Origin of the sequence: Streptomyces sp. CWNU-52B (assembly GCF_047444975.1) — a bacterium.
In the GTDB taxonomy this organism is placed as follows: Bacteria; Actinomycetota; Actinomycetes; order Streptomycetales; family Streptomycetaceae; genus Streptomyces.
On sequence record NZ_JBLFJV010000027.1, the window covers coordinates 277,975 to 326,062 of the forward strand.

37 protein-coding genes and 1 pseudogene are annotated in these 48,088 nt (G+C 71.0%); 25 read left to right on the forward strand and 13 right to left on the reverse strand.

Annotated features, from left to right (window positions below; translation table 11 throughout):
- The first annotated feature begins 47 nt into the window (after window positions 1-47).
- The 7 genes from secA (at window position 48) to ACLVWQ_RS25830 (ending at window position 10,753) form a co-directional block, all read left to right on the forward strand.
- The gene (gene secA, locus ACLVWQ_RS25800) at window positions 48-2,789 is read left to right on the forward strand and encodes a preprotein translocase subunit SecA (protein ID WP_414111585.1); all 2,742 of its coding nucleotides are present in this window, start codon (window positions 48-50) and stop codon (window positions 2,787-2,789) included.
- Between the two features lie 242 nt (window positions 2,790-3,031).
- Window positions 3,032-4,345, forward strand: a complete 1,314-nt coding sequence (gene dxr, locus ACLVWQ_RS25805) for a 1-deoxy-D-xylulose-5-phosphate reductoisomerase (RefSeq protein WP_414111537.1) — start codon at window positions 3,032-3,034, stop codon at window positions 4,343-4,345.
- Window positions 4,342-5,646, forward strand: coding sequence for a M50 family metallopeptidase (locus tag ACLVWQ_RS25810; RefSeq protein WP_414111538.1), 1,305 nt, complete (start codon window positions 4,342-4,344; stop codon window positions 5,644-5,646). Before dxr ends, ACLVWQ_RS25810 begins: the two co-directional genes overlap by 4 nt.
- 167 nt (window positions 5,647-5,813) lie before the next feature.
- Window positions 5,814-6,971, forward strand: a complete 1,158-nt coding sequence (ispG, locus tag ACLVWQ_RS25815) for a flavodoxin-dependent (E)-4-hydroxy-3-methylbut-2-enyl-diphosphate synthase (RefSeq protein WP_414111540.1) — start codon at window positions 5,814-5,816, stop codon at window positions 6,969-6,971.
- A 502-nt stretch (window positions 6,972-7,473) separates the two neighbouring features.
- Window positions 7,474-8,322 carry a GNAT family N-acetyltransferase gene (locus tag ACLVWQ_RS25820; RefSeq protein ID WP_414111541.1) on the forward strand — a complete coding sequence of 283 codons (849 nt, stop codon included), beginning with the start codon at window positions 7,474-7,476 and terminating at the stop codon, window positions 8,320-8,322.
- A gap of 64 nt (window positions 8,323-8,386) precedes the next feature.
- Window positions 8,387-8,965: an N-acetyltransferase family protein gene (locus ACLVWQ_RS25825; RefSeq protein WP_414111542.1), complete on the forward strand. Its 579-nt coding sequence runs from the start codon at window positions 8,387-8,389 to the stop codon at window positions 8,963-8,965.
- A gap of 93 nt (window positions 8,966-9,058) precedes the next feature.
- The gene (locus tag ACLVWQ_RS25830) at window positions 9,059-10,753 is read left to right on the forward strand and encodes a proline--tRNA ligase (RefSeq protein ID WP_414111543.1); all 1,695 of its coding nucleotides are present in this window, start codon (window positions 9,059-9,061) and stop codon (window positions 10,751-10,753) included.
- A gap of 310 nt (window positions 10,754-11,063) precedes the next feature.
- On the opposite strand, the gene ACLVWQ_RS25835 is transcribed toward ACLVWQ_RS25830, so the two are convergent.
- From ACLVWQ_RS25835 to ACLVWQ_RS25845, 3 genes are all read right to left on the reverse strand, one after another.
- Complete coding sequence (locus ACLVWQ_RS25835; protein WP_414111544.1) at window positions 11,064-11,981, reverse strand: aminoglycoside phosphotransferase family protein; 918 nt, start codon at window positions 11,979-11,981, stop codon at window positions 11,064-11,066.
- Between the two features lie 28 nt (window positions 11,982-12,009).
- Window positions 12,010-12,450: a ferritin-like domain-containing protein gene (locus ACLVWQ_RS25840; RefSeq protein WP_414111586.1), complete on the reverse strand. Its 441-nt coding sequence runs from the start codon at window positions 12,448-12,450 to the stop codon at window positions 12,010-12,012.
- Between the two features lie 83 nt (window positions 12,451-12,533).
- Window positions 12,534-13,085: a hypothetical protein gene (locus tag ACLVWQ_RS25845; RefSeq protein WP_414111545.1), complete on the reverse strand. Its 552-nt coding sequence runs from the start codon at window positions 13,083-13,085 to the stop codon at window positions 12,534-12,536.
- Between the two features lie 206 nt (window positions 13,086-13,291).
- On the opposite strand from ACLVWQ_RS25845, the gene rimP reads away from it, so the two are divergent.
- The 9 genes from rimP to ACLVWQ_RS25890 all read left to right on the forward strand — a co-directional run bounded on the left by rimP (window position 13,292) and on the right by ACLVWQ_RS25890 (window position 25,541).
- A complete protein-coding gene (gene rimP, locus ACLVWQ_RS25850) occupies window positions 13,292-13,819 on the forward strand; it encodes a ribosome maturation factor RimP (RefSeq protein WP_414111546.1) in 528 nt (175 codons plus the stop codon).
- A 2-nt stretch (window positions 13,820-13,821) separates the two neighbouring features.
- Window positions 13,822-14,856, forward strand: coding sequence for a transcription termination factor NusA (gene nusA / locus ACLVWQ_RS25855; RefSeq protein ID WP_414111547.1), 1,035 nt, complete (start codon window positions 13,822-13,824; stop codon window positions 14,854-14,856).
- A 103-nt stretch (window positions 14,857-14,959) separates the two neighbouring features.
- Window positions 14,960-15,241: a YlxR family protein gene (locus ACLVWQ_RS25860; protein WP_414111548.1), complete on the forward strand. Its 282-nt coding sequence runs from the start codon at window positions 14,960-14,962 to the stop codon at window positions 15,239-15,241.
- A gap of 162 nt (window positions 15,242-15,403) precedes the next feature.
- On the forward strand, window positions 15,404-18,592 hold the full coding sequence (gene infB, locus ACLVWQ_RS25865; protein ID WP_414111549.1) for a translation initiation factor IF-2: 3,189 nt from the start codon (window positions 15,404-15,406) through the stop codon (window positions 18,590-18,592).
- A 305-nt stretch (window positions 18,593-18,897) separates the two neighbouring features.
- The gene (locus tag ACLVWQ_RS25870; protein WP_414111550.1) at window positions 18,898-19,194 is read left to right on the forward strand and encodes a DUF503 domain-containing protein; all 297 of its coding nucleotides are present in this window, start codon (window positions 18,898-18,900) and stop codon (window positions 19,192-19,194) included.
- A 74-nt stretch (window positions 19,195-19,268) separates the two neighbouring features.
- A complete protein-coding gene (gene rbfA / locus ACLVWQ_RS25875; RefSeq protein WP_414111551.1) occupies window positions 19,269-19,736 on the forward strand; it encodes a 30S ribosome-binding factor RbfA in 468 nt (155 codons plus the stop codon).
- Window positions 19,733-20,638, forward strand: coding sequence for a tRNA pseudouridine(55) synthase TruB (gene truB / locus ACLVWQ_RS25880; RefSeq protein WP_414111552.1), 906 nt, complete (start codon window positions 19,733-19,735; stop codon window positions 20,636-20,638). Before rbfA ends, truB begins: the two co-directional genes overlap by 4 nt.
- 321 nt (window positions 20,639-20,959) lie before the next feature.
- Window positions 20,960-24,394, forward strand: coding sequence for a serine protease (locus tag ACLVWQ_RS25885; RefSeq protein WP_414111553.1), 3,435 nt, complete (start codon window positions 20,960-20,962; stop codon window positions 24,392-24,394).
- A gap of 187 nt (window positions 24,395-24,581) precedes the next feature.
- Entirely contained in the window at window positions 24,582-25,541 is a 960-nt protein-coding gene (locus ACLVWQ_RS25890) for a bifunctional riboflavin kinase/FAD synthetase (RefSeq protein ID WP_414111554.1), read from the forward strand.
- A 70-nt stretch (window positions 25,542-25,611) separates the two neighbouring features.
- Here ACLVWQ_RS25890 and ACLVWQ_RS25895 read toward each other — a convergent pair whose 3' ends face one another.
- The 6 genes from ACLVWQ_RS25895 to ACLVWQ_RS25920 form a co-directional block, all read right to left on the reverse strand.
- On the reverse strand, window positions 25,612-26,640 hold the full coding sequence (locus ACLVWQ_RS25895) for an oligopeptide/dipeptide ABC transporter ATP-binding protein (protein ID WP_414111555.1): 1,029 nt from the start codon (window positions 26,638-26,640) through the stop codon (window positions 25,612-25,614).
- Window positions 26,637-27,971 carry an ABC transporter ATP-binding protein gene (locus ACLVWQ_RS25900; RefSeq protein ID WP_414111556.1) on the reverse strand — a complete coding sequence of 445 codons (1,335 nt, stop codon included), beginning with the start codon at window positions 27,969-27,971 and terminating at the stop codon, window positions 26,637-26,639. Before ACLVWQ_RS25900 ends, ACLVWQ_RS25895 begins: the two co-directional genes overlap by 4 nt.
- Window positions 27,968-28,954 (reverse strand): ABC transporter permease, encoded by a 987-nt coding sequence (locus ACLVWQ_RS25905; protein ID WP_414111588.1) that lies wholly within the window; start codon window positions 28,952-28,954, stop codon window positions 27,968-27,970. Before ACLVWQ_RS25905 ends, ACLVWQ_RS25900 begins: the two co-directional genes overlap by 4 nt.
- 86 nt (window positions 28,955-29,040) lie before the next feature.
- Window positions 29,041-30,111, reverse strand: a complete 1,071-nt coding sequence (locus ACLVWQ_RS25910; RefSeq protein ID WP_414111558.1) for an ABC transporter permease — start codon at window positions 30,109-30,111, stop codon at window positions 29,041-29,043.
- Window positions 30,112-30,175: 64 nt separating this feature from the next.
- Window positions 30,176-32,038: an ABC transporter substrate-binding protein gene (locus ACLVWQ_RS25915; protein ID WP_414111559.1), complete on the reverse strand. Its 1,863-nt coding sequence runs from the start codon at window positions 32,036-32,038 to the stop codon at window positions 30,176-30,178.
- A gap of 429 nt (window positions 32,039-32,467) precedes the next feature.
- Window positions 32,468-35,653 (reverse strand): AAA family ATPase, encoded by a 3,186-nt coding sequence (locus ACLVWQ_RS25920; protein WP_414111589.1) that lies wholly within the window; start codon window positions 35,651-35,653, stop codon window positions 32,468-32,470.
- 346 nt (window positions 35,654-35,999) lie between these two features.
- On the opposite strand from ACLVWQ_RS25920, the gene ACLVWQ_RS25925 reads away from it, so the two are divergent.
- Window positions 36,000-36,245, forward strand: a complete 246-nt coding sequence (locus tag ACLVWQ_RS25925; RefSeq protein ID WP_414111590.1) for a hypothetical protein — start codon at window positions 36,000-36,002, stop codon at window positions 36,243-36,245.
- Window positions 36,246-36,268: 23 nt separating this feature from the next.
- On the opposite strand, the pseudogene ACLVWQ_RS25930 reads toward ACLVWQ_RS25925, so the two are convergent.
- Window positions 36,269-36,349, reverse strand: a pseudogene (locus ACLVWQ_RS25930) (SCO5717 family growth-regulating ATPase); the annotation flags it as partial.
- Window positions 36,350-36,769: 420 nt separating this feature from the next.
- Window positions 36,770-37,066 carry a DUF397 domain-containing protein gene (locus ACLVWQ_RS25935; protein WP_414111560.1) on the reverse strand — a complete coding sequence of 99 codons (297 nt, stop codon included), beginning with the start codon at window positions 37,064-37,066 and terminating at the stop codon, window positions 36,770-36,772.
- Between the two features lie 369 nt (window positions 37,067-37,435).
- On the opposite strand from ACLVWQ_RS25935, the gene rpsO reads away from it, so the two are divergent.
- The 5 genes from rpsO to ACLVWQ_RS25960 all read left to right on the forward strand — a co-directional run bounded on the left by rpsO (window position 37,436) and on the right by ACLVWQ_RS25960 (window position 42,959).
- Complete coding sequence (gene rpsO, locus ACLVWQ_RS25940) at window positions 37,436-37,723, forward strand: 30S ribosomal protein S15 (RefSeq protein WP_020128575.1); 288 nt, start codon at window positions 37,436-37,438, stop codon at window positions 37,721-37,723.
- A gap of 339 nt (window positions 37,724-38,062) precedes the next feature.
- Window positions 38,063-40,297: a polyribonucleotide nucleotidyltransferase gene (locus ACLVWQ_RS25945; RefSeq protein ID WP_414111561.1), complete on the forward strand. Its 2,235-nt coding sequence runs from the start codon at window positions 38,063-38,065 to the stop codon at window positions 40,295-40,297.
- Entirely contained in the window at window positions 40,294-41,673 is a 1,380-nt protein-coding gene (locus ACLVWQ_RS25950) for a M16 family metallopeptidase (protein WP_414111562.1), read from the forward strand. Before ACLVWQ_RS25945 ends, ACLVWQ_RS25950 begins: the two co-directional genes overlap by 4 nt.
- A gap of 75 nt (window positions 41,674-41,748) precedes the next feature.
- Window positions 41,749-42,501, forward strand: coding sequence for a 4-hydroxy-tetrahydrodipicolinate reductase (gene dapB, locus ACLVWQ_RS25955; protein ID WP_414111563.1), 753 nt, complete (start codon window positions 41,749-41,751; stop codon window positions 42,499-42,501).
- 5 nt (window positions 42,502-42,506) lie between these two features.
- Window positions 42,507-42,959, forward strand: coding sequence for a hypothetical protein (locus tag ACLVWQ_RS25960; RefSeq protein WP_414111564.1), 453 nt, complete (start codon window positions 42,507-42,509; stop codon window positions 42,957-42,959).
- Between the two features lie 66 nt (window positions 42,960-43,025).
- Here the strand turns inward: ACLVWQ_RS25960 and ACLVWQ_RS25965 are convergent, their stop codons facing one another.
- Both ACLVWQ_RS25965 and ACLVWQ_RS25970 read right to left on the reverse strand, forming a co-directional pair.
- Window positions 43,026-43,586 carry a hypothetical protein gene (locus ACLVWQ_RS25965; RefSeq protein WP_414111565.1) on the reverse strand — a complete coding sequence of 187 codons (561 nt, stop codon included), beginning with the start codon at window positions 43,584-43,586 and terminating at the stop codon, window positions 43,026-43,028.
- A 150-nt stretch (window positions 43,587-43,736) separates the two neighbouring features.
- Window positions 43,737-43,976: a hypothetical protein gene (locus ACLVWQ_RS25970; protein WP_414111566.1), complete on the reverse strand. Its 240-nt coding sequence runs from the start codon at window positions 43,974-43,976 to the stop codon at window positions 43,737-43,739.
- Window positions 43,977-44,175: 199 nt separating this feature from the next.
- Here ACLVWQ_RS25970 and thyX point away from each other — a divergent pair, with 199 nt between their 5' ends.
- From thyX to ACLVWQ_RS25985, 3 genes are all read left to right on the forward strand, one after another.
- Window positions 44,176-44,916, forward strand: a complete 741-nt coding sequence (gene thyX / locus ACLVWQ_RS25975; protein ID WP_414111567.1) for an FAD-dependent thymidylate synthase — start codon at window positions 44,176-44,178, stop codon at window positions 44,914-44,916.
- Window positions 44,917-45,148: 232 nt separating this feature from the next.
- The gene (gene dapA / locus ACLVWQ_RS25980; RefSeq protein ID WP_414111568.1) at window positions 45,149-46,048 is read left to right on the forward strand and encodes a 4-hydroxy-tetrahydrodipicolinate synthase; all 900 of its coding nucleotides are present in this window, start codon (window positions 45,149-45,151) and stop codon (window positions 46,046-46,048) included.
- 134 nt (window positions 46,049-46,182) lie between these two features.
- A complete protein-coding gene (locus ACLVWQ_RS25985) occupies window positions 46,183-47,868 on the forward strand; it encodes a ribonuclease J (protein WP_414111569.1) in 1,686 nt (561 codons plus the stop codon).
- Window positions 47,869-48,088 lie beyond the last annotated feature (220 nt).

Sequence of the window (48,088 nt, forward strand, 5' to 3'; positions counted from 1 at the left end):
TAATTCCAGTGCCGGTACTCGGTCTCGACAACATCACCGGCAGGATCATGCGGGCCGGTGAGGGAAGAATCCTGCGCAGGCTCCAGCGCGTCGCCGAACAGGTGGCCTCCCTCGAAGCGGACTTCGAGCAGCTGACCGACGCCGAACTCCAGGCCCTCACCCCCGAGTTCAAGGAGCGGTACGAGGCCGGGGAGAGCCTCGACGACCTGCTGCCCGAGGCCTTCGCCGCCATGCGCGAGGCCGCGCGCCGCACACTCGGGATGCGCCACTTCGACGTCCAGGTCATGGGCGGCGCCGCGCTCCACCTCGGCAACATCGCCGAGATGCAGACCGGCGAGGGCAAGACCCTGGTCGCCACCCTGCCCGTCTACCTGAACGCCCTGACCGGCAAGGGCGTCCACCTCGTCACGGTCAACGACTACCTCGCCCAGCGCGACGCCGACTGGATGGGCCGCGCCTACCGCTTCCTGGGGCTGACCGTGGGCGTCATCAGGACCCAGTCGACCCCGGCCGAGCGCCGCGCGCAGTACGCCTGCGACATCACCTACGGGACCAACACCGAGTTCGGCTTCGACTACCTGCGCGACAACATGGCCTGGTCCAGGGACGAACTCGTCCAGCGCGGCCACCACTTCGCGATCGTCGACGAGGCCGACTCGATCCTCATCGACGAGGCCAGGACCCCGCTGATCATCTCCGGCCCGGCCGACCAGCCCACGCACTGGTACGAGGCGTTCGCCAGGATGGTCACCCGGATGCGCGGAGTCGCCGTCCAGGACGAGAACTTCACCACACCGGCCGACAAGGACCGCCTCGCCGGGCTGCGCGCCACCCACGACTACGAGTACGACCCGAAGAAACGCACCGTGGCGATCCTGGACCGCGGAGTGGAGTTCCTCCAGGACCAGCTCGGCATCGAGAGCCTCTACGAGTCCGACCACACCTCCCTCATCGGGCACTTCAACAACGCGCTCAAGGCGAAGGAGCACTTCAAGCGGGACAAGGACTACGTCGTGGTGGACGGCGAGGTCCTCATCGTCGACGAGCACACCGGCCGCATCCTCGCCGGCCGCCGCTACAACGAGGGCCTGCACCAGGCCATCGAGGCGAAGGAGGGGGTGACCGTCAAGGACGAGAACCAGACCCTCGCCACGATCACCCTGCAGAACTTCTTCCGGCTGTACGACAAGCTCGGCGGGATGACCGGCACCGCCATGACCGAGGCCGCCGAGTTCCACCAGATCTACAAGCTCCACGTGGTGCCGATCCCCACCAACCGGCCGATGGCCCGCGCCGACGACCCCGACCAGATCTACCGGACCGTCGAGGCCAAGTACACGGCGATCCTCGACGACATCGCCGACAAGCACGAGAAGGGCCAGCCCGTCCTCGTCGGCACCACCTCCGTCGAGAAGTCCGAGCTCCTCGCCGCGCGACTGAAGCAGCGCGGCATCCGGCACGAGGTGCTCAACGCGAAGAACCACCGGCGCGAGGCGCAGATCGTCGCGCAGGCGGGCCGCAGGGGCGCGGTCACCGTGGCCACCAACATGGCAGGGCGCGGCACCGACATCATGCTCGGCGGCAACCCCGAGGCCATGACGCTCGCCGAACTGGACCGGCGCGGCCTCACCCCGGAGGAGAACCCGGACGAGCACCGGCGGACCCTCGACCGGATCACGGAGTCGGTCGCGGCCGAGCACGACCAGGTGAAGGAGCTGGGCGGGCTGTACGTGCTGGGCACCGAACGCCACGAATCGCGCCGCATCGACAACCAGCTGCGCGGCCGCTCCGGCCGCCAGGGCGACCCCGGCGCGTCCCGCTTCTACCTCTCCCTGGGGGACGACCTGATGCGGCTGTTCCGCGCCCAGGTCGTCGAGCGCGTGATGTCGATGGCGAACGTCCCCGACGACGTACCGATCGAGAACAAGATGGTCACGCGCGCCATCGCCTCCGCCCAGTCGCAGCTGGAGCAGCAGCACTTCGAGTCCCGCAAGGACGTGCTGAAGTTCGACGAGGTGCTCAACCGCCAGCGGACCCTCATCTACGCGGAACGCCGCCGGGTGCTGGCCGGGGAGGACCTGCGCGACCAGATCCTCCACTTCATGGACGACACCGTCCGCGCGTACGTCGCCGTGGAGAGCGCCGAGGGATTCCCCGAGGAGTGGGACCTGGAGCGGCTCTGGGCCGCCTTCGAACAGCTCTACCCGGTCCGGATCACCATCGAGGACGTGGAGGACGCGGCGGGCGGCGACCGGTCCGACCTCACCGCCGACGGGCTCGCCGACGCCGTCATCGACGACATCCACGCCCGTTACGAGGAGCGCGAGGCCGAGCTGGGCGCGGACGCCCTGCGCGACCTGGAGCGCCTGGTGGTGCTGTCGGTCCTGGACCGCAAATGGCGCGAGCACCTGTACGAGATGGACTACCTCCGCGACGGGATCGGACTGCGCTGGACCCTGGGGCGGGAGCCGATCGTCGAGTACGAGCGCGAGGGCTACGACATGTTCGTCGCGATGAACGACGCCATCAAGGAGGAGTCCGTCGGGTACGTCTTCAACCTGGACGCGGCGGGGAAGTCCGCGGGGCAGGAGGCGCTGGAGGCCGGGCGGCGCACGGACGGGCTGCATTTCAGCGCGCCGACGCTGGACACGGCGGAGGGGGTGGTCGAAGGGGAGTTCGAGCCTGCCGACGCCGTGCCGCTGCCTCCGGCGGAGGGCGAGGGGGATGCGAAGCCGCGCCGGCATCGGGCGGGTGCTCGGTCCAAGGGGCGCCGGAAGCGCAAGAGGTAGGGGGGTCTGCGGGTCCGGGAGCGGGTCTGGGAGCGGGTCCGTGGGCGGGTGCGGGGCGGTGGGGGCTTGTCGCGCAGTTCCCCGCGCCCCTTACGGGGCTCCGGCCCGCGCCCCTTAGGGACCCCTCCCTCGCCCCTCAAGAGGCGCCCGGCGCGTTCCGAGGGGCACCGTGCGCCCCTGACAGGGCACGGGTAGGGGCGCCCCCGTCCCCTTCGTCGTGGGGTTGCGGCAACAATGGGGGGATGAGCGACAGTCCAGCCCCCCTCGCCGATCCGCATCTCGTCTTCGATCCTGTGGACGGGAGTCGGGATGTCGTGATCCTCGGCTCCACGGGATCGATCGGCACCCAGGCCATCGACCTCGTACTGCGCAACCCCGACCGGTTCCGGGTGACCGGGCTCTCCGCGGCGGGCGGGAGAGTGGAGCTGCTGGCCGAGCAGGCCCACCGGCTCCGCGTCCGGACCGTGGCCGTGGCCCGCGAGGACGCCGTACCGGCACTGCGCGAGGCCCTGTCCGCGCGGTACGGACCGGGAGAGCCCCTGCCCGAGCTCCTCACCGGCGCGGACGCCGCCACCCACCTCGCCGCAGGCCCCGGCCACACCGTCCTGAACGGCATCACCGGCTCGATCGGCCTCGCCCCCACGCTCGCCGCCCTGGAGGCGGGCCGCACCCTCGCGCTCGCCAACAAGGAGTCGCTCATCGTGGGCGGCCCCCTGGTGAAGGCGCTGGCCGCGCCGGGCCAGATCATCCCCGTCGACTCCGAGCACGCCGCCCTGTTCCAGGCGCTGGCCTCGGGCACCCGGGCCGACGTACGCAAGCTGGTCGTCACCGCCTCCGGGGGCCCCTTCAGAGGACGCACGAAGGCCGAGCTGGCCGACGTCGCCCCCGAGGACGCCCTCGCCCACCCCACCTGGGCCATGGGCCCCGTCATCACCGTCAACTCCGCGACCCTCGTCAACAAGGGGCTCGAAGTCATCGAGGCGCACCTCCTCTACGACATTCCCTTCGATCGGATTGAGGTGGTCGTGCACCCGCAGTCGTATGTCCACTCGATGGTGGAGTTCACGGACGGATCGACGATGGCCCAGGCGACACCCCCCGACATGCGGGGACCGATCGCCATCGGTCTGGGCTGGCCCCAGCGCGTCCCCGACGCCGCGCCCGCCTTCGACTGGTCGAAGGCGTCCAGCTGGGAGTTCTTCCCCCTCGACAACGACGCGTTTCCCTCCGTGGGGCTCGCCCGGCACGTCGGGGAGCTCGCGGGCACGGCCCCGGCGGTGTTCAATGCGGCGAACGAGGAATGCGTGGACGCGTTCCTGAACGGCACGCTGCCGTTCAACGGGATCATGGAGACCGTCACGGAGGTCGTCGCCGAACACGGCACGCCCCGTACGGGAACCTCGCTCACCGTCGCGGACGTCCTTGAGGCGGAGACCTGGGCACGTGCCAGGGCCCGTGAACTGACAGCGCGCGCGACAGCCCGTACGACAGGCAAGACAGCAACCCCGACGACAGCTGGGACGACAGCCATGACAACGGCGGAGGCTCGTGCATGACGACCCTGATGATGATCCTCGGCATAGTCGTCTTCGCGGTCGGCCTGCTCTTCTCGATCGCCTGGCACGAGCTGGGGCATCTCTCCACGGCCAAACTGTTCGGCATCAGGGTGCCGCAGTACATGGTCGGCTTCGGCCCGACGATCTTCTCGCGCAAGAAGGGCGACACGGAGTACGGGATCAAGGCCGTGCCCCTCGGCGGCTACATCCGCATGATCGGGATGTTCCCGCCCGGCCCCGACGGCCGGATCGAGGCCAGGTCCACCTCACCGTGGCGCGGCATGATCGAGGACGCCAGGGCGCAGTCCTTCGAGGAGCTCCAGCCGGGCGACGAGAACCGCCTCTTCTACACGCGCAAGCCGTGGAAGCGCGTGATCGTGATGTTCGCCGGCCCCTTCATGAACCTGATCCTGGCCGTCGCGATCTTCCTCGGCGTGATGATGACCTTCGGCGTCCAGACCCAGACCACCACGGTCGGCAAGGTCTCCGACTGCGTCATCGAGCAGAGCGAGTCGCGGTCCCAGTGCCAGAAGAGCGACACGGCCGCGCCCGCCAAGGCGGCGGGTCTCAAGGGCGGTGACAAGATCATCGCGTTCGACGGCAAGAAGATCACCGACTGGTCCGTCCTGCAGGCCGACATCCGCTCCAACCCCGGCAAGGACGTCACGCTGACCGTCGAGCGCGACGGCAAGCAGCTCGACCTCGCCGCCCACCTGATCCGCAACCAGGTCAGCAAGACCGACGGCAACGGCGGCTATGTCGAGGGCAAGTACGTGTACGCCGGCTTCCTCGGCTTCACCCCCGCCTCCGGCGTCGTCCAGCAGTCGTTCGGGCAGTCCGTGGACCGCATGGGCGACATGATGCAGAACGGCGTCGAGTCGCTGGTCGCCCTGCCGTCCAAGATCCCCGCCCTGTGGGACGCGGCCTTCAGTGACGGCAAACGCGAGGCGGACTCCCCGATGGGCGTGGTCGGCGCGGCGCGCGTCGGCGGCGAGGTCTTCACACTGGACATCCCGCCGGAGAACCAGATCGCGCTGATGCTGTTCCTCGTCGCGGGCTTCAACCTCTCCCTGTTCCTGTTCAACATGCTCCCGCTGCTGCCGCTCGACGGCGGGCACATCGCGGGCGCCCTGTGGGAGTCCCTGCGCCGCAACGCGGCGAAGGTGCTGCGCCGCCCGGACCCCGGCCCCTTCGACGTGGCGAAGCTGATGCCCGTCGCGTACGTGGTGGCCGGAATCTTCATCTGCTTCACGATCCTGGTACTGATCGCCGACGTGGTTAACCCGGTGAGAATCTCCTAGTCATACGGCGTTCGTGGCGGCCGGACATGATCTGTGTCCGGCCGTCCTCCATCGGGTTGTCCTGCCGAGCGCATGTGTTCCTGCCTTCGAGGGTGCCGTAATCTCGGTGGCGGGAGCCCGTCCGCTTTCGGGACCGACCGAATCCTTACCTTGGGGTTGCACAGCAGATGACTGCGATTTCACTCGGCATGCCGGCCGTTCCGACGAAGCTCGCCGAGCGCCGCAAGAGCCGGAAGATCCAGGTCGGCACGGTGGCGGTGGGCGGAGACGCGCCCGTCTCGGTGCAGTCGATGACCACCACGCGTACGTCGGACATCGGCGCCACGCTTCAGCAGATCGCCGAGCTGACCGCGTCCGGCTGCCAGATCGTGCGGGTGGCGTGCCCCACGCAGGACGACGCCGACGCGCTCGCCACCATCGCGAGCAAGTCGCAGATCCCGGTGATCGCGGACATCCATTTTCAGCCGAAGTACGTCTTCGCCGCGATCGACGCGGGCTGCGCCGCGGTGCGGGTGAACCCCGGCAACATCAAGCAGTTCGACGACCAGGTCAAGGAGATCGCGCGGGCCGCGAAGGACCACGGCACGCCGATCCGGATCGGGGTCAACGCCGGTTCCCTGGACCGGCGTCTCCTGGAGAAGTACGGCAAGGCGACGCCTGAGGCACTGGTGGAGTCGGCGCTCTGGGAGGCGTCGCTCTTCGAGGAGCACGACTTCCGTGACATCAAGATCTCGGTCAAGCACAACGACCCGGTCGTGATGGTCAACGCCTACCGGCAGCTCGCCGCCGCCTGCGACTACCCGCTGCACCTCGGGGTGACGGAGGCGGGTCCCGCCTTCCAGGGCACCATCAAGTCGGCGGTGGCCTTCGGCGCGCTGCTCAGCGAGGGCATCGGCGACACCATCCGGGTCTCGCTCTCGGCCCCGCCGGTCGAGGAGATCAAGGTCGGGATGCAGATCCTGGAGTCCCTGAACCTCAAGCAGCGCCGCCTGGAGATCGTGTCGTGCCCGTCCTGCGGGCGCGCCCAGGTCGACGTCTACAAGCTCGCGGAGGAGGTCACCGCCGGCCTCGAGGGCATGGAGGTGCCCCTGCGGGTCGCGGTCATGGGCTGCGTCGTGAACGGCCCGGGAGAGGCCCGCGAGGCCGACCTCGGCGTCGCCTCCGGCAACGGCAAGGGCCAGATCTTCGTCAAGGGCGAGGTCATCAAGACGGTCCCCGAGTCCAAGATCGTCGAGACCCTCATCGAGGAAGCGATGAAGATCGCCGAGCAGATGGAAGCCGACGGAACCCCGTCCGGGGAGCCATCGGTATCGATCACAGGCTGACGAGCCCCGAGGACTCCGCCCCCAAACCCCCGACCGGCCTGAAAAGCAGGGCGCAACCGGCTTTCCAGGGGCGCGGGGAACGGCGCGCTCAGCCACATCGGGCCCGCACCCGACGGCTGGTCGGGGGGCGTGGGCGAAGCCCCGCCTTTCAGGGGCGCGGGGAACGGCGCGCTCAGCCACACCCGGCCCGCACCCGACGGCTGGTCGGGGGGCGTGGGCGAAGCCCCGCCTTCCAGGGGCGCGAGGAACTGCGCGCTCAGCCACATCGGGCCCGCACCCGACAGCTGGCCGGGGGGCGAGGGCGAAGCCCCGCCTTCAAGGGGCGCGGGGAACTGCGCGCTCAGCCACATACGACTCGCACCCGTTCAACCCGATACGGGCCCAGGGGCGGAGCCCCGGAGAAGGCGCGGGCGCCCACCGCCCAGACCCATCGTGCGGCGCCGCACAATATCGCCAGGTACAGTGCGGAGATCAGCAGACCTGAGTGGTGAAGGCCCCGCACGTGTTGACGCAGACGACCACCAAGGTCCTCGAACCGAGCGACCTGGACGCCGCGCTCGCCGTCCTCGACCGCGAGCCGGTCGCGAACGCCTTCGTGGCCTCCCGCGTACAGGTCGCCGGCCTCGACCCCTGGCGCCTCGGCGGCGAGATGTGGGGCTGGTACGAGGACGGCATGCTGACGTCCCTCTGCTACGCCGGCGCCAACCTCGTCCCCATCTGCGCCACCCCCCGCGCCGTACGGGCCTTCGCGGACCGCGCCCGCAGAGCAGGCCGCCGCTGTTCCTCCATCGTCGGCCCCTCCGAGGCCACCGGCCCGCTCTGGAGCCTCCTCGAACCAAGCTGGGGCCCCGCCCGTGAAGTCCGCCCGCACCAGCCCCTGATGGTCGCCGACCGGCTCCCCACCGATATCGCCCCGGATCCGTACGTCCGTCGCATCCGCAAGGACGAGATGGAGACGATCATGCCGGCGTGCGTGGCGATGTTCACGGAGGAGGTCGGCGTCTCCCCGCTCGCCGGCGACGGAGGCCTGCTCTACCAGGCGAGGGTCGCCGAACTCGTCGGCTCCGGCCGCTCGTTCGCCCGCGTCGACCACGAGGGCCGGGTCGTCTTCAAGGCGGAGATCGGCGCCGCGACCACACAGGCCTGTCAGATCCAGGGCGTCTGGGTGGCCCCCGAGTACCGGGGCCAGGGCTACGCGGCCCCCGGCATGGCCGCCGTCCTTCGCTACGCCCTCGCGGACGTGGCCCCGCTGGTCAGCCTCTACGTCAACGACTTCAACACGGCGGCCCGAGCGACGTACCGCAGGGTGGGCTTCCAGGAGATCGGCGCGTTCATGAGTGTCCTGTTCTGAGAGGGACAAGAACGACCGGCCCACGCGGCCCACGCAGTGCACCCGCCCAGGTAGTCTCCGGGGCATGCTGCGCTTCCCCGGTCAGCCCGGTCAGGGCCCTCTCACGCCCGACGACATCGTCATCGGCCCGCTGGACCTGGCCACCCGGATCGACGAGGCGCTCGCCGTGCAGGCCGTCGCCTTCGGGCTCGGCGAGGACGAGATCGCCGTACGCCGCCAGATCGTGCTCCGTCACCTCACCTTCCCCGGCGCCCGCGCACTCGGCGCGACCACCGCCGACGGACGCCTCGCCGGCTTCGTCTACGGCATGCCCAACGACCGCACGCACTGGTGGTCCACGGTCGTCGAGCCCTACCTGCGCGGCCAGGGGCACGACGGATGGCTGGACCACTCCTTCGTGATCACTGAACTGCACGTCCACCCCGCCTTCCAGAACCGGGGCGTCGGCCGCGCCCTGATCACCACCATCACGGACGGCGCCACCGAACCGCGCTCGATCCTCTCGGCGATCGACGCGGAGAGCCCGGCCCGCGGCCTGTACCGCTCGCTCGGCTACGAGGACCTGGCGGTACGGGTCCTGTTCCCCAGCGCCCCGAAGCCGTACGTGGTGATGGGCGCCCCGCTGCCCCTCCGCCGCCGCTGACGGACCGCCCTGCTGCCGAAACGGATTTCCGGCGACGGCGACCCCCCGGCTAACCTCCTAGCCACCACCCTCACGCAGCAGGAGTCGAGAACCATGGCCCAGGTCCAGCGCATGTCCCGTTTGATGGTCAAGACACTGCGTGACGATCCGGCCGACGCCGAGGTGCTCAGCCACAAGCTGCTGGTGCGTGCCGGTTACGTACGCCGTACCGCCGCCGGCCTGTGGTCCTGGCTGCCGCTCGGCAAGAAGGTCCTGGCCAACGTGGAGCGCGTCGTCCGCGAGGAGATGGACGCCATCGGCGCCCAGGAGGTCACCCTGCCCGCCCTGCTGCCGAAGGAGCCCTACGAGGCGACCGGCCGCTGGGAGGAGTACGGCCCCGAGCTGTTCCGGCTGAACGACCGCAAGGGTGGCGACTACCTCCTCGGCCCGACGCACGAGGAGATCTTCACCCTCCTGGTCAAGGACCAGTGCTCGTCCTACAAGGATCTGCCCGTGATCCTCTACCAGATCGCGAACAAGTACCGCGACGAGGCCCGCCCGCGCGCCGGCATCCTGCGCGGCCGTGAGTTCCTGATGAAGGACTCGTACTCCTTCGACACGGAGGACGAGGGTCTGGACACGTCGTACGCCCTGCACCGCGAGGCGTACCAGAAGATCTTCGCGCGACTCGGTCTCGACTACCGCATCTGCGCGGCCGTCGCGGGCGCCATGGGCGGTTCCAAGTCCGAGGAGTTCCTCGCCCCGGCCGCGGCCGGCGAGGACACCTTCGCCGACTGCCCGCACTGCGACTACGCCGCCAACACCGAGGCGATCACGTACACGCTGAAGCCGGTCGACGCGGCCGGGATCCCCGCCCTGGAGGAGATCCCCACCCCCGACACCCCGACCATCGAGACGCTCGCCGCGCACCTGGACGTGGCCGCGTCCGCCACGCTGAAGAACCTGCTGGTCAAGGTGGACGGCGAGATCGTGGCGATCGGGGTGCCCGGCGACCGCGAGGTCGACATGGACAAGGTGGAGGCGCACTTCGCCCCCGCCGCCGTCGAACTCGTCACGGCCGAGGACTTCGCGGGCCGCGACGACCTCGTCCGCGGCTACGTCGGCCCGCAGGGCCTGGAGAAGGTCCGCTACCTCGCCGACCCGCGCATCGCCCCCGGCACCGCCTGGATCACCGGCGCCAACCAGGAGGGCCTGCACGCGAAGAACGTCGTCGCGGGCCGTGACTTCGAGGTCGACGAGTACGTGGACACGGTCGTCGTGCGCGAGGGCGACCCCTGCCCCGCCTGCGGCACCGGCCTCAAGCTGGACCGCGCCATCGAGATCGGCCACATCTTCCAGCTCGGCCGCAAGTACGCCGACGCCCTCCAGCTCGACGTCCTCGGCAAGCAGGGCAAGCCGGTCCGCGTCACCATGGGTTCGTACGGCATCGGCGTCTCGCGTGCCGTCGCGGCGCTCGCCGAGCAGCACGCCGACGAGCAGGGCCTGGTCTGGCCCGCCGAGATCGCCCCGGCCGACGTCCACGTCGTCGCCGCGGGCAAGGCCCTGCAGACCGAGCTGGCGCTCGACGTGTCGGAGAAGCTGGGCGCGGCGGGCGTACGCGTGCTCGTGGACGACCGCGTCGGCGTCTCACCCGGCGTCAAGTTCACGGACGCCGAACTCATCGGCGTCCCGAAGATCCTCGTGGCGGGCCGCCGCTCAGCGGAAGGCATCCTGGAACTGAAGGACCGCCGCACCGGCGACCGCGAAGAACTAACCCTGACAGAAGCCCTCACCCGCCTAACCCCCTGACCCACCCACACCCGCGCCCCGCCAGGGGCGCGGGGAACGGCGCGCTCAGCCCAAGACAACGCGCGCGTACGTACATGCGGGCCGGGCCCTGTCAGGGGCGCGGGGAACGGCGCGCTCAGCCGAGGGCGACGCGCGCGTACGTACATGCGGGCCGGGCCCTGTCAGGGGCGCGGGGAACGGCGCGCTCAACCCAAGACGACGCGCGCGTACGAACATCCGAGCCGGGCCCTGTCAGGGGCGCGGGGAACGGCGCGCCCAGCCCAAGGCGACCCGCACGGACAACCCACCGTCCCCACGCCGCCCCCAGCTCCTACAACCACGTAGCGAACTCCAGCAACAACTCAGCCTCCTGCACCCGCCCCACGCGCAGTGCCCGCACGCCGGACTCCACCGCCCGGAACAGCGCCCAGCCCCGCAACCGCTCCTGATCCACCTCCAGCGACTCCGCGAGCCGCTTCACCCGCCGCCGCGCGGTCGCCGCGCCGGACGGCGAGGCGATCAGGTCCTCGACCCGGTCACGCACCAGCCGCGCCAAGTCGAAGGCACACTCGCCGACCACCGGGTCGGGCCCCACGGCCAGCCAGGGACTGCGTTCCCCGGCCAGCACCTTGCTCTGCCGGAAGGTGCCGTGCAGCAGGCACGCCGGAGCAGGCGCCGCCAGCAACTCCTCGCGCACCGCCAGAGCCGCGTCGACCAGCGGCGCCGCCCCCGCGTCCGCACCCGCCCGCATCGCCTCGGCCTGCCGCCCCGTCCGCTCGGCCACCGTCTCGAAGACATGGTCCGCGGGCGGCTCGACCCACAGCCTGCGCAGCGTCCCCGCCGCCTCCAGCATCGACTTGGCCTCCGGCAGCGACCGCAGCGACACGTCGGGATGCAGCCGCTCCAGCAGCAGTACGCCCTCCGCGCCGGAGTCGGCGCCGGCCCGGACACCGGCCGGCTCCAGCAGACGTACGGCGCCCAGGCCGTCCCAGTGCGCCAGCGCGGCCCGCTCGCTCTCCGGGCGGGCCCGCCCCGGCGCCAGCTTCAGGACGGCGGGGGTGCCGTCCGGCAGCCCGACCAGGATCACCAGACTGCTGCGCCCACCGGGAACCTGCACCCGCTCCACGGTCGACTCGCGTAGCGCGACGGCCTGTCGAGCCACCAGCGGCAGCTTCTCCAGCCAGTCGTCAGCGCCCGGTGCCGCCTCGCCGAGCGCCTTGACCAGACGCCGCGGCGGTTCGAAAGCCATGCGCGAGTCGTTCCCTTCCCGGTACGCGTTACGAGGTCGGTGTCGCCGACGCGGTGGACGTGGCCGACCGCTCGGCGAGACCAGGGAAGGCTACGCTCTCGCCGCGCCAGCGCACCGCCCGCACCGCGGCCTCCCGCAGGGCCTGCGCCGCCGCCTCGCGCCGCTCGCCCCGCGCGGCCCGTACGAGGTCGGAGTACACCCCGGCCACCCGGTCCTCCAGCTCCGCGGCGAGCCGCAGGGCCGACTCCGAGTCCGTCACCGGGAACGGCAGCGCGTACGCGGCCGCCGCGGGCTCGGGCTCGCCGCCCAGGTCGCGCACCGCCCGCGCCATCTCGTCCCGGCGCGCCCGGTGGCCGTCGTACGCGGCCCGCGCCTCGGTCCGCCGGGCCTCACGGATCCGGCCGCCCACCACCCCGTAGCCGTACACCGCGGCGTGCTCGGCCGCGAGCGCGGACCGGACGGCCACCAGCTCGGCCGACGCCTTCTTCCCTTGCGTCTGTGTCTGCGTCTTCGCCTGTGCCTTCGCCCCGCCGGACGCCCTGCCGGAACCGTTCACTTCTCGTCCTCCGTCAGCAAAAACGCGTGCCCCGCCCCGGCCGCCGCCACCGAGGCCAGCAGCCGCGCCAGCTCTCCCGGCGCCTCCACCAGTGCCTTCGTACGACGGGCCGCCACCTCGCGCTCGGCCGCGGCGAGCCCCGCGAGCGCGGCCTTCTCCGTCGTCGGCACCTCGGGGGAGGGCGACGCGGCGCCCGCGGACGCGGCGGAGGTCTCGGAGGGAGTCGGCGAGGCCGTGCTCGACGCCCCCTTGCCGCCCGAGAACGCCTCGGCGTGCCGCTGGACCTCCGCCAGGAGTGGTGACAGCCGGCCGCGCAGCGCGGGATGGACGGCGAGCACGGCCTCGTACCGCTGTGCGAGCCGCTCGCTGTCCCGCGCCGCACGCGCGCGTGCCCGCGCCGCGGCCGACGAGCTCCCGCCGGTGGTCCCGGGAGAGGAGTCGGCGGACGAGCAGCCCGCGAGCAGCGCGGCGCCCGCACCGGCGGCTCCGGCGAGCAGACTCCTTCGGCGCGGCCCCGAGGGGGTGTGCGACGGCAGGGTGAACGACACGGCAGACGTCCTCGGAGAGCTCGTACGAACGAAAAGGGCGGCAGGCCCTTGATCACGGTACCCGCGTACCGCCCCCGCACCCACCAGCGGCGCCGTCCCGGTTCGGGGCGGGGCTCGGTGGACGGCAACACCCCTTGGGACCGGATACCCTTTGACCTGACACGCGACCTACCCACAACAGCACACGCGGCCGAGGAGTCACCCGGATGAGCACCACCCAGAGCGAGAGGCTGCGAGAGCTCCTGGAACCGCTCGTCAGCTCGCAGGGACTCGACCTCGAAGAGATCGAAGTGGACTCGGTGGGACGCAAGCGTGTGCTGCGCGTCGTGGTGGACTCCGACGAAGGAGCAGACCTCGACGCCATCGCCGATGTGAGCCGCGCGCTCTCGGCGAAGCTGGACGAGACCGACGCCATGGGCCAGGGCGAGTACACCCTGGAGGTGGGAACGCCCGGCGCCGAGCGCGAACTCAGGGAACACCGTCACTACGTACGTGCCGCCGAGCGGCTCGTCAAGTTCCAGTTGACGAACGGCGACGAACTGATCGCACGGATCGGCACGGTCGACGACGAGGGCGTGGACGTAGAGGTGCCCGGCGTGAAGGGGCGCAAGCCCACCGCCAAGAGGCTCGCCTTCGAGGACATCGCCAAGGCACGCGTCCAGGTCGAGTTCAGCCGCAAGAACAAGAACGACGAGAACGACGAGAAGGACGAGAAGGAAGAGGAGGAGGCGTAGCCGTGGACATCTCCATGAGTGCCCTGCGGGGATTGGTACAGGAGAAGGAGATCTCCTTCGACCTGTTGGTCGAGGCGATCGAGTCGGCCCTCCTCATCGCCTACCACCGCACCGAGGGAAGCCGCCGTCACGCGCGCGTGAAGCTCGACCGGGAGACCGGCCATGTGACCGTGTGGGCGAAGGAGGATCCCGACGATCTGGAGGAGGGGCAGGAGGCACGCGAGTTCGACGACACCCCGTCGGACTTCGGCCGGATCGCCGCCACCACCGCCAAGCAGGTCATCCTGCAGCGTCTGCGGGACGCGGAGGACGACGCGACGCTCGGCGAGTACGCCGGCCGGGAGGGCGACATCGTCACCGGTGTCGTCCAGCAGGGCCGCGACCCGAAGAACGTGCTCGTCGACATCGGCAAGCTGGAGGCCATCCTGCCGGTGCAGGAGCAGGTCCCCGGTGAGTCGTACCAGCACGGCATGCGGCTGCGGTCGTACGTCGTCCGGGTGGCGAAGGGGGTCCGCGGTCCGTCCGTGACCCTGTCGCGCACCCACCCGAACCTGGTGAAGAAGCTCTTCGCCCTCGAGGTGCCGGAGATCGCCGACGGTTCCGTCGAGATCGCCGCCATCGCCCGTGAGGCGGGCCACCGCACGAAGATCGCCGTCCGGTCCACCCGGTCCGGTCTGAACGCCAAGGGCGCCTGTATCGGCCCGATGGGCGGCCGCGTGCGCAACGTCATGGCCGAGCTGAACGGCGAGAAGATCGACATCGTCGACTGGTCCGACGACCCGGCCGACATGGTCGCCAACGCGCTCTCCCCGGCGCGGGTCTCCAAGGTCGACGTCGTCGACCTCGCGGCCCGCTCCGCGCGTGTGACGGTCCCCGACTACCAGCTGTCCCTCGCCATCGGCAAGGAGGGGCAGAACGCCCGGCTGGCCGCCCGGCTGACCGGCTGGCGCATCGACATCCGCCCGGACACCGAACAGACCGGTGATCAGGGCGATGACCGGCCCGCCGAGCGGGCCGGGGAGCAGAGCAGGGAATAGATCCAAGCCGCAGGTGGCTTAGATCACGACAGTTTCCATGTGCGGCAACTGTTCGATACTTGCCCCAAAGGGGTGAGGTCGGTGCAGGGAGGTAGACTTAAGAGTGTCTGGCCGGACGCATGCCCGCGCATGCCCTGAGCGCACCTGTGTGGGGTGTCGGGAGCGAGCGGCCAAGACCGATCTGCTGCGTGCTGTGGCGGCCGAGGGCGAATGCGTCCCCGATCCTCGCGGTACGCTGCCCGGCCGGGGTGCGTATGTACACCCCGCCCTGGTCTGTCTGGACCTGGCGGTCCGCCGCCGGGCGTTCCCACGGGCGCTGCGTGCCCCGGGTCAGCTCGACACAAAGGCGTTGCGCCAGTACGTCGAGCGGACAGACAGTTGCTGAGCAGGCAACACCGTAAGAAGTGTCGCGCGGAGCCCCGTGCGGCCCTGGTACCCCGCGAGTTGGAAGTAGGTCGAGATTGCGATGAGCACTCGATGAGCACGCGATGAGTACGCCCATGAAGTAGCGACGGTCCGGACGCAACCCGGACCTAAAAGGAGCGAAGTGGCTAAGGTCCGGGTATACGAACTCGCCAAGGAGTTCGGGGTGGAGAGCAAGGTCGTCATGGCCAAGCTCCAAGAACTCGGTGAATTCGTCCGTTCGGCGTCCTCGACGATCGAGGCGCCCGTAGTACGCAAACTGACCGACGCCCTCCAGCAGGGCAACGGCGGCGGCAAGCCCGCCCCGCGCAAGGCCGCGCCCGCCAGGCCCGGTGCGCCTTCTCCGGCACAGGCCGCCCGTCCGGGGCCCGCCGCCCCGCGCCCGCCGGCCCCGAAGCCGGATGCCGCGGAGAAGCCCGCAGCATCCGCGGCCCCGGCGGCTCCGGCCTCCGGCACGCGTCCGACGCCGGGCCCCAAGCCCGCGCCGAAGCCCGTCCCGGCCTCGCCGGCTCCGGCCGCGCCCGAGTTCACGGCGCCGCCCGCGGCTCCGGCCGCCGCCCCGGCGACCCCGGCCGCGAACCCGCGTCCGAGCGGTGCGGCCCGTCCCGGCGCCCCGAAGCCCGGTGTCCGTCCGGCCGGCCCCGCACAGGGTGGTCAGGGCGGTCAGGGTGGTCCCGGTCAGGGCCGTGGCGAGCGCGGTGACCGTGGTGACCGCCAGGGCGCCCCGCGCCCCAGCGGCCAGGGCACGCGTCCCGGTGGTCGTCCCGCCGGACCGCGTCCGGGCAACAACCCGTTCACGTCCGGTGGCTCCACCGGCATGGCACGTCCGCAGACGCCCCGTCCGGGCGGCGGCCGTCCCGGCCCCGGCGGACCCGCGGGAGCCGGTGCTCCGGGTGGCGCGCCGCGTCCCCAGGGCGCCGGACAGGACCGCGGTCCTCGTCCGCAGGGTGGTCCCGGTGGCGCTCCGCGTCCCGGTGGCGGCCCCGGCGGCAACCGTCCGAGCCCGGGCGGCATGCCTCGTCCGCAGGGTGGTCCCGGTGGCGCTCCGCGTCCCGGCGGCGGCCCCGCAGGCAACCGTCCCAACCCCGGCATGATGCCGCAGCGTCCGGCTGCCGGCCCGCGTCCCGGCGGCGGTGGCCCCGGTGGCCGCGGTCCCGGTGGCGGTGGCGGCCGACCCGGCGGTGCCGGTGCCGGTGGCGGTCGTCCGGGTGGCGGCGGTTTCGCCGGCCGTCCGAGCGGTCCCGGTGGCGGCGGTGGCGGTTTCGCCGGTCGTCCCGGTGGTCCCGGTGGCGGTGGCGGCGGTTTCGCCGGTCGTCCGGGTGGTCCCGGCGGCGGTGGCCGTCCCGGCTTCGGTGGTCGTCCCGGTGGTCCGGGTGGCCGTGGTGGCACACAGGGCGCCTTCGGCCGTCCCGGTGGTCCCGCGCGTCGTGGCCGTAAGTCGAAGCGGCAGAGGCGCCAGGAGTACGAGGCCATGCAGGCCCCGTCGGTCGGCGGCGTCATGCTGCCTCGCGGCAACGGACAGTCCGTCCGCCTGTCGCGCGGTGCCTCGCTCACCGACTTCGCCGAGAAGATCGGCGCCAACCCGGCGTCGCTCGTCGGCGTGATGATGAACCTCGGCGAGATGGTCACTGCCACGCAGTCCGTCTCCGACGAGACGCTGAAGCTCCTCGCGGACGAGATGAACTTCGTCCTCGAGATCGTCAGCCCCGAGGAGGAGGACCGCGAGCTGCTCGAGTCCTTCGACATCGAGTTCGGTGAGGACGAGGGTGGCGAGGAACTGCTCGTCGCGCGTCCGCCGGTCGTGACCGTCATGGGTCACGTCGACCACGGAAAGACCCGCCTCCTCGACACCATCCGCAAGACGAACGTCGTCGCGGGCGAGGCCGGCGGCATCACGCAGCACATCGGCGCCTACCAGGTCGCCACCGTGGTGAACGAGGAAGAGCGCAGGATCACCTTCATCGACACCCCGGGTCACGAGGCGTTCACCGCCATGCGTGCACGTGGTGCGAAGTCGACCGACATCGCGATCCTCGTGGTGGCGGCCAACGACGGTGTGATGCCCCAGACGATCGAGGCGCTGAACCACGCCAAGGCGGCCAACGTGCCGATCGTGGTCGCGGTCAACAAGATCGACGTCGAGGGCGCGGACCCGACCAAGGTGCGCGGTCAGCTCACCGAGTTCGGTCTGGTGGCCGAGGAGTACGGCGGCGACACGATGTTCGTCGACATCTCCGCCAAGCAGGGCCTCAACATCGAGAGCCTGCTGGAGGCCGTGGTCCTCACCGCGGACGCCTCGCTCGACCTGCGGGCCAACCCGGAGCAGGACGCGCAGGGTATTGCGATCGAGTCCCACCTCGACCGCGGCCGCGGTGCCGTGGCGACCGTCCTGGTCCAGCGAGGCACCCTGCGGGTCGGCGACACCATGGTGGTCGGCGACGCGTACGGCCGTGTCCGAGCGATGCTCGACGACAAGGGCGAGAACGTGGAAGAGGCGGGTCCGGCCACTCCGGTCCTGGTCCTCGGTCTCACCAACGTCCCGGGCGCCGGCGACAACTTCCTCGTCGTCGACGAGGACCGCACGGCCCGCCAGATCGCCGAGAAGCGCGCGGCGCGTGAGCGCAACGCCAACTTCGCCCGGCGCGGAGTCCGGTTCTCCCTGGAGAACCTGGACGAGGCCCTCAAGGCCGGTCTGGTGCAGGAACTCAACCTCATCATCAAGGGCGACGCGTCCGGTTCGGTGGAGGCTCTCGAGTCCTCGCTGCTCCAGCTCGACGTCGGCGACGAGGTCGACATCCGCGTCCTGCACCGCGGTGTGGGTGCGGTCACCGAGTCGGACATCGACCTGGCGACCGGATCCGACGCCATCGTCATCGGCTTCAACGTCCGCGCTGCGGGCCGCGCGGCGCAGATGGCGGAGCGCGAGGGCGTCGACGTCCGCTACTACTCGGTGATCTACCAGGCCATCGAGGAGATCGAAGCGGCCCTCAAGGGCATGCTCAAGCCGGAGTACGAAGAGGTCGAGCTCGGTACGGCGGAGATCCGCGAGGTCTTCCGCTCGTCCAAGCTGGGCAACATCGCCGGTGTGCTGGTCCGCTCCGGCGAGGTCAAGCGCAACACCAAGGCGCGGTTGCTGCGTGATGGCAAGGTCATCGCGGAGAGCCTCACCATCTCCGGTCTGCGTCGCTTCAAGGACGATGTCACCGAGATCCGCGAAGGGTTCGAGGGCGGTATCAACCTCGGAAACTTCAACGACATCAAGATCGACGACGTCATCGCGACGTACGAGATGCGCGAGAAGCCGCGCGCGTAACGCCTGCGGCTTGGCTTGACCGTGTGGGGTTGGCCGACGGGAACTGGTTTCCGTCGGCCGGCCCCACACGGGGTTTCGTGCCTGTCCGCGGGCCGGGTGGGGCTGGTCGCGCAGTTCCCCGCGCCCCTCGATGGCGGGGCACGGGGAACTGCGCGACCAGCCCCCACTCACCCGCACCCGGCACACGGGCCGCGGGGCGGAAACCCCGTCGAGGGGTACCGCAGGTTCGTTGTACCGTTCTGGTGTCCCTGCCAAGAGCTTGGCCGGGCCACCTACCCCGTACCGGCGGGACATCCGGAACACATATGTACGTGGGGACTCTGTCCTTCGACCTCCTCCTCGGCGACATACGGTCGCTGAAGGAGAAACGCTCCGTCGTCCGCCCGATCGTGGCCGAACTCCAACGCAAGTTCGCGGTGAGCGCGGCGGAGGTGGAGCACATGGACCTCCACCGCAGGGCCGTCATCGGACTGGCGGTGGTCTCCGGGGACACCGGGCACCTGACCGACGTACTGGACCGGTGCGAACGCCTGGTCGCCGGGCACCCCGAGGTGGAGCTGCTGTCGGTACGCCGACGGCTCCACGGCGAGGACGACGAGTGAGCGCGGGACGAGTGAGCGTACGGCGACAAGGATCGCCCGTACACGGATCAGCAAGGAAGTAGGGAGACGGACCAGTGGCCGACAACGCGCGGGCGAAGAGGCTGGCGGACCTCATTCGAGAGGTGGTTGCCCAGAAGCTGCAGCGTGGGATCAAGGACCCGCGGCTCGGTTCGCATGTGACCATCACGGACACCCGGGTCACCGGGGACCTCCGGGAGGCGACCGTCTTCTACACGGTGTACGGCGACGACGAGGAGCGCGCGGCGGCCGCCGCGGGCCTGGAGAGCGCCAAGGGCGTGCTCCGCTCGGCGGTCGGCGCCGCGGCGGGTGTGAAGTTCACGCCGTCGCTCACCTTCGTGGCGGACGCCCTGCCGGACACCGCCAAGACGATCGAGGACCTGCTCGACAAGGCACGGGCCTCGGACGCCAAGGTGCGCGAGGTCTCGGCCGGCGCGGCCTTCGCCGGTGAGCCCGACCCGTACAAGAAGCCGGGCGAGGACGACGACACGGACGACGAGACGGACGGCGACGCCCCGGCATGACGCAGAAGCAGCAGACGCCCGACGGCCTTGTCATCGTCGACAAGCCGTCGGGTTTCACTTCGCACGACGTGGTCGCCAAGATGCGCGGGATCGCGAAGACCCGCCGCGTCGGACACGCGGGCACCCTCGACCCCATGGCGACGGGCGTGCTCGTCCTCGGTGTCGAGCGGGCGACCAAGCTCCTCGGGCACCTCGCGCTGACGGAGAAGGAGTACCTGGGCACCATCAGGCTCGGGCAGAACACCCTGACGGACGACGCCGAGGGCGACCTCGTCTCGTCGGCCGACGCGTCCGAGGTCGCGCGGGACGCCATCGACGCCGGGATCGCCAAGCTCAGCGGCGACATCATGCAGGTGCCGTCCAAGGTCAGCGCCATCAAGATCAACGGCGTGCGCTCGTACAAGCGGGCACGCGAGGGCGAGGACTTCGAGATCCCGGCCAGGCCGGTGCGTATCTCGTCGTTCGCCGTGTACGACGTCCGGGAGGCCGTGGCCGAGGACGGCACGCCCGTCCTGGACCTGATCGTCTCGGTGGTGTGCTCGTCCGGTACGTACATCCGCGCGCTCGCCCGTGACCTGGGCGCCGACCTCGGTGTCGGCGGCCATCTGACGACGCTGCGGCGCACCCGCGTGGGCCCGTACAAGCTCGACACGGCCAGGACCCTCGACCAGCTCCAGGAGGAGCTGACCGTGATGCCCGTGGCCCAGGCCGCCGCGACCGCGTTCCCCCGGTGGGACGTGGACACGAAGCGCGCGCAGCTGCTGACGAACGGGGTGCGGCTGGAGATGCCCGAGGTGTATTCCGGGGCCGGGGCCGTCGGGGTGTTCGACCCCGAGGGGCGGTTCCTGGCGCTGGTGGAGGAGCAGAAGGGCAAGGCCAAGAGCCTCGCGGTCTTCGGCTGATCCTTTGTCCTCTGGGCCACTGGTCCTCTCTGGACCTACGGTTCTCGGCGGCCGGACGGATCCTCCCTTTCGTCGTGGAGCGGCGTGCACGGGGTCACCTGTGTGCGCCGCTCCACTGTCCCCCCAGGGTTCCCCCACCCAAGGATGTATCCATCCACCCCCGTTCATTCACCCGTCCGGGCAGGCGCTCGGAGTGAACCGGGGGAGCGGGAGGGGGCTCGTTCGGCTCGGGATCTGTCGCGTCCGCCCATTGCGCGCATACCGTCGGAAAACGAAGCGTCGGAAGCACGGACGGCGCACGCGGCGGGGAGGAATTCGAGCATGACCCGGGAGACCTCGGTGACGGCTGAGGCGGGTGGCGGCATCCACCGGGACGTCGCCCTGGAAGCGCCGGATCCGGCCGGGACAGTGCCGTACGCCGCGGCCGGGGAGCTGACGGAGCGGGCCGGCGGAGTGCCGTGTCCGGTGGGGCAGGCGCTGGGGCAGGGGCCGGGCCGGGGTGGAGAGGTGCCGGACCGAGGCGGCGAGGCGCCGGACCGGGCCCTGGTGCGGATCCGGGATCTGGCCGGAAGGCCGCGCGGCACCGGCTTCGTCGCGGACCACCACGGCACGGTGGTCACCAGCCACGAGGCGGTGGACGGCCTCTCCCGCCTCGTCCTGCACGCGCCCGCCGCGGACCGCAGCTGCCTGGTCACGGCGGACTCGGTCACCGCGCTCCCGGCCCTGGGCCTCGCCCTCGTCCACTGCGACGGCTCCGGATACGGCTCCGGCTCCGACACGAGCCCAGGCTCCGCCTCCGGATACGGCCTCGGTCTCGACCCGCTCCCGATCACGGTCCGGAACTCGGTGCGGACCGGTACGTACGTCAAGATCGCCGCGGGCGGCTGGCGGGAGGCCCGTGTCCTGGGCTCGTCGGCCGTGACGTACACGGCGACCGACCGCCTCCACCCCCTCGCCGCCGCCCTGGAACTGGCGGTCGGCACGGCGGGCAGCGACGCGCTGCGACCCGGGGGAGGGGCGGCCGGCGGACCGGTGGTCGACGTGGCCACCGGCGCGGTGGTCGCCGTGCTGGGCACCGCACTGCACTCCGGCCGACAGGTCGCGGGCTTCGCGGTGCCGCTGAACGCGGGCCGCACGGCTCACGGCGGGCCGCTCGCCGAGCTGCTGGCCCGCAACGCCGCGACGGTCCCCGCGTACGGAGAGGACCTCAATCTGGCGGGTGTGCTGGAACTGACGGCCACCGTCGCGTCCCCGCCCGGATCCGGTGGGGCCCCGCCCGTCGAACGGACCGCGGCGATCAGGGAGTTGACCGCTTTCACCCAAGGTCCGTACGGCGTCCTCGCGCTGGTCGGCGCCCCGGGAAGCGGCCGTACGACGGAACTGTCGGCCCTGGCCGCCCGCCGCAACCAGGGCACGGAACCGGCCCCGACCCTGTGGCTGCGCGGCGCCGATCTGCTGGCCACCGACGGGTCCGTGGCCGACGCGGCCCACAGGGCACTGGAGCGGGCGGGGCGGATCATGACGGCCGCGACCGCGGAAGTGGTCTCCGACCGTGAGACGGCCCGCTTCTCGCCGGTCGCTCCGTCGCCGGGAGACCCGCCGGCCGCCCTTGTGCCACTGGCTGCCGCTGTGCTGCCGGCAGGCACCGCGCCCACGTCCGGCGGCACCCTGCCGGACGTGGGCCATGGGCGAGTCGGGCTCGGGGACATCGGCCCCGAGCGGCTGGCCCGCCTCGCCGGGAACGCCGGGCGGCCCCTCCTGCTCCTCCTCGACGGCCCCGAGGAAATGCCGCAGGGCCTCGCCCACCGACTGCCCGAGTGGGCCGCCGCCACCACCGACTGGCTGCGGGAGCACGGGGTACGCCTCGTCGTGGCCTGCCGGGAGGAGTACTGGGAGCAGGCGGGCGCCCAGTTCCCCCAGGAGCTCCTGTACGGGCCGCGGTGGGGCGCGGACGGGGCGCCCGGGGCGTTTCCCGCCCTGGTACGCCTCGGGGACCTGGAGGAGGACGAGGCACGCGAGGCGCGGGCACGATACAGGATCCCCGAGGGGGCCCTGGACGGCGCCGACGCGAGGCACCCGCTGGCGGTGCGGCTCCTGTCGGAGGTACGGGCCGCGCTGTCCTACGCCCCGCGCGGGACGGTGACACGGGACGAGGTCTTCGCCGCGTACCTCGATCTGATGTGTCTGCGGGTCGCGGTACGGCTCGCCGCGGCCAACGGGCTGCGCGGCACGGCGGTGCGGCGCCTCGCGGCCCGGGTCGCCGGGCAGGTGCACGTGGCGGCACGGCGTTGCCTGGGCCCGGGGGAGGGCGGGCTGGACCGGGCGGCGTTCGAGACCCTGTTCCCGTGGGGCCCGGTGCCCGACCGGCGGCTGGGCGGCTGCGCCGGGTGGGCCCCCGCCGTGCTGACCGAGGGCCTCCTCGTGCCCGCCGGTGACGGTTACCGCTTCGCCCACGAGGAGTTCGCCGACTGGATCCAGGGCACGCACCTCGACCTGGACACGGCACTCGGGGCGCTGACACACCGCAGTGGACCTGAGCGTCCCGAACGTCCTGAGCGCCCGGACGAACCGGCGGAGTCAGGCCCGTCGGCCGTCCCCCGCCACCGCATCGGACCCGTACGGCAGGCCCTGCTCCTCCTGCCGCGTCAACAGGGAGACGATCACCTCACCCTCCGCCTGCGTGAACTGCTCCACGCGCTCGACGGGCCCGCCGCCGACGACCGGGACTGGTGGGCCACCCGGCTGCTCAGCGGCGTACTGCTCCGGGTGCCCGACGCGACCCCACATCTCGGAGTGCTGCGGCATCTCGCCGAGCGGGTGGTGCGGTGGCGGGCGGAAGGGCGGGCCGTGCCGGGGGAGTTCGGCCCCGGCTTCTGGCGCGGGCTGGCCCTGCCGCAGGCGCACCGCTTCGATCTGCTGAGGCGGCTCGTCGTGGCGGACGAGGCGCCGCCCGCCACCGAACCGCGCTACCTGGACGCCGTGTCCGAGATCCTCGTCGCCGACCCGGCCGGTGTGCAGCCGTACCTCACCCACTGGTTCGACGACGACCGGCCGCTGCCCGCGACCCCCGACGCCACCGTCGCGACCGCCGCGCAGGTCCTGCTGCACACCCACCGCCGCCGCGCCCCCGACGACCTCACCGAGGCGCTGGTCGACAGCGGGCACGCGCGCGCGGACGAACTGCTGGACGTGCTCGCGGAGGAGGAGCCGTCCGCTCTCTGCCGCGCGGTCGACCGCTGGGTGCGCGACGGCCGCCCGGCCCGGCGTGCGGTGGCGGCGCACTACGCCCTGCGGGCGGCTCCGTACGTACGCGCCGAGGCGGACCGGGCGCTGTTGCGCCGTGCAGCGCTCGCCCTCTTGGCACGCCCCGGCGACTGCACGCTGCACGGCAGTGCCCTGGCGCTGCTGATCCGCGATCCGCTCACCCGGGCCCGCCATCTGCCGCAGGCCCTGGCCCGCTTCAGAGCCTGCGACCCCCGGCTGCCCGCGAGCGCGCTGGCCGTCGCGCTGCCGACGCATCCGGACGCGGTGCTGGCCGCGTTCCACGACCGCCTGCGGGAACGGGACGACGGCTCGGCACCGCGCACACTCACCGAGGCCACGGCACCGGCACTCGCCCACCACGTCACCGACCTCGTACGCGACGTCGTACAGCGCCGCCCGGACCCGCCCGTATACACGCAGAGACGACGACAGCCCGGCCAAGACCCCCTCCCGGCCCTGCACCCGGCCACCGCCACACCCCCAGCAGACTGACCGCACCCACCCACGCACCTCAGGACCGCGGGGAACGGCGCGATCAGTCCCCACCCCACGCGCACCCACAACCACGTGCCCCCGGTCACAGCACCCATGCCGATGCGGGCCGAGGCGACACGGCATGGCACCCTTAGAGCTGCGTATGAGGCAGACACGGACACGGGTTCGACGAGGAGCGGTCACAGTGCAGCGCTGGCGTGGCTTGGAGGACATCCCCCAGGACTGGGGGCGCAGCATCGTCACCATCGGCTCGTACGACGGAGTCCACCGCGGACACCAGTTGATCATCAGCCATACCGTCGAACGGGCGCGCGAGCTGGGCGTTCCGTCCGTCGTCGTGACATTCGACCCCCACCCGAGCGAGGTCGTCCGCCCCGGCAGCCACCCGCCACTGCTCGCCCCGCATCACCGCCGTGCCGAGCTGATGGCCGAACTGGGCGTGGACGCGCTGCTCATCCTGCCGTTCACGACCGAGTTCTCGAAGCTGTCGCCCGCCGACTTCGTGGCGAAGGTGATCGTCGACAAGCTGCACGCCAAGGCCGTCGTCGAGGGCCCCAACTTCCGCTTCGGCCACAAGGCCGCGGGCAACGTCGCCTTCCTCACCGAGCAGGGCAAGACGTACGACTTCGAGGTCGACGTGGTGGACCTGTACGTGACCGGCGAGGCCGGCGGCGGCGAGCCCTTCTCCTCGACCCTCACCCGGCGCCTGGTCGCCGAGGGCCACGTCGAAGGGGCACACGAGATCCTCGGCCGCCCGCACCGCGTCGAGGGAGTCGTGGTCCGCGGCGCCCAGCGCGGCCGTGAACTGGGCTTCCCCACCGCCAACGTGGAGACGCTCCCGCACACCGCGATCCCCGCGGACGGGGTCTACGCGGGCTGGCTGCACGCGCAGGGCGAGGTGATGCCCGCGGCGATCTCCGTCGGCACGAACCCGCAGTTCGACGGCACCGAGCGCACGGTCGAGGCGTACGCCATCGACCGGGTGGGCCTCGACCTGTACGGGCTGCACGTGGCCGTCGACTTCCTGGCCTTCGTGCGGGGGCAGGCGAAGTTCGACTCCATCGAGGCGTTGCTGGAAGCGATCTCGGACGACGTGAAGCGGTCGCGGGAACTCATCGGTTCGTACGACGCGGGGCGGCCGTAGGCGCCGTTTCTTACGGTGTGTGGCGCAGTTCCCCGCGCCCCTGAAGGCCCTTTCTGCCGGGTGAGGGCGACTACGTCGTGGCGAGTGCGCCGGCCGCCCAGTGGCACGCCACCTGGGAGTCGCCGCCCCCGCCGAGCACCGGCAGGTCCTCGGTGCGGCACGCGTCCGCGACTCCCGCGCGCTCGGCCTCGCCGCTCGCCAGGATCTGGCAGCGGGCGTGGAAGCGGCAGCCCGGGGGGATGCGGGACGGGTCCGGGGGTTCGCCGGTCAGCACGACCGGGTCACCGGGGGCCTCGGGCAGGACCGACAACAAGGCCTGGGTGTACGGGTGTCGGGGTGCCCTCAGGACGTCCTCCACCGCACCCGTCTCGACGATCCGGCCCAGGTACATCACCGCGACCCGGTCCGCGATGTTCCACGCGAGGCCCAGGTCGTGGGTCACCACCAGGGCGGACAGACCGAGTTCGGCGCGCAGGCGGAGCAGGAGGGCCAGGATCTCGCCGCGTACCGACGCGTCCAGGGAGGCCACGGGCTCGTCCGCGACGATGAGTTCGGGCTCCAGGACGAGCGCTCCCGCGATGACGACACGCTGACGCTGGCCACCGGAGAGCTCGTGCGGGTAGCGCAGGAAGAACCGCTCGGGGGGTCGAAGTCCGGCCCGAGAGAGGGCGGTCGACACCGCCTCGCGCTCGTCGCCTGCGTAGGCGTGGATGCGCAGCCCCTCGGCCACCGCGTCGTACACCGTGTGCCGGGGGTTGAGCGAACCGCTCGGGTCCTGGAGGACCAGCTGGACCCGCTTGCGGTACGCCTTGAGGGCGCGCGAGGAGTAGTCGAGCGGCCGGCCGGCGAAGGTGACCCGCCCCGCGGTCGGCGGGACGAGTCCGAGGAGTGAGCGCGCCAGGGTCGTCTTGCCGCAGCCCGACTCGCCGACCAGTGCGACGATCTCGCCGGGCCGGATGTCGAGATCCACGCCGTCGACGGCACGGGCACGCGCTCGGTCGCCCCGCCTGACGGGAAAGAACACCTGAAGGCCCTCGGCGCTCAACAGGGGAGCGGGGGGAGCCGAGGACACCGAGGAAACCGTCTCAGCCGCAGTCATGGACCACTCCTCACATCATCGGCCCCGCCCCCAGCCCCGCCTGGCCCGGCAGGCTTCGCGGGGTCGGCAGGTCCCGTGGTTGGTGTGGGCGGTGTGGGCGTCACCGGACCCACGGCACCCGCAGACTTCACGGCGCCCTCGGCACGCGCAGGCCCCGCGGCACCCGCACGCCTCGCGGGATTCGTAGGCCCGGCAGAGCCCGTAGGCGTCGAGAAACCTGCGGCCCCGGCCGGACCCGCGGCACCCTCCGAACCCGCGGCACCCGCCGGTCTCGCGGGCCCCACCGAACCGGCGGGCGCCGATCCCGCCGAGGCCCCGAGACCCGCAGCGGAGCCCACGTGTACGCAGGCCGCCCTGCGGTCCGGGGCGGTGGGTCGCAAGGCCTGGTCGTCCACGGCGCACGTGTTCAGTGCCACCGCGCAGCGCGGGTGGAACGCGCAGCCGGGCGGCAGCGCGGCCGGGTCGGGCGGGTCTCCGGGCAGCCCGCGTGGCGCGAACCGCGAACCGGCGTCCCCGATCCGCGGGAACGCCGCCGACAGCGCCTGCCCGTACGGGTGCCGCGCGTCCTCGTACACCTCCCGCGCGGGCCCCTCCTCGACCACCCGTCCCGCGTACATCACCGCGAGCCGGTCGCAGGTGTCGGACAGGACCGCCAGATCGTGGCTGATCATGACGAGGCCCACCTCCTGCTCGGCGACCAGCTGCTGGATCAGCCGCAGGATCTGCGCCTGGATCATCACGTCGAGCGCGGTGGTCGGCTCGTCGGCGACGACCAGCCGGGGATCACACGCCAGCGCCATGGCGATCATCACGCGCTGCCGCTGTCCGCCGGACAACTCGTGCGGATACGCCGCCGCCCGCGCCGCCGGAAGCCCCACCTGCTCCAAGAGCTCACCCGCCCGCCTGCGCGCCCCCGCCGCGGTGGCCTTCCGGTGCAGCACGATCGGCTCGGCGATCTGGTCCCCGACCCGGTGCACCGCGTTGAGCGAGTGCATCGCGCCCTGGAAGACGATCGACGCCCCGGCCCAGCGGACCGCCCGTACCCGCCCCCACTTCATCGTCAGCACGTCCTCGCCGTCGAGGAGGATCTGCCCGCTCACCCGCGTCCCGGCCGGCAGCAGCCGCAGCAGCGCGAGCGCCAGCGTGGACTTGCCGCAGCCGGACTCACCCGCGATGCCCACCTTCTGGCCGGCGTCCACGGTGAGGTTCACACCGCGCACGGCCGCCACCCCGCCCGCGTACGTCACTTCGAGGTTCCGTACCTCCAGCAGATGCCGCGCGGCCGGTGTGATCGACGGACTCGACGGGCTCGACGGGACGGAAGGGCTCAACGGGCCACCCCCAGCCTGGGATTGAGGACGGACTCGACGGCACGCCCGCACAGGGTGAAGGCGAGTGCCACGACGGCGATCGCGATGCCCGGCGGCACCAGGTACCACCACTTCCCGGCACTCACCGCACCCGCCTCCCGCGCGTCCTGGAGCAGACCGCCCCAGGAGACGACCGTCGGGTCGCCCAGACCGAGGAAGGCGAGCGTCGCCTCGGCGAGGATCGCGGAGGAGATGATCAGGGTCGTCTGCGCCAGCACCAGCGGCATCACATTGGGCAGCACGTGACGGGACATGACGTGCCAGTGGCCGCCGCCGAGCGCCTTCGCGCGTTCGATGTACGGTCTGGACTCCACGGCGAGGGTCTGCGCGCGTACCAGCCGTGCCGTCGTCGGCCACGTCGTGACCCCGATCGCCAGGATGATCGTGCCGAGCGAACGGGCCATCACGGTCGCCAGCGCGATCGCCAGGACCAGCGTCGGCATGACCAGGAACCAGTCCGTGATCCGCATGATCACCGTCGCGAACCACCCGCGGAAGTGCCCGGCGGTGATGCCGATGACCGCGCCGATCGCGACCGACAGGACGGCCGCGAGCAGACCCACGAGCAGCGACACCCGCGACCCCCACACCACGAGCCCCAGCAGGCTGCGCCCGAACTGATCCGTACCCAGCGGGAATTCGAGGCTCGGGCTCTCCATCGGCTGCCCCGGAGCGCCCGTCACACTCTGTGCGTCGGAGCCGACGGTGAGCGGCGCGGTGAGCGCGATCAGGGCGAAGAGCGTGAGCGCGGCCAGGCCGAGGAGGCCGGACCGGTGGGTGCGGTACCGGGCCCAGAAGCGGGCGGCGGAGGCGCGCCGCCGCTGCCGCGCGAGGGCGCGCGGGCCTGCCTTCGCCACCGGCGGCGGAGCGGCAGCCGGACGGGACGCCGCCACCTCCGTCGCCTCGACCACCTCCGTCGTCTCCCTTGTCTCCCTTGCCTCCATCGCCTCCACCGCCTCCGTCGTGTGCCTTGCCTCCACAGACTTCATCGGTTTCACCGGCTCCATCGGTTCATCCGGGTCCGTCGTCGTCATCGGCCCACCCTGGGGTCGAGCAGCGGATAGATCAGGTCGGCCAGGGTGTTCATCACGATCACCGCGGCGGCGAAGACGAAGAACAGCCCCTGCACCAGCGGCAGATCGGGCACGCTCAGCGCCTGGTAGAAGAGCCCGCCGAGACCGGGCCAGGAGAAGACCGTCTCGACGAGGATCACGCCCGCGACGGTCCGGCCGAGGTTGATGAAGACCAGCGTCATCGTCGGCAGGAGCGCGTTCGGCACGGCGTGGCGGCGGCGTACGGACACGTCCCGCAGGCCCTTGGCCCGCGCGGTCGTCAGATAGTCGCCGCCCATCTCGTCGAGCAGCGCCGAGCGCGTGACCAGCAGCGTCTGCCCGTACTCGACCGCCACCAGCGTCACCACGGGCAGCACGAGGTGATGGGCGACGTCGAGCACGTACCCGAAGCCCCCCTCGCCGCCCGACTCCATGCCGCCCGTCGGGAAGAGGCCCGGGACCGGCCCGATCCCGACGGAGAAGACGATGATCAGCAGCAGCCCCAGCCAGAACGACGGGATCGAGTAGAGGACCAGCGCCAGACCGGTGTTGAGGCGGTCGCCCAGGCCGCCGCTGTGCCAGGCGGCGCGGGTGCCGAGGAAGACACCGATCGCCGTGTAGAGCACGAACGCCGTGCCCGTGAGCAGCAGTGTGTTCGGCAGGGCCTCGCCGATCTTGTCGATGACCGGCGCCCGGAACTGGTACGAGGTGCCGAGATCACCGGTGAGCGCCTTGCCGCAGTAGTCCGTGAACTGCTCCCACAGCGGCAGATCGAGTCCGAACTCCCGCCGGTAGGACGCCAGTTGTTCGGCCGACACCTGGCGCCCGCCGGTCATGAACTTCACCGGGTCGCCGGGGATCAGCCGGAAGAGGAAGAAGCTGGTGACCAGGACGGCGAGCAGGGAGACGGCTGCGCCGCCCAGCTTGCCGGCCACGTACCGCGGGTACGCGGTGCCGCGTACCCGTCGTGGTGCACGGGCCGCGGACGGCCCGGCCTCGGCCGGACCACCGGTCTTCCCGACCGGCGAGGGTGTCGCTTCAGCGGTCATGGACGGGCTCTCACCAGCTCTCACTACCAGGCCACTCTCGGTTGTCCGACCCTGCCGCCAGGGGCTATTCGCGGTCCTCGGCGGTGGCGCGGCGGCGCATCGCGAAGAACACCCCGAGGCCGGTGAGGAGCACGACGCCCGCGACGATGCCGATGATGACGCCTGTCCCGCCCGACCCGTCGGAGGACTCGCTGGCGGCGGCCGGAGTCGCCGACCACCAGCTCCAGTAGCCGTCCTGGCCGTAGATGTTCCCCGCGGCCTCGGGCATCTTCGTGATCGACGCGATCTGGTCCGTGCGGTAGGCCTCCACGGCGTTCGGGTACGCCATGACGTTCATGTACCCGGTGTCGTACAGCCGCGACTCCATCCGCTTGACGATGTCCGCCCGTTTGGTGGCGTCGTACTCCGCGAGCTGCTGGTCGTACAGCTCGTCGTACGTCTTGTCGCAGATGAAGTTGTCGGTCGCGCCGACGTCCTCGGGCGTCGCGGGGAGCGCCCCGCAGGTGTGGATCGACAGGACGAAGTCGGGGTCGGGGTTGACGGACCAGCCGTCGAAGGCGAGGTCGTACTCGCCCGCGAGCCAGGGATCGCTCACGTTGTCCCGGCAGTCGAGCGAGACACCGATGCCGAGTTCGCCCCACCACTCCTGGAGGTACTTCCCGACGGCCTTGTCCTGCGGGTCCGTGGCGTGGCACAGGACGCGGTAGGTGATCGGCTCGCCGTTCCTGCCGACCCGCTCTCCCTCGCTGTTCTTCCTGTAGCCCGCCTCGTCGAGGAGCCGGGCCGCCCCGGCGGGGTCGTACGAGATCCTCTGGCCGTCCGCCGGCTTCCAGAAGTACGGGGAGAAGCGCGGCGGGATGTAGCCCTCGCCCGGTGCCGCGTGACCCTGGAAGACCTTGTCGACGACGGTCCGCCGGTCCACGGCCATGAACAGCGCCCGGCGGACCTTGCGGTCGCGCAGCGACTCGTGACCGTCGCCGAACTTCTTGCCGTCCTTGGTCCGGGCCCCCGGGTTGGTGGCGAGCGCGTAGAAGCGGCGGCCGGGAGCGTCGTTGACGGTGACGTCGTCCTGGCTCTTCAGCGCGGCGGCCTGCGCGGGCGTCAGCCCCGAGACGAACGACACCTCGCCCTTCTGCAGGGCCGCGACCGCCGCGTCACCGTCCTTGTAGTACTTGAAGACCAGCTCGTCGAACTTCGGAGCCCCGCGCCAGAACGACTTGTTGGGCTTCAGCCGTACGTAGCTGTCGGCCTTGTACGCCGCGAGGACGAACGGGCCGTTGCCGACGACCGGGAAGCTCTTGTCGTTGTTGAACTCGGAGAAGTCGTCGACCTTCTCCCAGATGTGCTTCGGCACGATCGGCACGTCAAGGGCGGCCATCGTGGCCTGCGGCTTCTTCAGCCGGATGACCAGTTCGGTGGGGCTGGGGGCGGTGACCTTCTCGAAGTTCGCGACGAAGCTGCCGTTCGCGGTGGCCGCGCCCTCGTCGGTCATCATCGTGTTGAACGTCCACGCCGCGTCCTCGGCGGTGGCCTTCTCGCCGTCCGACCATGTGGAGTCGGAGCGGATCGTGTAGGTCCAGGTGAGCTTGTCGGCGGAGGGCTTCCACCGGGTGGCAAGACCCGGGACCGCGTGGTTGTCCTTCGGGTCGTAGTTGGTCAGGTACTCGTACGTCAGCCGGTGGATGCTCGTACTGACCAGCCGCGCCGCCAGGAACGGGCTCAGTGAGTCGACGCTCTGCGCCACCGCGACCGTGAGGACCCGCTTGCCGTCCTTCGCCTCGGCCTGCTGGGGCGCCGGGTTGAGCGGGGTCACCAGACCGGCCGTGAGGGTGAGGGCGGCGGCGCCGGCCGCGGCGAGGAGCCGGAGGGCGGTGCCTGTCGGTCCGTGGACGGTGCCTGTTGTTCCGTACCGGTCGTGTGTGTCCATGGCTCGCTGACCTCACGTCGTCGCTCGCACGGAGACGGGCTGTCGCACTGCTTGATCCGGTGCCCGCGGCCGGATTGATGTGAGTGTCTATCAGCGCTGGTCGGCATGCGTCAACGGCGCGTGAACCCCGTGTGGCCTGCGGAAATAACGAGGTGACTCGGAATTCACGGTCATTGGTCCAGACCGGTGAAGAGGGCCTGGTCGGAGGCCGACGGCGCAGAACGGCGCAGAACATCGCTGGTACGGCGGTGTTTTGGCGCCGGGCGCGCGAAGCCCGCTCCGGCGCACGCCGAGGGCCCGCGCCGTGGGTACGGGGCGGGCCCTCGGGGTGGAACACGGGCAGAGGACAGGCAGAGGACAGGCAGCGGATTAGCCCGGACGGGTTACCCCGGCCGCCGACTGCCTGGGCTACCGGCCACCGGCCATCGGCTACTGGTGGGTCGGCGGAGGCTGGTGGGGCGGAGGGTTCTGGCCGGGGTTGTTGGGTTCGTTGGGGTTGAACGGCCGGCCCGGCGCGGGCGCCGCCGGGGGCTGCTGCTGCCAGCCCTGCTGGTGTTGCTGAGGCGGCTGCTGAGGGTAGCCACCGGGCTGCTGGGGCGGGGCCCCGTGCTGCGGGTACGGCGGCTGCCCCGGCTGCGGCTGCTGGTACGGCTGCGGCGGCTGGCCCTGCTGGGGGACCTGTCCGGGCTGCTGCTGACCGGGCACCGGCCGGCCCGGGTACTGCTGACCCTGCGCGGGCTGACCCTGCGCGGGCTGACCCTGCGCGGGTTGCCCCGGCACGTGCTGGCCGGGCAGCGGCGGAGCGGCGACCGGCGGCGGATTGCCGTCCGACGTCCACAGCCCCTGCGACTGCTGGTGCCGCGCGATGTCCTCCGCGACCAGTGCCGAGAGGTTGAAGTACGCCTCGCGCACCTTCGGCCGCATCATGTCGAGGTTGACCTCGGCACCCGCCGCCAGATGCTCGTCGAACGGCACGACGACCACGCCGCGGCAGCGCGTCTCGAAGTGGCTGACGATGTCGTCCACCTTGATCATCTTGCCGGTCTCGCGCACCCCGGAGATGACGGTGAGGGACCGCGACACCAGATCCGCGTACCCGTGCGCCGAGAGCCAGTCCAGCGTCGTACTCGCGCTGCTGGCACCGTCGACGGACGGCGTGGAGATGATGATGAGCTGGTCGGCGAGGTCGAGCACGCCGCGCATGGCGCTGTACAGCAGACCCGTACCGGAGTCCGTGAGGATGATCGGGTACTGCTTGCCGAGTACGCCTATGGCGCGCCGGTAGTCCTCGTCGTTGAACGTCGTCGACACGGCCGGGTCCACGTCGTTGGCGATGATCTCCAGCCCGGAGGGCGCCTGTGAGGTGAACCGGCGGATGTCCATGTACGAGTTGAGGTACGGGATCGCCTGTACGAGGTCACGGATGGTGGCCCCGGTCTCGCGGCGCACGCGGCGCCCGAGCGTACCGGCGTCCGGGTTGGCGTCGATGGCGAGGATCTTGTCCTGCCGCTCGGTGGCCAGCGTGGCGCCGAGAGCGGTGGTCGTGGTCGTCTTGCCCACACCGCCCTTGAGACTGATGACGGCGATCCGGTAGCACGACAGCACCGGAGTGCGGATCAGATCGAGCTTGCGCTGCCGCTCGACCTCCTCCTTCTTCCCACCGATCTTGAACCGGGAGGCGGCCGCCGCGGGCCGGCCGCTCTTGGCCTTCTGCTTCTTGTTGTTGAGCAGCCGGTCGGACGACAGCTCAACGGCAGCCGTGTAGCCGAGCGGTGCCCCCGGATTGGTGGGCTGCCGCTGATCGTGCTGCACGGGCTGCGGCCAGGCGGTGCCGGTACGGGGGTCGACCGGGGCCTGCTCCGGGTGGGGCTGGGCCTGGGGCGGCTGGTGCGCCTGGGGCTGGTAGGGCTGCCCCTGCTGGGGGAACGGCTGCGCGGCGGGCTGCTGGGGAGCCGGGGCCTGCGGGGCCGGTGCCTGGGGAGCCTGAGCGGCCGGCGGCTGCGGGAACCCGTAACCACCAGGACCACCGGGCTGCGCCGAGGGGTCGGGCGTACCGGGCTGCGGGAAGCCGTAACCGGGCTGCGGGCGGGGGGTGTCGGGTGTGTGCGGGTCGGGCGTACCGGGCTGGGGGAAGCCGTAACCGGGCTGCGGGCCGGGGGCGTCGGGCGCGTTCGCGGCAGGGGTGCCCGGCTGCGGGAACCCGTAACCGGGAGTCTGCGCGGCCGGGTTCGGAGCCGCGTTCGGGGTCGCAGGGGCGGGCTGCGCCGGCTGCTGGCGGCCGTAGGCGTCCCAGGGTGCCGGGACGGCAGGGGGCTGCTGCGCGGCGCCGGGCCCGGACTGCGGGAACCCGTATCCGCTCTGCGGAGCCTGGCCGCCGGGAACCGACGCGGGGCCCGGAACGGGACCCTGAGCCGACGGCCCGGTCGGCTGCTGCTGGGGCTGCTGGGGCTGCTGGGGCTGCGATGACTGCGGCGGCTGTTGCTGCGGGAAGCCGGGAACGGCCGACGCCGCGGGCCCCGTACCGGGAACGCCGTCCTGCGGCCCCGGAGCCGTACCCGGAGCGCTGAACTGCGGGAAGCCGTAACCACCCGGCTGTCCGTGACCACCCGGCTGTCCGTGACCGCCCGGCTGTCCGGGCGACGCCTGGCCACCACCGGCAGCCGGTTTCGGAGCGGACGTGTCGGTGGTCGGGGAGGACGCCGGGGTGGCCGACGAACTCCCGGTGGCAGCCGCCGGGGGACCGGCGGGCCAGGCCGAAGGGGAGGGCTGCGGTGCCTGCGGCTGGAAGGGCTGTCCCTGCGGCGGCACCGACGGCTGCGCCGGAGCCTTCCCCCGCGACTCCTCGTCCTCGGTCGACGCGGGCCACTGCCCGGCCGAAGCGGGCGCGGCGGGCTGGAACGCGGGCGGCAGCGGAGGCAGTCCCCCCTGCGGCAGCGGCGGCGGTCCGCTCTGCGGCAGTGGCGGCGGGGTCCACGCGGGAGGGGTGTCCCGCACGGCGTCGGCCACATCGGCGGCGGGCCCCGGCACGGCGTCCTGAGGCTCCGCGTCACGGGGCGCGTCCCGGGGCGCGTCACGAGGCTCGGAGTCCGCCGTCACGGGCACGGAGTCGTTGAGGTCGCCGGACTTCTGTTCGACGGCGTCAACCGGGTGCGGTGTCACGGAATCCTCGAACGTATCTGCGACGCGGGACTCGCTCCCGGCCCCGTCCTCGTCCTCGTCCCGGTCCCGGTCCTTGCCCTGGTCCGGGTCGGTGGTGACGGACGGAGCGGACGCGGGCGTCTTCCGCGCGGATGCCTGCCCGGCGTCTCCCGCTTCCTCGGCGCCTTCGTCCACCGCGTCGTCGTCTCCGGACGGGCGGCCGAACGCGACCTGGACGACCTCCGCGTCGGTCTCTTCCGCGCTGTTGTCGGAGACCGGGACGGCGTCGGAGGAAGCGGGCTCGGCCTCGGCCTCGGTCCCGGGCTCGGGCCGTGACTCGGTTCCGGCCCGCTCCGAGACCTCCCGCTTCACGGAGGAAGCGGAGATCCGCATCGTGGAGCCACTCTCGATGTCCCCGTCCCCGCCACCGGCCTCGTCCTGACCGGAGGCGTCAGCGGGCCGAGGGGCGTCGGCCACGGGAGCCGGGGGCGCGACCGGTGGAGTCCACGGCCCCTGGAGGTCCGGCAGGCTCGGCAGAGCGGCGGGCCCCGCCGCACCGCCGGCCGGTGTCTCGGAACCAGGTCCATGGGGCTCGAACCCGCTGCCCACAGGCAGCTTCGGAACGGCGACCGGGCTGCCCGCAGGAGCCGCAGGAGCCGCAGGAGCCGCAGGAGCCGAGGAGGCCGCAGGAGCCGCGGGAGCGGAGCCAGGCGGAAGGGGCGGGAGGAGAGTGCCGGGCGGAAGAGGCGGACCGGTCGGCAACGGCGGGCCGGGCGGCTCCGGAACCGGCGGAGCGAAAGGAGCCCCAGGAGCGAAGGACGGAGTGGGAACCGCCGAAGGCGTCGGAGCGGCAGGAAACGCCGGAGCCGCGGGAGCCGCGGGAGCAGCCGGGGTCGCGGGCGCCTCCGCTTCCGCTGCCTCGTCCTTCGCCGTCTCCTTCTCCGTCTGGCGTGCCTTGTCCTTCGTGTCCGCGTCGTCCTCCGCGTCCGGCTCCTCCTCGACCGTGGCCGGGGGAGAGCTGTCCGGACTGCCCGACGCGTTCTGCGTGTACCAGGCCGGAGGGGCGTAGTCGATGGTGAACTCGCCCGTCGTCTCGACGGCGGACTCCGCGTCGGACTGGTCATCGCCGGGTGTGGCCCAGCCCCCGCGGATCCCGTTCCGATCGCTGTTCACAATTCCTCCTGATGTGGTCGAGCACCCTCATACCGAGCTGGGGCGACCGTTCTCGTCGTCCGGGCCTTCCATGCCGCCCCGGCTCCCCCTGTGACGTGGCGGTCCCGTCCACGGGTTCTACTGCCGCGCCCACCCCAGCCTAATCACGACAACGGCCCCCACGGCAGGCCCGTCCACCCCTCCGGTCCGGTCCGCTACGTCACATCCTGCCCAGAAGTGGCGTATGAACGGCCTTGCGTGGAAGGCAAAATGGACAAAGAGCGCTAAAGCAAGAAGGACCGGCGACATCCGCGCCGCCGGTCCTTCTTCTCTGCCCGCTTCCCCGTCGTCAACTCCGCTGCCGTCTTCGCCGGCTCGGCGGTCTCCAGCCGTCTCTTGTCCTCGCGACTCGACCGCTCCGCCGGCCTCGCGGCTGCTCCGCTACTCCGCCGAAGCGCCGCCGTCCCCCGGCGCCGGCTCCAGGTCGAACTCCCCGTCACGCGCGCCGAGCACGAAGGCCCGCCACTCCGCCTCCGTGTACCGCAGGACCGTGTCCGGATCGAGGGACGACCGCATGGCCACCGCGCCCCCGGGGAGATATGCGATCTCGACCCGCTCCTCGTGCTCCTCGGTACCCGGCGCGCTCTGCCACTCGACCCCTGAGATGTCGAGGGCGTAGAGCTCGTCCTTCTCCCGCTCCTTGCGCGCCTTGACATCCTTGTCCTCTGCCTCGGCCATGGCGAAGCGACCCCTTCCGACGAACGAACACGACAAACGAACCCCGGGCGAACCCGAGCGAACCCACCCGGTCGTACCCAGCCCGGTCGTACCACCCGGGCATACGAACCCGAGATACGAACCGATGACTGTCGCGTCACCCTACTGGGAACGGCCCTGGCCTCCCCTGACTCCCGGAGCCCCGGTCGGAGGGACCCGCACCCCCTGGTACGCTGTGTTACGGCCGTATGTGTACGCACCCCCGGACCGCCCCTCGGGGCCCTGGAGGTCGCGCGCAGCGGATCCCCGCCTTCCGAGTCATGGAAGCTCCCCTGAGAAGTGGACCAGGGGCACTCGGTCGGCCATCGACGAAGACTACGAGGAGTACGCGTGCCGCTCGACGCCGCTACGAAGAAGCAGCTCATCACGGAGTTCGGCCAGAAGGAGGGCGACACCGGCTCCCCCGAGGTCCAGGTCGCCATGCTCTCGCGCCGTATCTCGGACCTGACCGAGCACCTCAAGACCCACAAGCACGATCACCACTCCCGTCGTGGTCTGCTGATCCTGGTCGGTCAGCGCCGTCGCCTGCTGCAGTACCTGGCGAAGAAGGACATCCAGCGCTTCCGTGCGCTGGTCGACCGCCTGGGCATCCGCCGCGGTGCGGCGGGCGCCAAGTAAGACATCGTGAAGGGAGCGGTTCCCACGCACAAAGGGGGCCGCTCCCTTTGCTGTACGTGCGGAGTGTCACCACCCCTTTGTAATGTGGTGGCACAACGCAATACGCAGGACACAGCGTGGCACCGTGGCAGTACACAGCGACACGCACGGCACGCATGACGTGAGGGAGAGCGCACCTCGCCGCCGCCGGTCCTCGGTAGTGGCCCCCGGGGAAAATACGAGCCCCGGGAGCTTCGATCGAAGACCGGCCCGCACCTGAAGGCGCGCTTCTCCGCAGAAGCGTCCCCCTGCCACACGGGCAGGGGGACGAAAAGACGAAAAGTATCGGAGAAAACGCTAGTGGAGAACGAGACCCACTACGCCGAGGCCGTTATCGACAACGGATCCTTCGGCACCCGCACCATCCGCTTCGAGACGGGCCGCCTGGCCAAGCAGGCCGCCGGCTCCGCCGTGGCGTACCTGGACGACGACACCATGGTGCTGTCGGCCACCACAGCCTCCAAGAAGCCCAAGGACAATCTCGACTTCTTCCCCCTCACGGTGGACGTCGAGGAGCGGATGTACGCCGCCGGCAAGATCCCCGGCAGCTTCTTCCGTCGTGAGGGCCGGCCCTCCGAGGACGCGATCCTCACCTGCCGCCTCATCGACCGCCCGCTGCGCCCGTCCTTCAAGAAGGGCCTGCGCAACGAGATCCAGGTCGTCGCCACGATCATGGCGCTCAACCCCGACCACCTGTACGACGTCGTGGCGATCAACGCCGCCTCCGCGTCCACGCAGCTGGCCGGCCTGCCCTTCTCCGGCCCGATCGGCGGCGTCCGCGTCGCGCTGATCAACGGCCAGTGGGTCGCGTTCCCGACGCACACCGAGCTCGAGGACGCCGTCTTCGACATGGTCGTCGCCGGTCGCGCCCTGGAGGACGGCGACGTCGCGATCATGATGGTCGAGGCCGAGGCCACCGAGAAGACGATCACGCTGATCGCGGGCGGCGCCGAGGCGCCCACCGAGGAGATCGTCGCCGCCGGTCTGGACGCCGCGAAGCCCTTCATCAAGGTGCTCTGCAAGGCCCAGGCCGACCTCGCCGCCAAGGCCGCGAAGCCGACCGGTGAGTTCCCGGTCTTCCTGGACCACGAGGACGACGTCCTGGAGGCGCTCACCGCCGCCGTCAAGGGCGAGCTCTCCCAGGCCCTCACCATCCCGGGCAAGCTGGACCGCGAGGCCGAGCTGGACCGCGTCAAGGCGCTCGCCGCCGACAAGCTGCTCCCGCAGTTCGAAGGCCGCGAGAAGGAGATCTCCGCCGCGTACCGCTCGCTGACCAAGGCCCTGGTCCGTGAGCGCGTCATCAAGGACAAGGTCCGCATCGACGGCCGCGGCGTCACGGACATCCGTACGCTCGCCGCCGAGGTCGAGGCCATCCCGCGCGTGCACGGCTCCGCCCTGTTCGAGCGTGGCGAGACCCAGATCCTGGGCGTCACCACGCTGAACATGCTCCGGATGGAGCAGCAGCTGGACACTCTTTCGCCGGTGACCCGCAAGCGCTACATGCACAACTACAACTTCCCGCCCTACTCGGTGGGCGAGACCGGCCGCGTCGGCTCCCCGAAGCGCCGCGAGATCGGCCACGGCGCCCTCGCCGAGCGCGCCATCGTGCCGGTTCTGCCGACGCGCGAGGAGTTCCCCTACGCGATCCGTCAGGTGTCCGAGGCCCTCGGCTCCAACGGCTCGACGTCCATGGGCTCGGTCTGCGCCTCCACCATGTCGCTCCTGAACGCCGGTGTGCCGCTCAAGGCCCCCGTCGCCGGTATCGCCATGGGCCTGATCTCCCAGGAGATCAACGGCGAGACGCACTACGTCGCCCTCACCGACATCCTCGGTGCGGAGGACGCCTTCGGCGACATGGACTTCAAGGTCGCCGGCACCAAGGAGTTCGTCACCGCCCTCCAGCTCGACACCAAGCTGGACGGCATCCCGGCCTCCGTCCTGGCCGCGGCCCTCAAGCAGGCCCGCGACGCCCGCCTCCACATCCTCGACGTGATGATGGAAGCGATCGACACGCCGGACGAGATGTCCCCGAACGCCCCCCGGATCATCACGGTCAAGATCCCCGTGGACAAGATCGGTGAGGTCATCGGCCCGAAGGGCAAGATGATCAACCAGATCCAGGAGGACACCGGCGCCGACATCACGATCGAGGACGACGGCACCATCTACATCGGTGCCCAGCAGGGTTCGCAGGCCGAGGCCGCGCGCGCCACGATCAACTCGATCGCCAACCCGACCATGCCGGAGGTCGGCGAGCGCTACCTGGGCACCGTCGTGAAGACGACGACCTTCGGTGCGTTCGTGTCGCTGCTCCCGGGCAAGGACGGACTGCTGCACATCTCGCAGATCCGCAAGCTCGCCGGCGGCAAGCGCGTGGAGAACGTCGAGGACGTGGTCGGCGTGGGCTCCAAGGTCCAGGTCGAGATCGCCGAGATCGACTCCCGCGGCAAGCTCTCCCTCATCCCCGTGATCGAGGGCGAGGACGACGAGAAGAAGGACGCTGCCGCGGACAGCAGCGCTGCGGGCGACAAGTGACATCGAACAGCCCCAAGGCGACGGCCCGCACCTCCTCGGAGGCGCGGGCCGTCGCCCGTACCCAAACCCTGATCAAGGGCGAGAACGGCATCGGTACGGTCCGTAAGACCACCCTCCCCGGGGGCCTGCGCATCGTCACCGAGACCCTTCCCTCCGTGCGCTCCGCCACCTTCGGCATCTGGGCGCACGTCGGCTCGCGCGACGAGACGCCGACTCTGAACGGCGCCACGCACTACCTCGAACACCTCCTCTTCAAGGGCACCGACAAGCGCAGCGCCCTGGACATCTCCTCCGCGATCGACGCGGTCGGCGGCGAGATGAACGCCTTCACGGCGAAGGAGTACACGTGCTACTACGCACGCGTGCTCGACACCGACCTGCCGCTCGCCATCGACGTGGTCTGCGACATGCTCACCGGCTCGCTGATCCGCGAAGAGGACGTGAACGTCGAGCGCGGCGCGATCCTCGAAGAGATCGCGATGACCGAGGACGACCCGGGCGACTGCGTGCACGACCTGTTCGCGCACACGATGCTCGGCGACACACCTCTGGGCCGTCCGGTCCTCGGCACGGTCGACACGGTCAACGCCCTCACCGCGGACCGGATCCGGCGCTTCTACAAGAAGCACTACGACCCGACCCACCTCGTGGTCGCGGCCGCCGGCAACGTCGACCACAACACGGTCGTACGCCAGGTCCGCGCCGCCTTCGAGAAGGCGGACGCGCTGGCAGAGATCGCGGCCACCCCGATCGCCCCGCGCGACGGCTCCCGCACCCTGCGCACCGCCGGACGCGTGGAACTCCTCGACCGCAAGACCGAGCAGGCCCACGTCGTCCTCGGCATGCCGGGCCTGGCCCGCACCGACGAGCGCCGCTGGTCGCTCGGCGTCCTGAACACCGCACTGGGCGGCGGGATGTCCTCCCGTCTCTTCCAGGAGGTCCGGGAGAAGCGCGGTCTGGCCTACAGCGTGTACTCGTACACCTCGGGCTTCGCCGACTGCGGTCTCTTCGGCGTGTACGCGGGCTGCCGTCCGAGCCAGGTCCACGACGTGCTGAAGATCTGCCGCGACGAACTCGACCAGGTCGCCGAACACGGCCTGCCCGACGAGGAGATCGACCGTGCCATCGGCCAGCTCCGCGGTTCCACGGTCCTCGGCCTGGAGGACACGGGCGCGCTGATGAACCGTATCGGCAAGAGCGAACTGTGCTGGGGCGAGCAGATGTCCGTCGACGACATGCTGACCCGCATCGAGTCGGTCACCCCGGACGACGTCCGGGCCGTGGCCCGCGACATCCTGGGACAGCGGCCCTCGCTGTCGGTCATCGGCCCGCTGAAGGACAAGCAGGCGTCCCGTCTGCACGAAGCGGTCGCGTAGACCGATGTGGCCGGTGCGGCCCGGCGCAGGCAGGACCGCACCGGCACCAGTCCTCGACTAAGGAAGATCAAAAGCATGAGCAAGCTGCGTGTGGCGGTCCTCGGCGCCAAGGGGCGTATCGGGTCGGAGGCGGTACGGGCCGTCGAGGCCGCCGAGGACCTGGAGCTGGTGGCCGCACTCGGCCGCGGCGACGAACTGGAGACCCTGACCGGTGCCGGCGCCCAGGTCGTCGTCGAACTCACCACACCGGCCTCGGTCATGGCCAACCTCGACTTCTGCGTCACCCACGGCATCCACGCCGTGGTCGGTACGACGGGCTGGACCGACGACCGCCTCGCACAGCTCGACACCGCGCTGGCCGCGTCACCCCGGACGGGCGTACTCATCGCCCCGAACTTCTCCATCGGCGCGGTCCTCACCATGAAGTTCGCGCAGGCGGCCGCCCCGTACTTCGAGTCCGTCGAGGTCATCGAGCTGCACCACCCGAAGAAGGTGGACGCCCCCAGCGGCACCGCCACCCGCACCGCCCAGCTCATCGCCGCGGCCCGGCGGCAGGCGGGCAGCGCCCCGCAGCCCGACGCCACGACGACGGCCCTGGACGGCGCTCGCGGCGCGGACGTCGACGGCGTCCCGGTGCACGCGGTCCGGCTGCGCGGCCTGCTGGCCCACCAGGAAGTGCTGCTCGGCGCCGAGGGCGAGACCCTCACGATCCGCCACGACTCCCTGCACCACAGCAGCTTCATGCCGGGCATCCTGCTCGGCGTACGCCGCGTGGTGGACACCCCGGGCCTCACCTTCGGCCTGGAACACTTCCTGGATCTGAAGTAACCGCCATGACCGCGAAGATCACATACGCCGTCACCGCCGCCGTCCTGGTCGTCTACTTCGGTCTGGTCGGCACCCGCGGAGTGATGCTGCTCCGGCACGGCACGCTGCTCACCGTCACCTTCGGCGTCGCCGTCCTCGTCCTGCCGGTGATCGGTGTCTGGTTCCTCTGGAAGAACACGCAGTTCGTCCAGCGGGCCAACCGGCTCGCCGCCGAGCTGGACGCCGAGGGCGGGCTGCCCGTCGACGAGCTGAAACGCACCCCGGGCGGCCGTATCGACCGCGACTCGGCCGACGAGGTCTTCGCCCGGCGCAAGGCCGAGACGGAGGACGCTCCCGGCGACTGGCGCAGCTGGTTCCGTCTGGCGGTCGCCTACCACGACGCCCGGGACACCCCGAGGGCCCGCAAGGCGATGCAGCACGCGATCGCCCTGCACGACGGAAAGCCCGTACGGGCCTGAGCGGCGGTACGACGAAGGGGCCCCTCCACCGGTGCGGAGGGGCCCCTTCGTCGTACCGCCGCTCACTCAGGCGGGCTGCCGGTACTCGTCCGCCCACACCTCGACGCCGTCCGCGGCCCGGTCGAAGGCCTCGCCGCGTCCCAGGAAGTCCGCGTTGTGCGTGGTCAGCAGGGGAGCCGGTTCCTCACCGGAGTGACCGCCCCGGACGAGGACGAGTGCCTGCCCCTGCACGGTCCGCGGCAGCCCGAGCCAGCGCACAGGCTGCTGCACGGTGCGTACGACAGCGATCTGCGCCCACGGCGTCGTGGTCGTGGTGAAGAAGCGCACCCGGCGCAGCCCCGCCGCGCTCACCCACGCGCCCATACGCAGCAGGCGCAGCGCGGACGCGATGACGGCGGCGGCGAGCACCAGGCAGACCACGCCCCCCGACGCGGTGCCGGCCGCCACGATGATGACCGCCGCGAACAGCACGTACGACGCGAGCAGCAGCAGAAGGGCGGCCGCGCCGACGCGCCAGGGGCCGGGTCGGTAGGGGCGCCGCCACTGGTCGCGGTCGTCGAACGGCAGCGCGAGATCCTCGGCCGCGTCGTCGAACGCGCGATCGGCGGTCAGAAAGGGCAGGGGCACGACTGATCCTCACTCAATCCACGCATGGACTATGCCCGGTGAGGCTACCTAGCCCGATCTCCGCTCACCACCCGCGGGGGTCCAAGGGGGGTGCGCCGCAGGTCATTCGGCCCGTGGTGGGAGGAAATGAGCGAGAAGAACGGGAGAGCGTCAGCGTCCCTGGGACACGTCGGACTGCTGCGTGTGCCCGGGTGACGTGTCGGTCGAGAGGGCGGGCAGTCCGACCAGCAGGGAGCCCGCGAGGCCGGCGACCACGGTGAGGCCTATGAGCCACCGCCCGACCAGCTCTCCGGCGGAGGCACGCCGGCGCGGCGGGGGAGCGACATTGCTGCGGAACTGGTCGGCCTCGGCGATGAAGGCGAACGGTACGGGCTCGCGCCGACGGAACATGGGGTGCGCTTCTCCTCTGGAGACATGAGTGGCTGCTGTCACTAGTACAGACGAACGAACGCCTCGATCGGTGCCCTGTTTCACCGACTTCGCAGAAGTTCGCAGCGGAATGCGCGGCATGGCACCGAACGCTCCGTTGTCAGTGCCGAGCCGTAGAGTGGTCGCCGCCCGAGCCAGTGATGGAAGGACCCTCCACGCCGTGACCGACACCCCCGTCGACGACCTCAAGCCCAGCTTCCGCAGCGATGTCACCGTCGAGCTGGTCAAGCACACCGCTTCCGACTCCGACGTACTGTTCGCCGCCCGTGTCTCCACGCTCGGCGAGCAGTCCCTGGACGAGCTGAAGAAGGACCCGGAGCGCTCGAAGGGCCTGCTCAACTACCTGATGCGGGATCGGCACGGCAGCCCCTTCGAGCACAACTCGATGACCTTCTTCGTCAGCGCCCCGATCTTCGTCTTCCGCGAGTTCATGCGGCACCGCGTGGGCTGGTCGTACAACGAGGAATCGGGTCGGTACAGGGAGCTGGAGCCGGTCTTCTACGTCCCCGGTGAGGACCGCAAGCTGGTCCAGCAGGGCCGCCCCGGCAAGTACGAGTTCGTCCAGGGCACCCCCGAACAGCAGAAGACCGTCACCGCCGCCATGGAGGAGTCCTACCGGCAGAGCTATGCCGCGTACCAGGAGATGCTGGAAGCCGGTGTCGCCCGTGAGGTCGCCCGTGCCACCCTCCCGGTCGGCCTGTTCTCGTCGATGTACGCGACGTGCAACGCCCGCTCGCTGATGCACTTCCTCGGCCTGCGCACCCAGCACGAGCTCGCCAAGGTCCCGTCCTTCCCGCAGCGGGAGATCGAGATGGTCGGCGAGAAGATGGAGGCGGAGTGGTCCCACCTCATGCCCCTCACGCACGCGGCCTTCAACAAGAACGGACGCGTCGCGCCGTAGGGGACCCCGACGCCGCCGATTCCGGTGTCGATCCGACCGGCGGGCACATCTGTACGGGTCAGTCAGTCGAAGTGTCCAGATTGCGGCATTTGGATAAGTTCATCTAGCCTGATCAAACGGACCCGGCACTGCTTGAACCCCCGAGCAGGCAGTGCCGGGTTCCATTCTTATCCCGACTTGTCGCCCGCCCCGAGGGCAGACCGTACGTTGAGCAGCGAGTAGCGTGTTACCCATGGCTCCGACCTCCACTCCGCAGACCCCCTTCGGGCGGGTCCTCACTGCCATGGTCACGCCCTTCGCGGCGGACGGCGCACTCGACCTCGACGGCGCGCAGCGGCTCGCCACCCATCTGGTGGACGCAGGCAACGACGGCCTGATCATCAACGGCACGACGGGCGAGTCCCCGACCACCAGCAACGCGGAGAAAGCGGATCTCGTACGCGCCGTACTGGAGGCCGTGGGCGACCGGGCCCACATCGTCGCCGGAGTCGGCACGAACGACACGGGCCACAGCATCGAGCTGGCCCGCGCCGCGGAGAAGGTCGGCGCACACGGCCTGCTGACCGTGACGCCGTACTACAACAAGCCCCCGCAAGAGGGCCTGTACCAGCACTTCACCACGATCGCCGACGCCACGGGCCTGCCGGTGATGCTCTACGACATCCCCGGCCGCAGTGGTGTCCCGATCAACACGGAGACGCTGGTGCGTCTCGCCGAGCACCCGCGTATCGTCGCCAACAAGGACGCCAAGGGTGACCTCGGCCGCGCCAGCTGGGCCATCGCGAGCTCCGACCTAGCCTGGTACTCGGGCGACGACATGCTGAACCTCCCGCTGCTGTCCGTGGGTGCGGTCGGCTTCGTCTCCGTGGTCGGCCACGTGGTCACACCCGAGCTCAGAGCCATGATCGACGCGTTCACGAGCGGCGACGTGCAGAAGGCCACCGAGATCCACCAGAAGCTGCTCCCCGTCTTCACCGGCATGTTCCGGACCCAGGGCGTCATGACGACCAAGGCCGCGCTCGCCCTCCAGGGTCTGCCCGCCGGGCCGCTGCGCCTGCCGATGGTCGGCCTGTCGCCCGAGGAGATCGCGCAGCTCAAGATCGATCTTGCTGCCGGCGGGGTACAGCTCTAACAACGGACTTCACAACTGAATACGTACGACCACGCAGGCCGAGCGCCTGCTCCACCAGACAACTGCTACTGCACGAACGTCATGCGCGCCACGTGCCTTGCCAGGTACGTGGCGCGTGTGGTGAGGAGAGTCTTTTGAGTCATCCGCATCCCGAACTCCGTCTGCCGCCGAAGCTGCCCCAAGGGGGCCTGAGGGTCACTCCGCTCGGCGGCCTCGGGGAAATCGGCCGAAACATGACGGTCTTCGAATACGACGGCCGCCTTCTGATCGTCGACTGCGGCGTGCTCTTCCCGGAGGAGGAGCAGCCCGGGATCGACCTGATCCTGCCGGATTTCAGTTCGATCAGGGACCGCCTCGACGACATCGAGGGCATCGTCCTCACGCACGGCCACGAGGACCACATCGGCGGTGTGCCCTTTCTCCTGCGCGAGAAGCCGGACATCCCGCTCATCGGTTCCAAGCTGACCCTCGCTCTCATCGAGGCGAAGCTCCAGGAGCACCGCATCCGCCCGTACACGCTCGAGGTCAAGGAGGGGCACCGAGAGCGCATCGGCCCCTTCGACTGCGAGTTCGTGGCGGTCAACCACTCGATCCCGGACGCCCTCGCGGTCGCCATCCGCACCCCGGCGGGCATGGTCGTCCACACCGGCGACTTCAAGATGGACCAGCTCCCGCTGGACGGCCGGCTCACGGACCTGCACGCCTTCGCGCGGCTGAGCGAGGAAGGCATCGACCTCCTCCTCTCGGACTCCACGAACGCCGAGGTTCCGGGCTTCGTTCCGCCCGAGCGCGACATCTCGAACGTGCTGCGCCAGGTCTTCGCGAGTGCGAGCAAGCGCATCATCGTGGCCAGCTTCGCCAGCCATGTGCACCGCATCCAGCAGATCCTCGACGCAGCCCACGAGTACGGCCGCCGGGTCGCCTTCGTCGGCCGCTCGATGGTCCGCAACATGGGCATCGCGCGTGACCTCGGCTACCTGAAGGTCCCGCCGGGCCTGGTGGTGGACGTCAAGACGCTGGACGACCTCCCGGAACACGAGATCGTCCTGGTCTGCACCGGTTCCCAGGGCGAGCCGATGGCGGCCCTGTCCCGGATGGCCAACAGGGACCACCAGATCCGTATCGTCCAGGGCGACACCGTGATCCTGGCGTCGTCGCTCATCCCGGGCAACGAGAACGCGGTCTACCGCGTCATCAACGGCCTGACCCGCTGGGGTGCCAACGTCATCCACAAGGGCAACGCCAAGGTGCACGTGTCGGGCCACGCCTCGGCCGGCGAGCTCCTGTACTTCTACAACATCTGCAAGCCACGCAACCTGATGCCGGTCCACGGCGAATGGCGTCACCTGCGCGCCAACGCCGAGCTGGGCGCCCTCACCGGCGTCCCGCACGACCGCATCGTCATCGCGGAGGACGGCGTCGTCGTCGACCTCATCGGCGGCAAGGCGAGAATCTCGGGCAAGGTCCAGGCGGGATACGTGTACGTCGACGGCCTCTCGGTCGGCGACGTCGGCGAGCCCACGCTCAAGGACCGCAAGATCCTCGGAGACGAGGGCATCATCTCGGTCTTCGTGGTGCTGGACACCAGCACGGGCAAGATCACCGGAGGGCCGCACATCCAGGCCCGCGGCTCGGGCATCGACGACTCGGCCTTCAGCGACGTCCTCCCGAAGGTCGTCGAGGTCCTGGAGAGGTCCGCCCAGGACGGCGTGGTCGAACCCCACCAGATGCAGCAGCTCATCCGCCGCACGCTGGGCAAGTGGGTCTCGGACACCTACCGCCGCAGGCCGATGATCCTGCCGGTCGTGGTCGAGGTCTGAGCGACCTCATACACGTACATCCGGAGCGGGGCACCTCGATTTGCGTCGAGGCGCTCCGCTCCAGTACGTTTACGGCTCCGCCTGAACGGGAACCCGGCGCAAACGCGCGTCCGGACCACCTGACAGGGGGTGGGAAATTCCGACTCAGACTTTCTGGTAAAGTCGGAACCGCCGGAAAGGGAAACGCGAAAGCGAAAACCTGGAAAGCACCGAGGAAATC

Bases quoted from the DNA above. Each gene is read 5' to 3' on its own strand.
- secA (WP_414111585.1), top strand. From the start codon at position 48: ATGCGGGCCGGTGAGGGAAGAATCCTGCGCAGGCTCCAGCGCGTCGCC.
- dxr (WP_414111537.1), top strand. From the start codon at position 3,032: ATGAGCGACAGTCCAGCCCCCCTCGCCGATCCGCATCTCGTCTTCGAT.
- ACLVWQ_RS25810 (WP_414111538.1), top strand. From the start codon at position 4,342: ATGACGACCCTGATGATGATCCTCGGCATAGTCGTCTTCGCGGTCGGC.
- ispG (WP_414111540.1), top strand. From the start codon at position 5,814: ATGACTGCGATTTCACTCGGCATGCCGGCCGTTCCGACGAAGCTCGCC.
- ACLVWQ_RS25825 (WP_414111542.1), top strand. From the start codon at position 8,387: ATGCTGCGCTTCCCCGGTCAGCCCGGTCAGGGCCCTCTCACGCCCGAC.
- ACLVWQ_RS25830 (WP_414111543.1), top strand. From the start codon at position 9,059: ATGGCCCAGGTCCAGCGCATGTCCCGTTTGATGGTCAAGACACTGCGT.
- ACLVWQ_RS25835 (WP_414111544.1), bottom strand. From the start codon at position 11,981: ATGGCTTTCGAACCGCCGCGGCGTCTGGTCAAGGCGCTCGGCGAGGCG.
- rimP (WP_414111546.1), top strand. From the start codon at position 13,292: ATGAGCACCACCCAGAGCGAGAGGCTGCGAGAGCTCCTGGAACCGCTC.
- ACLVWQ_RS25870 (WP_414111550.1), top strand. From the start codon at position 18,898: ATGTACGTGGGGACTCTGTCCTTCGACCTCCTCCTCGGCGACATACGG.
- truB (WP_414111552.1), top strand. From the start codon at position 19,733: ATGACGCAGAAGCAGCAGACGCCCGACGGCCTTGTCATCGTCGACAAG.
- ACLVWQ_RS25885 (WP_414111553.1), top strand. From the start codon at position 20,960: ATGACCCGGGAGACCTCGGTGACGGCTGAGGCGGGTGGCGGCATCCAC.
- ACLVWQ_RS25895 (WP_414111555.1), bottom strand. From the start codon at position 26,640: ATGACTGCGGCTGAGACGGTTTCCTCGGTGTCCTCGGCTCCCCCCGCT.
- ACLVWQ_RS25905 (WP_414111588.1), bottom strand. From the start codon at position 28,954: ATGGAGGCAAGGGAGACAAGGGAGACGACGGAGGTGGTCGAGGCGACG.
- ACLVWQ_RS25910 (WP_414111558.1), bottom strand. From the start codon at position 30,111: ATGACCGCTGAAGCGACACCCTCGCCGGTCGGGAAGACCGGTGGTCCG.
- ACLVWQ_RS25915 (WP_414111559.1), bottom strand. From the start codon at position 32,038: ATGGACACACACGACCGGTACGGAACAACAGGCACCGTCCACGGACCG.
- ACLVWQ_RS25935 (WP_414111560.1), bottom strand. From the start codon at position 37,066: ATGGCCGAGGCAGAGGACAAGGATGTCAAGGCGCGCAAGGAGCGGGAG.
- dapB (WP_414111563.1), top strand. From the start codon at position 41,749: ATGAGCAAGCTGCGTGTGGCGGTCCTCGGCGCCAAGGGGCGTATCGGG.
- ACLVWQ_RS25960 (WP_414111564.1), top strand. From the start codon at position 42,507: ATGACCGCGAAGATCACATACGCCGTCACCGCCGCCGTCCTGGTCGTC.
- ACLVWQ_RS25970 (WP_414111566.1), bottom strand. From the start codon at position 43,976: ATGTTCCGTCGGCGCGAGCCCGTACCGTTCGCCTTCATCGCCGAGGCC.
- dapA (WP_414111568.1), top strand. From the start codon at position 45,149: ATGGCTCCGACCTCCACTCCGCAGACCCCCTTCGGGCGGGTCCTCACT.